Source organism: Paraeggerthella hongkongensis, from assembly GCF_003726035.1.
GTDB classification, from domain to species: domain Bacteria; phylum Actinomycetota; class Coriobacteriia; order Coriobacteriales; family Eggerthellaceae; genus Paraeggerthella; species Paraeggerthella hongkongensis.
In genome coordinates, this window is sequence record NZ_QICD01000008.1 from 1 (window position 1) to 57,671 (window position 57,671).

Annotated in this window: 48 protein-coding genes and 1 pseudogene; 20 read left to right on the forward strand and 29 right to left on the reverse strand. The window is 58.9% G+C overall.

Annotated elements, in window-relative coordinates; all coding sequences use genetic code 11:
* Positions 1–295: 295 nt before the first annotated feature.
* The 11 genes and pseudogenes from tnpA to DMP08_RS05580 all read right to left on the reverse strand — a co-directional run.
* Positions 296–745 (reverse strand): annotated as a pseudogene (gene tnpA, locus DMP08_RS05530) (IS200/IS605 family transposase); the annotation flags it as partial.
* A gap of 217 nt (positions 746–962) precedes the next feature.
* On the reverse strand, positions 963–1,253 hold the full coding sequence (locus DMP08_RS05535) for a hypothetical protein (protein ID WP_123191965.1): 291 nt from the start codon (positions 1,251–1,253) through the stop codon (positions 963–965).
* Positions 1,234–3,222, reverse strand: a complete 1,989-nt coding sequence (locus DMP08_RS05540; protein WP_148042330.1) for a hypothetical protein — start codon at positions 3,220–3,222, stop codon at positions 1,234–1,236. Before DMP08_RS05540 ends, DMP08_RS05535 begins: the two co-directional genes overlap by 20 nt.
* A gap of 17 nt (positions 3,223–3,239) precedes the next feature.
* Positions 3,240–4,292: a 5-methylcytosine restriction system specificity protein McrC gene (locus DMP08_RS05545; protein ID WP_123191967.1), complete on the reverse strand. Its 1,053-nt coding sequence runs from the start codon at positions 4,290–4,292 to the stop codon at positions 3,240–3,242.
* Complete coding sequence (locus DMP08_RS05550) at positions 4,292–6,649, reverse strand: AAA family ATPase (protein WP_123191968.1); 2,358 nt, start codon at positions 6,647–6,649, stop codon at positions 4,292–4,294. Before DMP08_RS05550 ends, DMP08_RS05545 begins: the two co-directional genes overlap by 1 nt.
* A gap of 15 nt (positions 6,650–6,664) precedes the next feature.
* Positions 6,665–9,727 carry a type I restriction endonuclease subunit R gene (locus DMP08_RS05555; protein ID WP_123191969.1) on the reverse strand — a complete coding sequence of 1,021 codons (3,063 nt, stop codon included), beginning with the start codon at positions 9,725–9,727 and terminating at the stop codon, positions 6,665–6,667.
* A gap of 3 nt (positions 9,728–9,730) precedes the next feature.
* Positions 9,731–10,999 carry a restriction endonuclease subunit S gene (locus DMP08_RS05560; protein WP_148042331.1) on the reverse strand — a complete coding sequence of 423 codons (1,269 nt, stop codon included), beginning with the start codon at positions 10,997–10,999 and terminating at the stop codon, positions 9,731–9,733.
* On the reverse strand, positions 11,000–12,772 hold the full coding sequence (locus DMP08_RS05565) for a type I restriction-modification system subunit M (protein WP_123191971.1): 1,773 nt from the start codon (positions 12,770–12,772) through the stop codon (positions 11,000–11,002). It abuts the gene before it with no gap.
* A gap of 1 nt (position 12,773) precedes the next feature.
* Positions 12,774–12,983 (reverse strand): DUF6290 family protein, encoded by a 210-nt coding sequence (locus tag DMP08_RS05570; RefSeq protein ID WP_123191972.1) that lies wholly within the window; start codon positions 12,981–12,983, stop codon positions 12,774–12,776.
* A gap of 94 nt (positions 12,984–13,077) precedes the next feature.
* On the reverse strand, positions 13,078–13,617 hold the full coding sequence (locus DMP08_RS05575) for a hypothetical protein (protein WP_123191973.1): 540 nt from the start codon (positions 13,615–13,617) through the stop codon (positions 13,078–13,080).
* 10 nt (positions 13,618–13,627) lie between these two features.
* Complete coding sequence (locus tag DMP08_RS05580; protein WP_123191974.1) at positions 13,628–15,376, reverse strand: N-6 DNA methylase; 1,749 nt, start codon at positions 15,374–15,376, stop codon at positions 13,628–13,630.
* Positions 15,377–16,614: 1,238 nt separating this feature from the next.
* Here DMP08_RS05580 and DMP08_RS05590 point away from each other — a divergent pair.
* The 7 genes from DMP08_RS05590 to DMP08_RS05610 all read left to right on the forward strand — a co-directional run bounded on the left by DMP08_RS05590 (position 16,615) and on the right by DMP08_RS05610 (position 22,178).
* Entirely contained in the window at positions 16,615–18,141 is a 1,527-nt protein-coding gene (locus DMP08_RS05590; protein ID WP_123191976.1) for an amidase family protein, read from the forward strand.
* A gap of 440 nt (positions 18,142–18,581) precedes the next feature.
* Positions 18,582–20,081 (forward strand): SulP family inorganic anion transporter, encoded by a 1,500-nt coding sequence (locus tag DMP08_RS05595; RefSeq protein ID WP_244596828.1) that lies wholly within the window; start codon positions 18,582–18,584, stop codon positions 20,079–20,081.
* A complete protein-coding gene (locus DMP08_RS12630; protein WP_244596829.1) occupies positions 20,023–20,274 on the forward strand; it encodes an STAS domain-containing protein in 252 nt (83 codons plus the stop codon). The genes DMP08_RS05595 and DMP08_RS12630 overlap by 59 nt, the downstream gene beginning before the upstream one ends.
* 195 nt (positions 20,275–20,469) lie before the next feature.
* Positions 20,470–20,916: a zinc ribbon domain-containing protein gene (locus DMP08_RS05600; protein ID WP_123191977.1), complete on the forward strand. Its 447-nt coding sequence runs from the start codon at positions 20,470–20,472 to the stop codon at positions 20,914–20,916.
* A 165-nt stretch (positions 20,917–21,081) separates the two neighbouring features.
* Positions 21,082–21,501: a peptide deformylase gene (locus tag DMP08_RS05605; protein ID WP_123192028.1), complete on the forward strand. Its 420-nt coding sequence runs from the start codon at positions 21,082–21,084 to the stop codon at positions 21,499–21,501.
* Between the two features lie 30 nt (positions 21,502–21,531).
* Positions 21,532–21,705, forward strand: a complete 174-nt coding sequence (locus tag DMP08_RS12495; RefSeq protein WP_170158408.1) for a hypothetical protein — start codon at positions 21,532–21,534, stop codon at positions 21,703–21,705.
* A 62-nt stretch (positions 21,706–21,767) separates the two neighbouring features.
* Positions 21,768–22,178: a peptide deformylase gene (locus DMP08_RS05610; RefSeq protein ID WP_123191978.1), complete on the forward strand. Its 411-nt coding sequence runs from the start codon at positions 21,768–21,770 to the stop codon at positions 22,176–22,178.
* 73 nt (positions 22,179–22,251) lie between these two features.
* On the opposite strand, the gene DMP08_RS05615 is transcribed toward DMP08_RS05610, so the two are convergent.
* Positions 22,252–23,253, reverse strand: coding sequence for an asparaginase (locus DMP08_RS05615; protein ID WP_123192029.1), 1,002 nt, complete (start codon positions 23,251–23,253; stop codon positions 22,252–22,254).
* A 315-nt stretch (positions 23,254–23,568) separates the two neighbouring features.
* Here DMP08_RS05615 and DMP08_RS05620 point away from each other — a divergent pair, with 315 nt between their 5' ends.
* From DMP08_RS05620 to DMP08_RS05630, 3 genes are all read left to right on the forward strand, one after another.
* Positions 23,569–24,990 (forward strand): amidophosphoribosyltransferase, encoded by a 1,422-nt coding sequence (locus tag DMP08_RS05620; RefSeq protein ID WP_123192030.1) that lies wholly within the window; start codon positions 23,569–23,571, stop codon positions 24,988–24,990.
* A gap of 161 nt (positions 24,991–25,151) precedes the next feature.
* The gene (locus DMP08_RS05625) at positions 25,152–25,514 is read left to right on the forward strand and encodes a hypothetical protein (protein WP_123191979.1); all 363 of its coding nucleotides are present in this window, start codon (positions 25,152–25,154) and stop codon (positions 25,512–25,514) included.
* Positions 25,515–25,529: 15 nt separating this feature from the next.
* Positions 25,530–26,108 (forward strand): hypothetical protein, encoded by a 579-nt coding sequence (locus DMP08_RS05630; protein WP_211328395.1) that lies wholly within the window; start codon positions 25,530–25,532, stop codon positions 26,106–26,108.
* Here DMP08_RS05630 and DMP08_RS05635 read toward each other — a convergent pair.
* From DMP08_RS05635 to DMP08_RS05655, 5 genes are all read right to left on the reverse strand, one after another.
* A complete protein-coding gene (locus DMP08_RS05635) occupies positions 26,075–27,058 on the reverse strand; it encodes a helix-turn-helix transcriptional regulator (RefSeq protein WP_123191980.1) in 984 nt (327 codons plus the stop codon). The genes DMP08_RS05630 and DMP08_RS05635 overlap by 34 nt on opposite strands.
* 125 nt (positions 27,059–27,183) lie before the next feature.
* Complete coding sequence (locus DMP08_RS05640) at positions 27,184–28,173, reverse strand: diaminopimelate dehydrogenase (RefSeq protein WP_123191981.1); 990 nt, start codon at positions 28,171–28,173, stop codon at positions 27,184–27,186.
* Positions 28,174–28,390: 217 nt separating this feature from the next.
* Positions 28,391–31,102 carry a formate dehydrogenase subunit alpha gene (gene fdhF / locus DMP08_RS05645; protein WP_123191982.1) on the reverse strand — a complete coding sequence of 904 codons (2,712 nt, stop codon included), beginning with the start codon at positions 31,100–31,102 and terminating at the stop codon, positions 28,391–28,393.
* Positions 31,095–32,972, reverse strand: coding sequence for an NAD(P)-binding protein (locus tag DMP08_RS05650; RefSeq protein WP_280176548.1), 1,878 nt, complete (start codon positions 32,970–32,972; stop codon positions 31,095–31,097). Before DMP08_RS05650 ends, fdhF begins: the two co-directional genes overlap by 8 nt.
* A 112-nt stretch (positions 32,973–33,084) precedes the next feature.
* Positions 33,085–34,050 carry a C-terminal binding protein gene (locus DMP08_RS05655; protein ID WP_123191984.1) on the reverse strand — a complete coding sequence of 322 codons (966 nt, stop codon included), beginning with the start codon at positions 34,048–34,050 and terminating at the stop codon, positions 33,085–33,087.
* 94 nt (positions 34,051–34,144) lie between these two features.
* On the opposite strand from DMP08_RS05655, the gene DMP08_RS05660 reads away from it, so the two are divergent.
* On the forward strand, positions 34,145–35,104 hold the full coding sequence (locus DMP08_RS05660; RefSeq protein WP_123191985.1) for an L-lactate dehydrogenase: 960 nt from the start codon (positions 34,145–34,147) through the stop codon (positions 35,102–35,104).
* 77 nt (positions 35,105–35,181) lie between these two features.
* On the opposite strand, the gene DMP08_RS05665 is transcribed toward DMP08_RS05660, so the two are convergent.
* The 6 genes from DMP08_RS05665 to DMP08_RS05690 all read right to left on the reverse strand — a co-directional run bounded on the left by DMP08_RS05665 (position 35,182) and on the right by DMP08_RS05690 (position 42,788).
* A complete protein-coding gene (locus DMP08_RS05665; RefSeq protein WP_170158409.1) occupies positions 35,182–35,901 on the reverse strand; it encodes a response regulator transcription factor in 720 nt (239 codons plus the stop codon).
* Positions 35,898–37,559 carry an ATP-binding protein gene (locus DMP08_RS05670; RefSeq protein ID WP_123191986.1) on the reverse strand — a complete coding sequence of 554 codons (1,662 nt, stop codon included), beginning with the start codon at positions 37,557–37,559 and terminating at the stop codon, positions 35,898–35,900. Before DMP08_RS05670 ends, DMP08_RS05665 begins: the two co-directional genes overlap by 4 nt.
* A 61-nt stretch (positions 37,560–37,620) precedes the next feature.
* Positions 37,621–38,301, reverse strand: coding sequence for a TorD/DmsD family molecular chaperone (locus DMP08_RS05675; RefSeq protein WP_123191987.1), 681 nt, complete (start codon positions 38,299–38,301; stop codon positions 37,621–37,623).
* Between the two features lie 66 nt (positions 38,302–38,367).
* The gene (locus DMP08_RS05680) at positions 38,368–38,946 is read right to left on the reverse strand and encodes a 4Fe-4S dicluster domain-containing protein (protein WP_123191988.1); all 579 of its coding nucleotides are present in this window, start codon (positions 38,944–38,946) and stop codon (positions 38,368–38,370) included.
* A 15-nt stretch (positions 38,947–38,961) separates the two neighbouring features.
* The gene (locus tag DMP08_RS05685) at positions 38,962–41,673 is read right to left on the reverse strand and encodes a molybdopterin-dependent oxidoreductase (protein ID WP_123191989.1); all 2,712 of its coding nucleotides are present in this window, start codon (positions 41,671–41,673) and stop codon (positions 38,962–38,964) included.
* Between the two features lie 278 nt (positions 41,674–41,951).
* Positions 41,952–42,788, reverse strand: a complete 837-nt coding sequence (locus tag DMP08_RS05690) for a TrmH family RNA methyltransferase (protein ID WP_123191990.1) — start codon at positions 42,786–42,788, stop codon at positions 41,952–41,954.
* Positions 42,789–42,940: 152 nt separating this feature from the next.
* On the opposite strand from DMP08_RS05690, the gene DMP08_RS05695 reads away from it, so the two are divergent.
* A complete protein-coding gene (locus tag DMP08_RS05695; RefSeq protein ID WP_123191991.1) occupies positions 42,941–43,519 on the forward strand; it encodes a hypothetical protein in 579 nt (192 codons plus the stop codon).
* Here the strand turns inward: DMP08_RS05695 and qatD are convergent.
* Positions 43,516–44,328, reverse strand: a complete 813-nt coding sequence (gene qatD / locus DMP08_RS05700) for a Qat anti-phage system TatD family nuclease QatD (RefSeq protein ID WP_123191992.1) — start codon at positions 44,326–44,328, stop codon at positions 43,516–43,518. The genes DMP08_RS05695 and qatD overlap by 4 nt on opposite strands.
* On the reverse strand, positions 44,325–45,059 hold the full coding sequence (locus DMP08_RS05705) for a tRNA threonylcarbamoyladenosine dehydratase (protein WP_123191993.1): 735 nt from the start codon (positions 45,057–45,059) through the stop codon (positions 44,325–44,327). The genes qatD and DMP08_RS05705 overlap by 4 nt, the downstream gene beginning before the upstream one ends.
* A 554-nt stretch (positions 45,060–45,613) precedes the next feature.
* On the opposite strand from DMP08_RS05705, the gene DMP08_RS05710 reads away from it, so the two are divergent.
* Positions 45,614–47,089, forward strand: coding sequence for an ATP-binding cassette domain-containing protein (locus tag DMP08_RS05710; protein WP_123191994.1), 1,476 nt, complete (start codon positions 45,614–45,616; stop codon positions 47,087–47,089).
* A 121-nt stretch (positions 47,090–47,210) separates the two neighbouring features.
* Positions 47,211–47,825 (forward strand): helix-turn-helix domain-containing protein, encoded by a 615-nt coding sequence (locus DMP08_RS05715; RefSeq protein WP_123191995.1) that lies wholly within the window; start codon positions 47,211–47,213, stop codon positions 47,823–47,825.
* Here DMP08_RS05715 and DMP08_RS05720 read toward each other — a convergent pair.
* Positions 47,809–48,873: a hypothetical protein gene (locus DMP08_RS05720; RefSeq protein ID WP_123191996.1), complete on the reverse strand. Its 1,065-nt coding sequence runs from the start codon at positions 48,871–48,873 to the stop codon at positions 47,809–47,811. The two genes, DMP08_RS05715 and DMP08_RS05720, sit on opposite strands and share 17 nt — an antisense overlap.
* A gap of 192 nt (positions 48,874–49,065) precedes the next feature.
* Here DMP08_RS05720 and DMP08_RS05725 point away from each other — a divergent pair, with 192 nt between their 5' ends.
* Positions 49,066–50,703: an FAD-binding protein gene (locus tag DMP08_RS05725; protein ID WP_123191997.1), complete on the forward strand. Its 1,638-nt coding sequence runs from the start codon at positions 49,066–49,068 to the stop codon at positions 50,701–50,703.
* Between the two features lie 6 nt (positions 50,704–50,709).
* Here DMP08_RS05725 and DMP08_RS05730 read toward each other — a convergent pair whose 3' ends face one another.
* Entirely contained in the window at positions 50,710–51,132 is a 423-nt protein-coding gene (locus tag DMP08_RS05730; protein WP_123191998.1) for an RrF2 family transcriptional regulator, read from the reverse strand.
* A 235-nt stretch (positions 51,133–51,367) separates the two neighbouring features.
* Between DMP08_RS05730 and sufC the strand changes: the two genes are divergently transcribed.
* The 5 genes from sufC to sufU are packed head-to-tail and all read left to right on the forward strand — an operon-like array spanning position 51,368 to position 56,521.
* Positions 51,368–52,195, forward strand: coding sequence for a Fe-S cluster assembly ATPase SufC (sufC, locus tag DMP08_RS05735; RefSeq protein ID WP_123191999.1), 828 nt, complete (start codon positions 51,368–51,370; stop codon positions 52,193–52,195).
* Between the two features lie 10 nt (positions 52,196–52,205).
* On the forward strand, positions 52,206–53,618 hold the full coding sequence (gene sufB, locus DMP08_RS05740; protein ID WP_123192000.1) for a Fe-S cluster assembly protein SufB: 1,413 nt from the start codon (positions 52,206–52,208) through the stop codon (positions 53,616–53,618).
* Positions 53,618–54,874 carry a SufB/SufD family protein gene (locus tag DMP08_RS05745; RefSeq protein WP_123192001.1) on the forward strand — a complete coding sequence of 419 codons (1,257 nt, stop codon included), beginning with the start codon at positions 53,618–53,620 and terminating at the stop codon, positions 54,872–54,874. Before sufB ends, DMP08_RS05745 begins: the two co-directional genes overlap by 1 nt.
* A complete protein-coding gene (locus DMP08_RS05750) occupies positions 54,871–56,097 on the forward strand; it encodes an aminotransferase class V-fold PLP-dependent enzyme (protein WP_123192002.1) in 1,227 nt (408 codons plus the stop codon). Before DMP08_RS05745 ends, DMP08_RS05750 begins: the two co-directional genes overlap by 4 nt.
* Positions 56,090–56,521, forward strand: coding sequence for a Fe-S cluster assembly sulfur transfer protein SufU (gene sufU / locus DMP08_RS05755; protein ID WP_123192003.1), 432 nt, complete (start codon positions 56,090–56,092; stop codon positions 56,519–56,521). Before DMP08_RS05750 ends, sufU begins: the two co-directional genes overlap by 8 nt.
* Here the strand turns inward: sufU and DMP08_RS05760 are convergent.
* Positions 56,511–56,873, reverse strand: a complete 363-nt coding sequence (locus DMP08_RS05760) for a helix-turn-helix transcriptional regulator (RefSeq protein ID WP_244596830.1) — start codon at positions 56,871–56,873, stop codon at positions 56,511–56,513. The genes sufU and DMP08_RS05760 overlap by 11 nt on opposite strands.
* A 331-nt stretch (positions 56,874–57,204) precedes the next feature.
* Complete coding sequence (locus tag DMP08_RS05765) at positions 57,205–57,579, reverse strand: VOC family protein (RefSeq protein ID WP_123192004.1); 375 nt, start codon at positions 57,577–57,579, stop codon at positions 57,205–57,207.
* Positions 57,580–57,671: the final 92 nt, after the last annotated feature.

Below are 57,671 nucleotides of genomic sequence, written 5' to 3' on the forward strand. Positions count from 1 at the left end.
GATTGCAGTCGGGCCCTTGAAATCAATATCTTGTGGGTGTGCACTGCTAGGCAGAATCACTGTGCCGATGCTGCGGAATGCCGTACCGATGGTCTGGAACGATGTACCGATACGGGCGTAATAACCACCAAGTACAAACCACCCTTCAAAAGGGTGGTTTGCTCAGGGCCTATAAGGCCAAGGCGCTGCCCTTCTCTTCGTTCAGGGCGCACCACCTTTGGCTCGTCGCAGCCGCTTGAAGCGGCGCTCGCATTGCCCGACTACCCCCGAAGGGGGTTCTCGAAGGCCGCCCCTTCTTGAAGGGATCCTCGCACTCCTTGACGCTGAGCTTGTCCAGCGCGATGTCGTGGGCTTCCTGCTCCCTGACGTGCTTGGCGATCGCGGCCTCGTTCAGCCCGACGGTCGTCGCGTAGTAGCCTTCGGAGCAGAAGTGGCGGTTTCCGAACCTGTACTTCAGGTTGGCGTGCAAGGCGCACATCATCAGCGCGCTCTTGCCCTTGAGGTACCCCATGAAGCTCGACACGCTCAGCTTGGGCGGTATGCTGACCAGTATATGGACGTGATCCGGCATCAGATGCCCTTCGATTATCTCAACTCCCTTGTACTTGCAGAGTTGCTGGAATATCTCGCCCAACGAATCCCTGTATTGGTTGTAGATGATTTTGCGCCTATACTTCGGTGTGAACACGATGTGGTACTTGCACATCCACTTCGTGTGCGACAGGCTGTTAGCCTGATTTGCCATGGTGGCCGCCTTTCTAAGGCCGATGCGTCCTGAACAAATGCATCATAACCCTAGCTGGCGGCCGCCGCCCCGTAAGGGCGAAGCCTTCGACGCGCACCCGCATAGCGGGTGGTTTTCTTCCCGCCGCGCTGCGCGCGCCGGGTGGGGTCACGACCCCTGAATTATACTGCCTTTGCCAAGCAAAGGGCAGGGTAGTGCAGTATCCGCAAACCCTCTCCTACTGCTCGAGGTATTTTCTTTCCGCTTCTGCGAATTTCAAATCGATCTCGCTGAGAATAGATTCCCTACTTTCTGACAATTCTTTAAATGCCATATTCAGTTGTTCGAACATGATTTTCTCTGCTGGATTGGCAATCTGCGAGGAATCTTCCATACGGGAAAAGCCTGATTTTAAAACTTCGCCGACAGCCTCATCGAGCTCCTCTGGTGTCAAATCAGTGATAACTTTTTTCTCTTTGTCCGGCAACTGGAAGTAACCGGTTTTTTCGCTAATGAAAATCAACGCCATAATATGGCCGCCTTTCTACATATGCTTCTTGTCCTGCCTCCATTAGGTCCAGAAGCGTGCCGGCCCTATCGATGGTTTCTCCTGTGGCTGAGGTTAGTTTCACGGCACCGGCGTCGCCCGAATACATATCGTGGTTCCCATCTTTCGAGACGGTGGCGAGGATTACGCGATCTGGTTTTACCGAAACACCGAGGACATTGTTGTGGGTGGACAAAAACACGGTGGTGTCATTGGATATTCGCTTTACGTGGCTCCTGATTTCCTCGAACAAGAACGGGTTGTCGAACGAAGATTCCGGTTCGTCGATGAGAACCATGTCGAAGGTCTGTGCATCTTCGATTTTCCGCAAGAACAGATATTCAGCCTTTTGACCGCCTGACACAGAATCGCCGACTTCGTTTAGCAAGGAAACCTCTATATCGAAAAACGCATTAGCAAGCTTACCAGGGGCGGCATTTGCGATAACCCTTTCAACGAACTCAGCGGGTTCCTTCGCCAGCAAGCCGGCAAGACTTTCCTGAGAGCCTATCGCATGCCTTAGCTTGGTTGCATCTTTGTGGTTGACGCGCTTTGTGACTCTCTTGAATCTTCCGATTTGCGTTTCTGAAACGAGTTGGGGAAGAGTCATATTCTGCCTGAAAGCAGATAATCTGCTAACCACTTCGCTTCTCAAGCATGTTTCCGCGAAGGGGCTAACCGGGCATTGCGGCCTAGATGATTTTGTTGCCAAAGCTGATTTGATTTTTGTGATTATCTCGTTCGTTTTGGCTCTCCGGACTTTCAAGAGCTCGGCGCTCTTGAAAGTGCTAATAGCTAGATCCAGCAGAGTTCTCAGCCGTTCATGCCCAATAAGTCTTTCAATCTGTTCGGACAGCACGTTTTTGTCCATCAGCGTAATGACGGACCTTACTAGTATTTCCTCATCGGCCGATGAAACGACGGCGAGCTTCGAAGCGCTGTACATGGCGCATCTCGAGAAGGTGTCTTCGCGAGAGACGGTTTCCGCATACTCCTTAAGCTTCTTCAGGTAGTCCTTCGTTGACTTCAGAGTGCATTCGCGAGAAGGAAGCGTTTCGACGAATTGACATAGCTCAACGAGCTCTCTGCGATAAGCGCTTTCGAATCTAGATGCTTCATCTTTCAGCAGTTGAGAAAACTCGGTCTCCTCCGCATCCTTCACGATTTCGAATTGCTTGATATACAGTACGTCATCCGGCGCCTGCGAATGATATATCTGGTTAAGCAGATAGGTTTTTCCTGAAGAACGCGCCCCCAGCACGACGTTCAATTTTGACGACGCGCAAAGGTTTGGAGCGATCTCAAGCAAGCCGTCCTGCCCAGATAGCTGAAACTTCGCCTTATCCAGAAAGGCAAGCTTCAATGCATCGAAGCCGCAATCCTCAATGGAGGTGCATGTGTATTTTCCGATGATGCTTTCGGAAGCCTCGGATGCTCGGTAGTCGCTAAATATGACTACGGGCCTCCCCTGCGACTCGAAAGCTCTTTGCCATTTTTTCTGACTCGTAACTTCAAGGGCCGAAACCACATTGCCAAGCTTCCGAAGCGTCTCTTCAGGAATATACGGCTTCTTCTTATAGTGGGGAATCACGAGGAATGTTCCGTCGCAGAATAGCTCAACAAACTGTTCAAGCCCGATTCCTTCGTCTCCCTGGCTAATGCTGGAAAGCTGTTCGCACTTTTCGTTTAGTGCCTCAACGTGTTCCGGGCTTCCGATTACCAATGCGTGGAATTTTTCGACGCTTACTTCAACACCAGGAAGAACTATGGTTCCTGAAAGGCCTTCGCAGATTTCCCCATAATTTGCTTTGTCAAAAATATTGTGATTGGTAATGGCAATTGCATCAAGGCTGTTTGCGGATACATGCCCAGCTAATGCTTCAATCGAGAAGTCGAAAGCTTCCTCGATTTCGGTAGATATCGTATGGATATGCAAGTCGATTCTTTTCAAATGCATTAGTCCTTCTGTTAGTTATTGGCAACCAAAAGAGCAATGTCGTCTAGCTGCTGTGCGATTTCCCTGAAATCAACTCCAAGATCAAGGGTGAAGCAATGAAAACCGTGGCCGGTTTCGTTCCAACTCTCGTGTACGGCAGCCTCACTCTCAGTCAGGGCGTACAAGAGCATGCCCTCGACCTCCTTTTCTGGGAAGTCGTATGCCTCATGCATGACGTAGCCATAGATCTGGTTGCGATGCGCCGGGGATAGGATCTCGTGACCCATATTGCTTTGCATAATTTGCCCGTAGCATTTGCAGTCAATGATGAGCGTTTTGCTTTCGTACTCAAGGGTAACATCTGTGTAGAGAGCCGGAAGGAAAGACGGCGCATCTTCGCTGCCGCTAGAGACCCGCTTTGAGCTGACGGCCAGCCGTGGATGTTCCGCTTTGAAGTATGCAAGTACGAAGTTCTCGTATAAGGCATGCAGCTTCTGACCGTCCACATAGCGCGCAAGCTTCGTGTCGCCTTCTTTGTCGCTAAGCAGCCAACCTTCCACAACCATATGGCAGACGTTCATCAGGAGCTGATAGCTGCGATTGTTTCGATGGAATCTCAGCCGAGACCACTGAATCTGCTGTGGCTCGAGTGGCGAAATGTCAGAAAGATAATGCAAGCAACGCTTGAGGTCGGCTTTTCCAGATGGGTCTACCGTCGAAGAACCCAAGAGAAGCGAGGCGCAACACTTCAGGATGCGATTCATGTAAGTATCTTCGGAATACTCGTCGTACACGCACTTGATTTCGCGATGTTGCGCAATCCTGTTCTTGGCAGTTCCTGAAATATCGATATGCCCGCGAACACCAAGCAGGTCTTCTTCGACTTCAAGATAGCCGCGGTCGAACCCCCTCTTTCTTTGGATGCCGATGCCGAGCGCAAGAATGGCTGCCAAGAGATCTTCAAGACGACCGAAGCCCTCCTTGGCTAGTTCGGCATACTCTTGCAAACTGAGCGCCTTAAAGGCATATGCCATCATGTAGTAGATGTTCCTGATGACTACGTTGTCTTCGGCCGTTACAGCCATTACTGCAGACTCCTCAACCTTGCAATCTCGGTGTCGGCCGTCTTGCGGTCATCGAACCAGTACTCCCTAATCAAAGGGACAAGCTCGTATTTAACAATGGAATCCACGCAGCCGGGCTCGACCTCCTTCTTCTTGCAGAAATAACTGTGCCCGATGCGGAAGCCATCGCCCAAAGCTGGGTCATCTGCAATCTTCTTATTGAGTTTACGAACTGCATCGATAAGCGCAAGCATACGCTGGTCCTCGCACCCTTCAACGCGTTTCATGAATGCTTGGTTGTTGAGTGCAGGCTGCATCTCGAAGAAAGCGAATCGCCTTCGAAGTGCATAGTCAATCAGCGCCAGGCCGCGGTCGGCGGTGTTCATCATGCCGATAATGGTCACGTTTTCGGGAACGCAGAAGCGTCTTCCGTCGATGCCGAGCTTTAATGGTTCTCCGCGATGGCTGTCCTCTAGGAGCATAAGCAGTTCGCCGAACACCTTGGAAACATTGGCACGGTTGATCTCGTCAATAATGAAGAAGTACTCGACCCTATCTTTGTCGGCAGCGGCCTTGTTGCAAAACTTCACGAAAGGGCCCTCTTCGATGAAGAATCCTCCCTCCGCGTTGGGCTTGAATCCTATGACGAACTCATCATAAGAAGTACTCTGATGGAATTGGATTTTTTCAATGCGGGATTTGTCTTTGCATCCCATAATTGCCCAGGCAAGGCGTTCTGCGGCGAAAGTCTTGCCGGTTCCGGGGGCGCCTTGGAGAATCACATTCTTCTTCTGTGTTACGAGCCCCTTGAGGTCTTCGTAATCAGATTTTTCCATGTACACGTCAGCCAAGAAGTCCTCGTCGGAATACGACTCGATTGCAGCTGTTGTCGGAGCGTCCTCCTCATCCTCGTATGCAAGTTCGAGAATAGCTGCGACCTCGGCTTCGCTTAGCCTGAAGAAGCTGCCGTTAGGGTTCTTTAGGAACTCCATGTTCGTGAGCTCAGCGCAATTCTTGATTGTTTCGAAGGGAATTGGGGTAGTGAGATCTCGGACCTTCTTGAAGTACATACGCTCGCTATCGTGCTCTTGAGATATCTCGCAGATGGAAACGACAGCCTTCACTGGGGTCGCTTCGTAGCCAATGACGAGGTCTCCCGGTTTGGCCCCGATAAAGTTCTTGTGGATACGGCGAGGATTGCCTTTTTCGTTGTAGAGGGTGTAGCTTTGCTCTTCCCCAATGGCGATGTCCGCGAAGCTCCAAATCTTCGGGCTGGCGGTGAGCCACCATCCATTAGAGACCGAAGGTAGCTCGCCAGGCTCGGACTGTCGAGCTGATGCATTGTCTGAGCTGGGCAACAGACGGGTGTTGCCCTCAAGCGCCAGCTTGAGCTCCGGACGAATCTTCCATATGAAGGTACCTGCTTGATCTTTGTCAGCTGCTTTTCCGAGAAACGGGATGCTCCAATACTGGTTGTCGCCCCACTGGTTAATGCGAGGCTCGATGTCGAGTTTAAGCGCAATTCTTTCACCGAGGGAAGAGCCGACAGCGTTGTAGTGGTTAGGCGTATCGCCGAAGGCTTCAGACAGCTCCTTGCATGTAGAGCTGCCTCCCAACTCAAGCATCTTCGAAAGCATATCCATTGAAACCGGCGTGAAGATATCATCGTCTTCAACCAGCTCAAACCAGAGGGCCTGATCGATACCGGGATCGAAAACACCCGGGAGTGGACCCCATCCATCGTAATCGTAAGCTGCTGTGGAAATCGCTTCGAAAGAAAGGTCGGTTTTATCGCGAACTTCTTTGAGGATTCCCAGGTATTCAGATCCTTTACTATTTTTGTCGACCTTAACGAAGTAGGCATCAGCGAGATATCTTGCTGTGTTTGAATCGAGCGGGAGAAAGCTTTCCGGGAAACACCAGAATAGCGCCATTGTCAATTTGGCGAGGCCGATATTCTTTTGACCGAGGACGATGTCGAAGAGCCGCGCGAACTCTGGTTCGCTTTCTCCTCCAATAGCAAAACGGCATGCGCACTCAAAGAAGTCCCACTTCTCGTCGATATGAGAGTCCTGACCGTCCATGAAGCGCCACTGCTGATTGTTGACCACAGGGATACCGCAATAGTCTCGGGGGCGCTGTTCTTTTAAACCGAACTCTGACAGAACATCGGCGATGATGGAACTCCTAGTCTCATCTTTTTGATGGCGGTTGAAAAGGGCCATGAAGGTCAACGGATCCATCCTGCTAACGCCTTGCATGTTTGCATGGCGATTGCAGATATTAAGCAGGTACCCTTCCTGGTTTCGTTTTTCTGAAAGCTTTGAGGCAATTGCCTTGTAACTTGGAATCCATGAGTACTGTGTCATCTCGGTCATGCCTGTTTCCAACTCCTACTTTTCATCCGTATTAGCCCTGTGGTAGACGTAGGGCAACAGACTCTCGTTCAGGAAGCCCATATAGGCTCCCTCGTTCTTGCTGAATGCTTCGGCCATCTCGTTGCTCTCGGCTAGGATAGCGCCCAACGCCCCCATCATCGCCTGGCCGAACACGGCGGCGACATCGCTCATTGGATTGCTTCGGCATTGGGCGACGAACTTGCCATCCTCAAGTATCTTGTCGGTGCAAGCTTTGAAAATCTTGTCGGCCTCTTCCCAGTCGGTACCGAACAGCTCGTTCATGCGACGCACGAGTTCGGAGAGCAGATCTTTCTCCTCGTCACGCTTCACCCCGGCGTTTGCTGCGCCGTTGTGGAGCTTTTCGCTCTCGAGGCTGATGGACCGTGTACCCTTGTCTTCGATGCGCAGGTACTCCAGCTCCACTTTTCCGTGAAGGTCCTCGATTGGGTCCTTGTCGCTGAAGAGCTTCTTGATGAGCAGGCCGGCATAGCAGAAGAAACGATGTAAATCTTCGTCGCCCAGCTGGACCATTTGGCCTATGAAACTGTAATTACGCAGGAACTTGCGAAGCAGGCTCTTGAACAGCTTCCTGGGACCGTCCTCGAGGTCCTTCCACTTGTCGACGGCGGGAGCAAGCTTGCCCTCGATCTTGCGAAGCGTGGCATCCGGGTCACCCGTGGCGTACCACTCGTCACTCACGGCCTCGACCTCCGCCTCATCGTAGATGCGGAAGCCGTCGAGCCTCGCCTTGATGTCGTAGACGACATTGGGGTCGGTCACGGCATCGAGTTCGGTCACCTCGTAGTAAGCGGCAAAGCTAGCACGGATGGTCTCCCAGTCGTTCACGAAGTCCACCACGCGAGTGAACTTGCCCGGATAACACCTGTTCAGGCGAGAAAGCGCCTGTACGGCGGCAACGCCAGTGAGCATCTTGTCCACGTACATAGCGCAAAGTTTCGGTTGGTCGAAGCCGGTCTGGAACTTGTTCGCGCACACGATGATTCGTCGCTCGTCGCGCTCGAACTCGGACGCAGTCTGCGTCTCGGGAACGCCGTTGAGGCTCGATTCGGTAAGCTCATTGCCGTCCACCTCCAGCTTGCCGCTGAATGCGATCATCGGCTTGAGATCGTAGCCGTGGGACTCGGAGTATTCCTTGATCGCAGCGTAGAGACGGTAGGCTGCCGGCCTGGAATAGGTCACGACCATCGCCTTTGCGATACCGTCGAGGCCGGCGGCGACATCGTGCGCGAAGTGCTCGACGATGATGCCAGCCTTCGTTGCCACGGTCTTCGGGTCGTTCTGGGCTATGGAAAGCATGGCGGGATTGGCCTTGGAGCCCTTGTAGCGTGGGTCGTTCTCAATGACCTTGGCGAGCTTGTAGTATTGCTGGTAGCAGGTGTAGCTGTCCAGCACATCGAGAATAAAGCCCTCCTGGATTGCCTGCTTCATGGAGTACAGGTGGAACGCTCTGGGTACGAGCCTCCCGTCTTTGTCCGTCTCGCACGCCTCGTCGCGAGTGCCGAAGACTTCAAGGGTCGCCTGCTTGGGCGTGGCGGTAAACGCAAAGAAGCTCACGTTCTCCAAACGCCCTTGAGCTTGCAGCTCCTCGGCCAACCTGTCGCGATCGGCCTCATCTTGCTCCTGGTCGAGGTCGAGTTCGGCTAGCGCCATCTTCATCTTGGCATGGCTCTTGCCGGTCTGGGAGGAGTGCGCCTCGTCGATGATGACGGCGTATTTTCGGCCCGTGGATTTAACCTCGGCGCAGATGTACGGGAACTTTTGGATGGTGGAGGTTACGATCTTCGCTCCTGAGTTGAGCGCATCACGCAGACCGGCGGAACCGTCCTCCTCGCGAATGCGAACCACGACGCCGCGCTTGTGGTCCACGGCCTCAATATTGTCTGAGAGCTGGGTGTCCAAATTCCTTCTGTCGGTGAGAATAACCACCGTGTCGAATACGGCATCTCCGTTGTCGTTGTGCAAGGTGGAGAGCCTGTGGGCAAGCCATGAGATGGTGTTGGATTTGCCAGATCCGGCAGAATGCTGTACCAAGTAATTTTTTCCTGCACCATTTGCACGCACATCCGCAACAAGCGTGCGTACGGCATCCATCTGGTGGTAGCGTGGAAAAATGACCTTCTTCATGGCTTTGGAGTCCGCATCGTACTCCACGCGCACGTAGCGGCGAATGATGTCCATGAGGCTGGAGGGAGCCAGCACCTCACGATAGAGGTATTCGGTACGACAGCCGTTCGGATTGGCGGGGTTTCCCGCACCAGCCTTACCGTTACCTTTGTCAAAGGGCAGGAACTGGGTCTTGCCATTCTTGAGCCAGGTGGTCATCTGCACGGTCTCGGAGTCCAGCGCGAAGTGAACGATCGAACGTCGGTTGGGCTTGAAAAGGAGCTCTTTGCTAGAACGATCTTTCTTGTACTGCGTCACCGCGTGTTCGGTGTTCTGACCTGTAAGGTTGTTCTTGAGCTCCATGGTGACTACAGGGATGCCGTTCAGGAACAGCGCCACGTCTACCGAGTCGTTCTCATTGGTTCCGGGCGTGGTGCCGTAGCGGAGCTGGCGGACGACCTCGAATCGGTTTGCTCTCCATTTTTTTGCAAGCTCGGGATTCTTGTCAGTCGCTGGCTCGAAGTAGCACAGCTGGAAAGATGCGTTGGGAATCATTTTGAAACCGTTGCGCAGCGCGTTTACCAGGCCGTCGCGATTCTCGTGAGGCTCCATAGCATCGCAGGCGCGTTTTAAAAACTCTCGTTCCGTATTCGATCCATACAAGTTTTCAATCTTGGCCCACTCTTTAGGTTGGGTCTCCTTTACGAAACCAATTAAAGATTCTGCCTTAAGCGCAATTTTTCTATCGTAATCAGCCTGGGCCGCAGCAAAAGATGCTCCCAACACACGTTCCTTGCGCCAAGTACGCCAACCAATCTTTTCGAGAAACTGTTCAACGTCGCTTTCAAAGTCTTTTTCCTGGGTTGCAGGGATGGAGGCAACTTCGTATGAGGGGTTACTTGGATTCGTGATAGTTTCGGTTTTAATGTCCATGGGCTATCTCAATTCATCAAGGGAATTTTTGCACGAAACGACTTCCGTAATAAGGGCTTGACGCGCCTCCAAGAGCGACTTGATAGAGGCCGCCCTTTTTTCAATGAGAGCATCAACCTTGCCAACGATGCGATCAAGCTCTTCGGCAATGGCTTCTTGTTCGGAAAGTGGCGGTAAATATATCGGGCCCTTTTCGAGTAGCTCAATGTTCAGTCCCTGGTAAACACTTCCAGCAAGGTGGGCGTTTAGGTACGACCAGAATGCATTGCTTGACAAGTAATACATGAGGAATCGAGCTGAGATGGATTCTTTAACATCGATCATCGCAACTTCTCGCGCAATGTTCCATCCAGCGCATTCTTGGGGAACAATTGCGCAGCCACCCAAGGTTCCACGTACATTAATTAGTACTTCGCCGCCCTTGAGAATGGTTCGTGAAAACTCATTACTGAGTCCTGGGGTTACTGTTTTCAACCCAGAGACATCAACGTAGCCCTCGTGTACGTCACTGCATCTGAACACCGGAACTCCGCCGGTTTCCGGCGAATCGCCAAGCTTGATGATTCCGTATGTGATGTCCCGATCATGAACTTCGGAGATTCTACTCTTCGACCAACCAACTGGTACTTGCTCAAGCCACTCGGAATTCGTCTCTTTCATTTGGACTGCAGGATTCAAACCTTTAAGGGCAAGTTCGCTAATAATAGCTTTTCTATAAGCGCGAAGAAGCTTGCACGATTCGATTTCGCGATCAATCGTTTTGTCAATAAGAGAGACCTTTTCATCAAGCAAGGAAGCTGCAGCGATTTGATAGTCGGGTTCGGGAACGGGAACCGTGATTTGCCCAAGTTCAGAGACGCTAACACCTCCGATTAATCCCGTCATGCGAGACAGGAAGTCTTGTTGAAAATAAGATCCTTGGACAACGTAATACAAAAAACGGGGATTTATGCCTGTAGGATGAATGCAGCAGAGCTTGTTTACATATGCAACAGTTTTATCAATCTGCGCGACTTTTCTTCCGGCGTTTCCTCCTTCTAGGCACAGCAAGACATCTCCGGCCTCTGCACGGCGAAACGCTTTATCGGAGTCTTTAATGTATATTCCATTGTTGTATTCGACTCGATGCGTCTCTCGGTCGATGTTCTTCGTAGCAATATACGGAACCGCACTATCTGGGTCCATATACAGCGGCTTGTCTTCGTCTTTTATACTGTTTCCGCTGCAAAGAAGGCAGACTCTCTTCAGTGGAATAGTCTTTGGAGAGTTCAATTACTTACCTCCAATCTCATCGAAAAGCGACGAGATTTCAAGCTCAATTTTATGTAGGTCAGCCAAGATTTCGGAACTTGGGCGTATTTCCTCAAACTTGAAGAAATACCTACTAAATTGAATTTCATAACCAATCGTGCCCAAAACCATTTGCTTCGTGGCTTTGTCTTTTCGGGCTTCAATCCAGGCGCCAGGTGCAAAGGGTCTAACTTCGCGATTGAGATAGTCTTCAGGGCTTTCACGTAGAGGAATACACTCTGTGTCTTTGAGAGACTTGTCGGCTTTTGGCCTTCCCTTTTTGTCAACGACAATTCTTCCAGTGAAGGGATCTACAAGCGGACGCATGACGTCGACTTGAATGTAGCCAAAATCTTCGTTTGCGAAAACTTTAGATACAGATTCATCGGCAGAATCGAATTGGGTGTACAAATTCATGATGTCCTGGATTTGCGAGTCGCTAAGTTTCACTCGCTTTGATCCAAGACTACGAGGCATTTTCATGTAGATGCCGTTTGCATTTATAAGCTGAACTTTTCCCTGGCGTTGAGGGACTTTATTGTTGCTCAGCACCCAAATGTAGGTCGAGATGCCGGTATTGAAGAAGAAATCGTTGGGCATCGCAATAATGGCCTCAACAAGATCGCTCTCAAGAAGATACTTTCTAATTTCGCTTTCTCCTGAACCCGCGGCCCCAGTAAACATTGGACTTCCGTTCATGAAAACAGCTATACGACCGCCGCCTTCAGATCTTGGTCTCATCTTTGCGACCATATGTTGAACGAAGAGCAGCTGGCCGTCGTTAATTCGGGGAAGGCCAGCTCCGAAGCGACCAGCGAATCCCTTCTCCTCATGCTCTTTCATGACGGCTTTCTTGGACTTTTCCCACTTGACGCCGTAGGGAGGGTTCGAGATCTGGTAGCCGAAAGTCTCACCGGCCATGAGGTCATCGGCAAGCGTGTCGCCCTTGTGGACGTTCGCCGCATTGCCTCCCTTGAGCACGGTGTCAGACTTGCAGATAGCGTATGACTCGTCGTTAATCTCCTGAGCATATGTGACTACGGTGACATCTTGGCCGAGCTCGTCGTTGAGACCGCGGACTTTCTCTTTGAAAACGCTGAGAGCACCGCCGGTGCCCGCACATGGATCGCAGACCTTAACAATGCCATTTGGCTTGGTGAGGTCTTCCTTTGCGCCGGCAATGAGCAGTTCGGCAGCCAGAGCGAGTCCGTCGCGCGGGCTGAAGTGTTCTCCGGCGGTCTCGTTGGAGACTTCGGAGAACTTGCGGATAAGTTCCTCGTAAATGTCGCCCATGACGGCATTGTCTACAGATTCGGGGCTTAAATCGACTTCGGGTTTGCAGAATCGCTCCACGATCAAATAGAGCAAGTCGTTGTCTGCCAAGGTCTTGATGACATCAAAGATCTTGAATTTCTCAAATACGTCGGCCATGTCAGCGGAGAAAGATGTTACGTAGGAGATGAGGTTGTCTTTGATGTCATCAGCCTCGTCAAGAAGCGACTCCATGGTGTAATGGGAAGTATTGTAGAAGCCCACGCTGCCAGCGGCCTTCATGAGCTGCGTCTTCTTGATGGCCGCAGGAAGGGTACTCTCGTTTGCCTTGAGGACTGCCTGCTTGGTTGGCTTAAGGACGACATCCAAACGACGCATGACGGTAAAGGGGAGAATGATTCCGCCATACTCATGCTGCTTATACGTGTTGCGAAGCAGGTCCGCAGTACCCCAGATGAAGCGGGAGATCTCATTGTAATTCAATTTAGCCTCTTTCTACGTTCGACAGTTCGTCGATAATGCACTTGCGCACGAGCGTGCTAAAGCTCATCCCTTTGAGCTCAGCAGCTTCCTTTGCGCTATCTCGGAGGTTCTTGGGCAGCCGTATCGTGATGGCGGTCATCTCACCACCAACAAGGTACTGCTGGATATCAGTGGTATCGGCGCCAGACTTAATCAGTTGCTTGTAGCTCATCGCATGGTTCCTTCCGTGTGTATGCGAAGTGCAATACAAACGAATTATATCATTTCCCAAAAACGTTCATTAGCTGTCAGCTAGGCGTGGACTGTTAGGCGGCGAGAAACCCTGCACTGATGAGTGATTCGAGATTTTCCCTGAAATTGGTCTTGGTCACCTTGAGGCCGCCGTTTGCGGTGAGTCTGATTACCCTGGGGAAGACATCTCTCATTCGTTCCATGCGCGCAATGACGCTACCGTCAGAGCCCTTTCCGCTTGTGCTGTGAGGGACGGCGCCGAACATAACCGCAACAATATTGTGGTTGTACTCGAGTTTCCGGAAGTCGTAACGCACGCTTTCGTCGTGATCAACAAAGACGATACGGTCGCGGGAAATGCCCAATTCCTTAGCCACGCCGCATAGGTCCTTGGGGCGCGCCCGCGCATCGCCGAACACCACAACCTTGCCTTCGGGCCACGTCTCGAGGGGCACATCGCCCTCAGCGAGGTCTCCCATTCCAATCAGATACAGGAACTCTTCAAGTCTACCGTTGGTGTTAAGCCTGATGAGGACCGTGGTGATTTCCTCAGGCAGGCGCGCAAGGATCTCTTCCTGAAGTTCTAGAAGCGCCTCTGCTCCGAGCTTATCCAAGACATACCCCCTATCCCTCGTCCAGGAGGCTTGCCATCTTTTGGCGTGCCTTCTCGATTGCCATCTTGTGAATGGTAATCTCCTGGCGGAGGGCCTCGTAGCGATCAATAATTTTTGCCTGTTCATCAATGCTCGCTATCGGGACCAAAATGTCGTCGAAAGCCTTAGCAGGAATGCTTGGCATGGTAGTGCCCACGCATGCCCTTCGGAGTTGAGCAACACCCTGATCGGTGCAAAGATAGAGTTTCACGTATCGAGGGTCGACCTTTGCACGGTCGAGGCTGATGATGTAGAGGTTTCCCGTTGCGAGGATCTTCTCGCCCTCAGGTACATCAGCCACTGCAATCTTGAAATTGGGGCCGATTTTGGAGAGCAGTAGATCGCCGTCTTTTACGCAGTACTTATCCTGACTCGGCTCGATCTCCGTGAGGTAGGGCAGGTCGTCTTCGATTTCGCCATCGATGATGTTTTGAAGCATCAAGTACCTAAACTTGGTGGAAGTGTTGGAATTGAACTCCTCGAGCTGCCTCTTGGCCCAACCGGATCCTCGGGTGATCTTGAGCGAGAGGTTCTCAACCGAGATGCCGTCTTTCACTTCGATGGCCTCTCCAAGGTGCCGCTCTGGGTTAAGGATGAAGCCGTCGGCTGCGAGATCGTCATAGGTCATACGTCTACTGAGACCTTCGTCGTCCTTGTTAAGAAGCTCCAAGATCCTTGCGATGTCACCGTCTGAGAAGGTCGTTTCCCTACGCCCTTTCTGACATAGCTCAGACGCGTCGATAAGCCTAACTGCGTCATTGCCCTTCGAAAGTATGACCATGGTTGTCGGGATTCCCGTGCAAGGGCTGAACATGCCTGCAGGCAGTGCGATTACAGCCTCGATCCAGCCATTGGCGATGAAGTGACGGCGAATCCTCTCGTCTGCGCCGTTGTAGGAGCTTCCGCGCGTCATGACCCCAACCGCTTTTCCGCCTTCCTTCAGCCTTGCGATGAGCTGAAGGTTGAAGAGCCAGTCGCTAGACTGGAAATGCGGGATGCCCTCGTAGCCCTGCAACTCGATGGCCTCGAGCACCTCCTTCTTAAGGGAGCCCATCTTCATTGCGAAGGGATAGTTGGAGAAGCATTTGTCGAAGGTTCCGTCAATGCGAAACATGTCAGCTTGCTCAACAGTAGCGTTTGGGCCTATAGCTTCTGTGCGCATTTTCGCAATCGCCACGGAAGTCAGGTTGATGTCGCATCCGTAGACAAGCTCGCAGTCGGCTTCCTTGGATGCTCTGACGAGAAAAGATCCAGTTCCTGTTCCGAAATCGGCCACACGGTTTCCCTTGACGATATCCAGGGCCTTGACTGCGAGTTCGGTAACGCCGCGCGGGGTGATTCCCTCGAATCCCATGAATTGGGAAGCAAGGCCTTCCTCCAGTTCGATGTCGAGAATGATTTTCGCAAGTTCCTCGGGATCGTCAGGGAGGATTCCGTAGACCTTCCTCACGGCATCCGCGGAATTCGAAAGGTAGCGTCCGGACGCGAAGACGTCCTCGACAAGATGGGAGATATGGCCGTCCTCGTCGTTTTCGTGAACTACCTCAATGAGGTCACTAACAATATCATCGCTAGTTGCGATGCCTGCGTTGAACTGGGTAAGAGCCGCCCTCTTGGCGTGACAGATCGCCATGACGGCAATAAAGCTGTAACCACGGTCAATCACTGATCCGCGAAGAGCGTTGGCGACTTCCCATGCAATGTTGCTCGTCTTTTCCAATGTTGCCTCCTTGGTTTACGACTACCAAATTCTTGTTTAAGGACACTATATCATCTCTTTGGTAATCGTAAACCAGAAATTCTTGGTAATGAAGAACCATGTTCGTATTGAGGGTTCACACCCGCCTCCCGCGTCGGATTAGCGATCGGCGAGCTTGAGAGCGAATCATGAGGAACAGTCGGTTGCACTAAGGAGCCACAGGCAAGTCATGGCTCTCAGCCCTTGCAGGCCCGATCTTGTTGATATCACCCCTGAAGTAAAGGCGGGTGACACCAAACGCCCCTAGCGCTCACGTGCAAGCCGATGAAGAAGCGGGGGTGTCTCTGGCTGTATCGCCGAGCCGGCATGCTGCTGCAAGCTCTTCGCGCAACCTTGCCAACCCTCGAATCGACGCCACCTATGGCAATGGTCGATGAAGCCAAACCTTCGTCATGCAGGCAATCATTCTGGTTGCCTCGTTCGGTCCAACCATCTTCGGCTCGAATTCACACTCGTAGCAGGTAGGCTATCCAGCCATCCTGAATCCATTGCACAGAACCCCCTATGCCGGGACGTCCTCCTTCGCCTTCCTTGGCTCCGCCAAACTCGCTCAGAACCAGGCTCTTCAGCCAAGGCGCGAAAAACTTTTGCTGCGCAAAACTCGGGCCCTACCGGGTTTTCGCTTGATTCCTTGCCCTCGGCCAGAACCTGCGCGGCTTTTGGATCACGAGGCAGGCCCAGAACTCGAATGCTGCGTCAAAAGTTTGAAGAAGGACGAGCTGCAGAAGCAGCTCTACAACGCGCTCATTGAGCTTGAGGAGAGAACCGGTACTGGTAGCTTCGCTTAGGCGATAGCAAGCCTCTGAAAGCGAGCTCAAGACCTAGGCTTTCTCGGCCAGATAGGTCATCACCTTTATGAAGATGACTACAGGAGCAAAAAGCAGCGCAAGAAGAGCGTCGAAACATCCCGGCCTCCTCACGCCATCCCCTTTCGACAAATCACTCCCTGCAGAACCCAGAATATCGCAATCGATGCGTCCACCATGCGCCAAGCATCGGACAACAAGCTCTCCCGCCCCTCCCGCCTCTCCGCCCCAACCTTAAAAAGACCTGAAATCCCATTTGCCGTGGTATAAAGACCCCAAGCAACGAAAGACCCCCTTGAGGAATCGGCCTTCCGGACGGAGCACCATCGCCCATGGAGCAACCGGAAACGCAAGAACTGCGCCGCATTCCCCAAACGAAGCGAAGAGGCATCGATGAAAACAACCGTGAAGATCGCATTGATCGTGATACTTGCCCTAGCCGGCATCTCCCTAGCTACGTTCATGCTCCTGAAATCGCTCACCCCCAATCAGGAAGAGCGCATAGCCTACGACAAGGACAAGCAGGTCGCGCTCATCGACTCGCAGCTTGCCGGGATGGACCTCGAAAAGATCCGCGCGAAAAAAGACCTGATCATGGAGAAGTCCATCGAAGACCTGCATGCGGCAATCTCGAAGGGCGAACTAACCTACGAAGAGCTGACGGCGTTTTACCTGGACCGCATCAAAACGTACGATGCCGGCAAAAAGGGGCTCAACGCAGTGGCGGCAATCAACCCGAAAGCGATAGAGGAAGCCCGCGCCCTCGACGCGAGCCCCGCAACCCCGACGGGCATGAGGGGAATCCCCGTCCTCCTCAAAGACAACATCAACACGAACACCATGCCGACCAGCGGCGGCACCTACGCGCTCAAGGACTTCACGCCAAGCGACAACGCCGAAATGGTAACCGCCCTCATCAATAGCGGCGCCATCATTTTGGGCAAGTCGAACCTGTCGGAGCTTGCGAACTTCATGGACACGAGGATGCCAAGCGGCTACAGCTCCAAGGCCGGCCAAACCCACAACCCCTTCAATCCCCTCGAGCTCTCGCCGGAAGGCTCCAGTTCCGGAAGCGGCGCAGCCGTTGCCGCGAACCTCTCCGCAGTGGCGATCGGAACGGAAACCACAGGCTCGATCATCGCCCCGTCGGCGATCCATTCGATCGTCGGGTTCAAGCCCACGAAAGACGCCATCTCCGCCGCGGGCGTGATTCCGCTGTCATCCACTATGGACACCGTAGGGCCCATGACGAAAAACGTGAAGGACGCAGCCGCTCTCTACAACGCATCCATATCGGATACGTCGAAGGCCGTCAACGAAAACCTCGACGCCGACTTTCTTAAAGGAAAGAGAATCGGCATTGTCGGCAAAGATCCCGATCAGGCCCTTGCCAACAAGATAAAGGCCTGCGGCGCCGAAGCGGTAGCGGTCGAGCTTCCGGAAGAAGGAATCGACAACGAGCACATCATCAACCAGGACTTCAAAAACGACCTCAATCGGTATCTGCAAACCTACAATGCGCCGGTAAAAAGCCTCGCGGAGCTGATCGCCTTCAACAAAGAAGACGCGAGCAGACGAGCAAAATACGGCCAGGACCTCCTTGAAGAGGCAAACGAGGTGAACGAATTCGACAAAGCGAAGGTCGAAGCGATGGTTAAAAAGGCACAGAGCCGAATCGACGACCTGCTTCGCGACAACAAGCTCGACGCACTTGTCTTCTACGACAACGAAGGCGTCCTTCTGCCCGCCACGGCAGGATGCCCCGAACTGACGGTGCCGGCTGGCGTTTCGGACGAGGGAGCGCCAAAGGGAGCTACATTCATCGCAAGGCAGAACGAGGACGAGAAGCTGCTCAACATCGCCTACAGCTTCGAGCAGAAAACCGCCGGGCGCGCGATCCCCCAGAACTACCTGAAGTAGGATCGCCCGCCGTCAATGAGCGGCGGGCTACGTCGTTGATGGGCTCCCTCGAACAATCGAGCAGCCCCTTCGAATACGCTCAAGCCAAATCAAACGCAAGTGGCTATCGTGCCAGCAAAACGCCTAGAAAACTAAACTTCCCGACGATTTCGCAACGGGCAGTCGCTTCAATTCCTATGGGTTTCCAGGCAACAAATCGCGCACCCGCCAGCATCACTGCAACAAACGCAAGCTACCCGCAAAGCTTCGAAACGGTCGCGCGCCCCAGCCCTCTCTTGGTTGCCATATCGTCATTTGCGCGATAGAATGCACATTCTCGTCGCAAACACCAACTGCAAAATAGAAACACTCGCGTTCCGTCCAGCGCTACGCTTGGGCGGAACGTCGCGTTTGCGCGGGCAGAACACCATGAAAGCCGACACGACCCAGAAGAATCGACTATGCAACGCGACAAAATCAAACCTATCCTGTTCAGCATCATCAAGCATTCCAGCAAAGAAGAGCTCAAGAAGCAGCTGCCCAAAGACATCGTTTCGGGCATCATGGTGGCAGTAGTGGCCCTGCCCCTCTCCATCGCCCTCGCCATTGCCTCCGGCGTCAGCCCCGAAAAGGGGCTCTATACGGCCATCGTCGCCGGGTTCCTTATCGCTTTCTTAGGCGGAAGCCGCGTGCAGATCTCCGGTCCCACCGCGGCGTTCGCCACCATCGTAGCCGGCATCGTGGCTGCAGACGGCATAGACGGCCTGATCGCCGCCACCATCATCGCTGGCGTCCTGCTTATGCTCATGGGATTTTTCAAGCTCGGCGCCATCATCCGCTTCGTGCCCTACACCATCACCACGGGCTTCACCGCGGGCATCGCGGCAACGCTCGTCATCGGACAGGCGAAGGATTTTCTGGGACTCACTTTCCCCGCGGGCGCGCCCACGGTTGAGACCATGGACAAGCTGCAGGCCGTAACCCAAAGCATCGCCACGGTCAACTGGCAGGCGTTCGCAGTGGGCGTCGTGTGCCTTGCAATCCTTTTCGCCTGGCCCAAGGTAAGCGAAAGGATCCCCGGCTCCCTGGTGGCGCTGATCGCCGGAGTGGCCATGGTGAACGGCTTCGGAATGAACGTGAACACCATCGGGGACCTCTACACCATCAACAGCGGACTGCCCGCCTTCCACGTTCCGCAACTCAACCTGGACATATTCCGCGAGCAGATGATGAACGGCGTCACCATCGCCATTTTGGCCGCCATAGAATCATTGCTGTCCTGCGTGGTCGCCGACAGCATGATCAGCTCCCACCATCGCAGCAACATGGAGCTCGTAGCCCAGGGCGCGGGCAACGTCGCATCGGTGCTGTTCGGCGGCATCCCCGCAACGGGAGCCATCGCCCGCACGGCCGCGAACGTCAAAAACGGCGGGCGCACCCCCGTCGCCGGCATGACCCATGCGCTGGTGCTGCTCATCGTCCTGGCGTTCTTCATGCCCTACGCCGCCTTCATCCCCATGCCCACCATCGCGGCCATCCTGCTGCACGTCGCGTACAACATGTCCGGCTGGCGCAACTTCGCGCATCTGTGCAAAACCACGTCGAAGGGCGCCGTCGCCACGCTGCTTCTAACCTTCACGCTGACCATCGTGTTCGACCTGGTGGTAGCCATCGGCGTGGGCATGCTGATCACCGTGGTCCTGTTCATGAAGATGGTCAGCAAGGAAACCGAGGTCCGCGGCTGGAAGTACTACTGCGACGAGGACTCCGAGGTCACCCACCTTCGCGAACTGCCCAAAAGCGTGCGCGTGTACGAGATCAACGGCCCCCATGTTCTTCGGCATGACCGACCGCATCACGGACATTTCGGTAAAATCGTTCACGAAGTACCTGATCATCCGCATGCGTGGCGTTCCCTCGCTCGACTCCACGGGCATGAACGCACTGGAGAACCTGTATGACTACTGCCGCGAAAACGGCGTGAGCCTCATCTTCTCGCATGCCAACGAGCAGCCCATGAAGACCATGCGGCGCGCAGGCTTCGTGGATTTGATCGGCGAAGATCATTTCCGCGGCAACATCGACGACGCCATAGCCTACGCGCACCAGCTGCTCGATGAGGAGAATCGTGCCGCTCACAAGCACGCACGGTAGCGCAAGCGCACCGCCAAGCCAAGCCTCAACGTTGCCCGAGCGCCACGCGCGCAAGCTCCAACATGCGCGTGGCCCAAAAACCTAGCCGCCGCTGCCACCGCGCGCAACAACTCGTTGCTTTACGCCTTCGCACCTCGCATGGTTCAATGTCCTTGCGGCGCATCGCCGCTCCCGGCTCGCCTGAAAGGACGCCCCATGACCATCGCAGACATCCTCGTTGCCATGCGCAAAGAGCGCAACCTCACGCAGCAAGACGTCGCCCGCAAGCTTTTCGTAACGCGCCAAGCGGTATCTCGCTGGGAAAACGGCGAAACCACGCCCGGCATCGACATGTGCAAGCTGATCTCGGCCACCTTCGACCTCCCCGTCACCCACTTGCTCGAGATGCCGGACGGAGACTACTGCCAGAGTTGCGGCATGCCTTTCTACCAGCCGAAAGACCACGGCAGCGAAGCCGACGGGGCTCTTTCCGCCGACTACTGCTCATGGTGCTATCGCGACGGCGCATTCGTCGAAGACGAGTCGCTTGAGGAGCTTATCGAGCGTTGCGCCCCGTACATGGCCGAATCCTGCCACGTTTCACGCGACGAGGCCGTCTCGTTCATGGGCGCGCTGCTCCCCCACCTCAAGCGCTGGAAATAGCAACCGGAAACACCCGAACCACATGCAAGGAGAATGCACCGAACTCGCCTTGCATGCTCCCACGCCCCCTCAGGCTTCCTCGTGATAGAATTCGTCGAGGAAAATCAACCCCGCAGCGCGCACGCAGCGCCGCGGGCGTTTCAAACCCACGAAGACGGGAGCATCATGATCAAGGAACTGGTAAAGGACGAGGCCATCCTCTCGCAACCCTGCGCTGCAGCCACCGCCGAAGACGCGTCGGTTGCGCAGGATCTGATCGACACGCTGACCTCGCTCGAAGGCGCCGCATGCTTGGCGGCCAATCAAATTGGAGCCACCACCTGCGTCGTCGCCTATCTTGACGACAACGACCAGCCGCACGTCATGTACAACCCCAAGCTGCTGCAGGCGCTCGGCGCGTTCAAGACCGTCGAAGGCTGCCTTTCTCTGGAAGCCGATTCCAAGGTAACGCGCTACGACCGCGTCAAAATCGCCTACGAAGAGCTGGTCGAGGGCGCGCTCGTTCCTCGCAAGAAGGACTTCAATGGTTGGACGGCCCAGATCATCCAGCACACGATCGACCACTGCAAGGGCAAGCTGGTCTAGTTCGCACAGTCAGAGCAGCAAGGACGCATCATGGCAAAACCATCCAGCAACCCCGACCGGGACCGTTGGATCCGCGCGCTCGCCTCAAAAGGCGGGCGCGCCGCTTCGGCTCCGCTCAACCGCAACCCGCGCGCCGGCATCGGCCCGAACAAGGCCTCGGGCCACAAGGGCGGCATCAGCCGCCAAGGCTCCAAACGCGGTTGACGCATCAACGACGGCCTCCGCACCGCACCGCCCCCGCAGCCATCCCCTCGAAAGGCCCTCCCGTGATCAAGCCCATCATGAGAAACCAAACGTTTCTTGCACAGCCCTGCGCGCCGGCGACAGCCGCCGATGCCCAAACGGCGCAGGACCTGCTCGACACGCTGGCCGCCCACTCGCACGAATGCGTCGGAATGGCCGCCAACATGATCGGCGTGCCGAAGCGCATCATCGTATTCGACGACGAGGGCACGTCGCGCATCATGTTCAATCCGGAAGTCATCAGCTGCGCAGGCCCCTTCGAAACGGAAGAAGGCTGTCTCTCGCTCCTTGGCAGGCGCACCGCCACACGCTACCGAACCATCAAGGTTCGCTACGAAGACGAGGCGTTTCGCTCCAAGACGAAGTCGTTCGCCGGGTGGACCGCGCAGATCATCCAGCACGAGATCGACCACTGCAACGGCATCGTGATCTAGGCCGGCGGGCAGCTGCGCGATCCCGCAACCGCTCGCGCAGCGAAGCCCCGCGCGAGCAACCCGCGCGAAAGCTTTAGCCCTCTACCGTCCGATCGTGATTCACCACCCGATAGAACAACGATCGAATCTCGTCCGCATCGGTCGTTTGCCCAAGGGCCCACATGGTCTTCGCCATCAAAGCCTCGGTGGTCATATCGCCGCCCTTGAGAATGCCGGGATGGTCGGCAAAGGCTCGTCCCACTTCGTACACGCCCAAATCGCACCCCTCTTCGGGCACCTGCGTGGTCATCACCAGGGTTTTCCCGGCATCGACCCAGTCGAAAAGCGCCTGATGGAAGTCGTGGTACGCAGGAATTCCCCCAATACCGAACGTCTCCACGATCACCGCATCGTAGTCGCGCTCCAAAAGTTCGAACACGCTTGGGCTCATTCCCGGCGTCAATTTGAGAACGAACACGCGCTCGTTCAGGCGATCGAACAGACGAAGCGACCCCTCGTCCGCGCATCGAACGGGCGAGGCCGCCCGGATCACACGATCGTTCCTGATGAGGGCTATCTCGGGAAAATTAACGCTCGTAAACGCGTTGAAGCTCATGGTGCGCTGCTTGCGCGCGCGAGTACCCGCGATCACCGAGCCGCCGAACGCAACGGACACGTCGCATGATCGATCGTCAAGCGCGTACAGCAAGCTTTGGTACACGTTGAGTTTCGCGTCGGTGAACGGACTGCCCATGGGCTGTTGCGAACCGGTCAGCACAATGGGCTTTCCGCTCCCCTGGATCAGGTACGAAAGCGCCGCTGCCGTATACGCCATGGTGTCGGTGCCGTGCAGCACCACGAACCCGTCGTACGCATCGTAGGCACGCGCGATTTCGTCGCGAACGAGCATCCAATCAGCAGGTCGCATGTTCGTGCTGTCGATGTTCATAGGCTGCACCACGTCCAACGCGCACAAGCCCTCCACCTGCGGCACGAACCGAGCAAGCTCCTCGCCGGTCAGCGACGGGGCAAGTCCGCAGCCATCCTCGGCTGAAGCGATGGTGCCCCCGGTTGCAATCATCAAAATCTTCTTCATGCGCACGCTTTCCCTCGAATCCTTTGAACGAAACAACAGTACCTGCCTCCACGCAAGCGCGAACGCTCCGCTCGAAAATTCCATCAAGCCCCCAGCTGCACCCAAAGCCGTCAGCTCGAAAGAGCGCACCGCACGCCCCTTCGGCCCTGCGCGCGGCCTTAGATGCGACTTCATAAAGTCGACGGCGCCGCCGCTGCCCGCGCTTCTCATGCAGAAACCGCGAATCGTCCCACGACCTCGACCTTGCAAGGCTTCAGGAGCTTTATACTGATGCTTTTGCAGGACGAGGCGGCAGGGCAAGACGAAAGGTACATAATGGGCGGATTCTTCGGGGCTGCATCACATCATGATGTGGTGCTGGACGTGTTTTTTGGCGTGGACTACCACTCTCACTTGGGGACGCGGCGCGCAGGCATGATCTTCCACGACGACGAGGGCTTCCAGCGCGAAATCCACTCGATCGAGAACACGCCGTTTCGCACGCGCTTCGAAGACGATCTTCCTGGCTTCCACGGATGCAGCGGCATCGGCTGCATCAGCGACACCGACCCGCAGCCGCTTCTGGTGCGGTCGCATCTGGGCACCTTCGGCATCACCACCGTAGGCGCCATCAACAATGCCGAACAGCTGGTGGAATCCTACTTCACCGACGGCAACCGCCAGTTCATGGCCATGAGCTCCGGCGCCGTCAACACCACCGAGCTGGTGGCTGCGCTCATCAACCAGAAAGACGACTTCGTCTCGGGCATCAAGCATGCGCAAGATGCGATCGAGGGATCGCTCACCTTGCTGATCATGACCGAGGACGGCCGCATCATCGCAGCGCGCGACAAGGTGGGACGCCTCCCCGTGCTCATCGGCAAGAACGACGACGGGTTCTGCATCTCGTTCGAGTCGTTCGCGTACCACAAGCTGGGCTACGACGACGAATACGAGCTGGGCCCCGGCGAAATCGTGCGCATCGACGCCGACGGATACCAGACCATCGCCCCCGCAGGCGACAAGATGAAGATCTGCGCGTTTCTGTGGGTGTACTACGGCTACCCCAACTCGAATTACGAAGGCGTGAACGTCGAGGTCATGCGCTACCGCAACGGTGCCGTCATGGCGCGCAACGAAGCCGCCGCCGGCACCCTGCCCGACCTGGACTACGTGGCGGGCGTGCCCGATTCCGGCGTACCGCATGCCATCGGATACGCAACGGAGTGCAAGACGCCGTTCGCCCGCCCGTTCATCAAGTACACGCCCACGTGGGCGCGTTCGTTCATGCCCAGCAACCAAGAGGTTCGCAACCGCGTGGCCAAAATGAAGCAGATCCATATCCCCGAGCTTATCCGCGACAAGAAGCTGCTGTTCGTGGACGATTCCATCGTACGCGGCACCCAGCTGCACGAAACGGTGGACTTCCTGTACGAATGCGGCGCGTCCGAGGTGCACATGCGCTCGGCTTGTCCGCCCATCATGTTCAGCTGCAAGTATCTGAGCTTCTCAAGCAGCAAGTCCGAGATGGACCTGATCGCGCGCCGCGTAGTGCAGCAGCTCGAAGGCGACGAAGGCCAGGAACACCTGGAGGAATACGCCGACAGCTCCACCGAGCGCGGCCAGTGCATGCTGCACGCAATCTGCGAGCAGATGGGCTTCGATTCGCTGGGTTACCAGTCGCTTGACGGTATGCTGGAAGCCATCGGCATCGATCGCGACCAGGTATGCACCTACTGCTGGAACGGCAAGGAATAGCCTTTTTCGACAACGCTTGCTCGACGAAAAGAACCGCTTCGGCGGTTCTTTTTTCATTCTCCCATTTTATTCAACAATTGTACCAATAGTGGTACTCATAACTCACCCCTTCTCCGGTACACTGCGCAGCATACTCGCCAGATCCAAAGCAAGGAGGCCCCATGAGCACCGCAGCCATCGCAGCCCGGCATATCGATACCGACCGTTCCTCCCGCACAACCGCGCGCGCCTCGCATGCGCAGACCTCAGCAGCGAACCCGGAAATCCGCGCGATAGCCGGCGGCCTCTACCCTGGCCGCAAGCAAGCGCTTCACGCGCGAAACCAGCACGGCATTGCGAAGCATGAGCCCTCGAGCGAGCGTATCGACCGACGCAGCACCGCCCGAAATGACACCGCAGCGAAGCCGCGTCTCCTTCAGGGAATGCAAGGCGTCGGCTACAACCTGTCATCAGGCGAGCGCACTATGGCGGCAGGCGCGGGAATCCTGTTCTCCCTGGCGGCAATCGCAGCCATGATGCCCTAAAGGAAGGAGGATACCGTGAAGGACACTTTGGCACCGTTGCAATCGCAGTCTCGACCATCGCTTCGCCCGGCCTCCGCAGATGCGGCGGCCGTCTTCGCAAGCCTGTACCGACGCTGGAGCGGCGATGCTCGTCGCCTCTCGCGCGAAAGCATGCAGGCTGTCCGCAGCGCAACGGGATCGCGCATCGTCGACGTGCTTTCCATATGGGACGAACAGGAAGCATGCTGGCTGGCCGACGCACCCACCATGATCAGGCTCGACACTTGCGACATCACCGCATTTGCCATGCATAGCCCGCTCATAGCCATCCACCGCGGCCGTGTCGAGACCGACTCGCCCATTGCAACCTTCGGGTCACACAGCCGCTTGGAAAACGGTTCGCGCGCATCGCAGCCCTTCTTCTGGAGAAGCGTCCGGCCCTGCTCCTACGCATTAGGGCGCACGGTGGAGCGATTCGCGTTCGAAACCGATGGAAGAAAACGCCTCCTGGCCCTTGAGGCCCATCTGGACGATGGAGGATGGCTGCGCATGAGCAGCTTCGGCATCGACTCCGAGCGATCCTATTCGTATGCGTCGAGGATGTTCTTCAAGTAATCGCGATACGCATTCGCAAGCGCCGCGGGCTTTTCGATGCGCACCCGACTGCCGAACTGGGCTACCCAACCGAAAAACGCCGGACTCTCGACAACGGCCACGTGCACGCGCGCATGATCCTCCCCCGCCGATGTGACGGGAACGTCTTCGCCGAATCGGTCGATCACGCCGCCCATGGCTTCGCCGGATACCAAAAGCGTTGCGGAAACCGGCTCGCCTCCGTACATGCCGAACGCCCGCTGCTCCAGCTTCCCCGCATCGAACGTGGCAATGCGGTCGTTGCGCGAAGCAGGCTCGTCAAGCAGAGCGATATGCTCCATACGGTCCACTCGGTAATGAGGAAACCCGTCGTGCTTCTCGTTGTATGCCACCAGGTAGTAATAGCCGTCTGCGTACACCAGCTGCACGGGAGTCTCCTCGTAGCGCCGACCGTTGCGCTGCCGAACCCGGCGCTTTTGCGCATCGTACTTGAAGTAGAGAAACGACACTTTGCAACGCTGCGCCATAGCGCGCTGAAGCTGATCCACGTTGGCCAGCACCGACTCGTTCTGCATCTTGATGCGACCCTCAACATGCAAGCGCCTGGTCAGAAGCGCCCGCTGGCGTTCGGGAGCCAACCGCTTCACGCTGCGAACCAGCTTGTCGCTCATGCGCTGCGTCAGGAAGCGCGAGCTTTGCACTGCGTCCACCAACAAGGCAAGTTCCGAAAGCGTGAAATCTCGCGAAGCCAACGCGTACTCGACCGGGGCGCAACGCCGCGTGCGTATGTCCATGCCGAAAGCACGCAACGCCTCGATGTCGCGGTACACCGACTTGCGCTCGGCCGAAATACCGAGCGCCCCTAGCCGCTCGAGGATCTCGGCCATAGTAAGGCCGCGCTCGTCATCGGTTTCATCTTGAAGCATCTTCATGAGATACAGCAGCTTCAGCTTCTGGCGGTTGACGGCCATGCACGCTCCTTTTTCAGCCATGTCTTCAAACCCCAGTATACAAGCGCGCCCCAAAACTATCGCAAAAAAAAGGCCCTGCCGCTTTGAATAAACGGCAGGGCCTTTCCATGCATAACGTTTAACGGCTACAGCATTTCAGCGCGCAGTTCCTCGCCGCTTTTGGAGGACAGGTACGCCGGGGCAATGTCGAACATCGTCTTGCAGCCCGTCTGGCCTTCGCGGCTCAGGCGATGCGCCGCACGGGCGCAGGCCGTGAGCACGCTGCCCGTGAACTCGGGGTTGGAATCCAGCTTCAGCGAGAACTCGACCACATGGCGATGCTCGCCGTTTTCGCCGGTCAAGCCCGAACGGATCACCGAACCGCCGTGGGGAATGCCCGCATGGTCACGATCAAGCTCTTCCTGCGAGATAAACATGACCGTGGTGTCGTAGTCGGCAAAGTAGTTCGGCATTTCGACGATGGCCTTTTCGATGGCTGCCAGATCGGCGCCTTCCTCGGCCACCACGAAGCACTCGCGCGTATGCTTCTCGCGCGTGGTCAACTGAGGATTCCGACCGGCGCGAACGGAATCGAGCGCCGCAGGAACGGGAACCGTGTACTGACGAGCGTCGGCCACGCCCTCGATGCGACGAATCGCATCGCTATGACCCTGGGAAACGCCGCGGCCCCAGAACGTGTAGTCGGCGCCTTCGGGCAGAATGCAGTTCGCGTACAGACGCGCAAGCGAGAACATGCCCGGATCCCAACCGGCGGAAATGACGGCGACCTTGCCGCCTTCCTTTGCCGCCGCATCCACGTTCGCAAAATGCGCGGGGATGTTCGCGTGCGTGTCAAAGGAGTCCACCACGTTGAACAACCCGGCGTACGCCGGCGTCTGCTCGGGCAGGTCGCGCGCGCTGCCGCCGCACAGGATAAGGACGTCTACATCGTTTACGTGCGCTGCCAGGTCATCAGCGGAGTACACCGCAACACCCTCGGTCAAAGGCTTCACGGAAGCAGGGTTGCGTCGAGTGAATAGAGCGACCAGCTCAAGATCGTCGTTTTGCCGACAGGAAAGCTCCACGCCCCTGCCCAGATTGCCGTACCCCAAAATGCCGATGCGCGTTTTCGTCATATGTCGCTCCTTGCACTCGTTTGTACCCATGCATTGAATGTATGAGCCCATGATGGACGACCGCAACCAACGTCGTCAACGAACGCAATGCGACTCCAAGAAAGCCCCATCGTGCTGAAACGAATTGGAAACGTTGTCGGGAATACCCTCCGAAAGCGCGCTTTCGGAGGGTATTCCCGACGCATTGCCATAGGTGTCGATTCGCGCCCGTCCGCTCCTACGCCTTCTCCACCCGAATGGCGCACACCTTGTACTCGGGCGCCTTCGACACGCGGTCGAGCGCGGCGATGGTCAGCCAGTTGCTGTTGCCGTCCTGGAAATGGAACGGCATCCACGTTTCACCCGGGTTGGTCTTGCCCGATACGCGCGCCGTCGTCTCGATCTGGCCACGACGCGACGACACGCACACGCGGTCCCCGTCGGACACGCCCAAAGCCTCCGCATCGCATTCGTGCAGCTCGATGAACGAACGATCCGCAACCTCGTTCACGCCCTGCGCGCGAGCAGTCATCGCGCAGGCGTTGTACTGGTACAGAATGCGCCCGGTAGTAAGCATGAGCGGATACTCCGCATCGGGCAGCTCCACCGAAGGCTGGTAGCTTGGCGTGGAGAACGACCCCACGCCCTGCGAAAACTCGCTCACATGCAGAATGGGCGTACCCGGGTGATCTTCGTTCGGGCACGGCCATTGCAAACCGCGCCCGGCAACGCCCTCGCCGTCAAGGCGCTCGTGGCTCATGCCGCCGTACGTGGGCGTGACGGACGCCACCTCGTCCATGATCTCAGCCGGCGTCAGGCAAGGCTGAACATACCCCATCCGGTTCATGACCTCGGTGAATATCTCGGTATCCGGACGCGCGCCCGCCAAAACGTCCACCGCCTTGCGCACGCGCTGCACGCGACGCTCGGTGTTCGTGAACGTGCCTTCCTTCTCAGCGTAGCTGCAACCGGGCAGAATCACGTCGGCGTACTTCGCCGTCTCGGTCATGAACAGGTCGTCCACCACGAAGAAGTCCAGCGACTCCAGCGCGCGAATCACGTGCCCCGTGTCGGGATCGGTGCGCACAGGATCCTCGCCGAACAAAAACAGCCCCTTGATGCCGCCCTCGATCATGGACGGGAAGCACTCGGTTGCCTTCACGCCGCGCTCGCGCGGCAAGCTGGTGCCCCACGCGCGTTCGAAGCGACGCACCACCTCGGGATCGGCCACCTTCTGATACCCCGGCAGATCGTCGGGTCCGGCGCCCATGTCGCACGCGCCCTGCACGTTGTTCTGACCGCGCAACGGATTCACGCCGCCGCCGCGCTTGCCCAAGTTTCCCGTGATCATGGCGATGTTTGACAGCGCCATCACGCCGTCGGTGCCGGTGGAGTGCTCCGTCACGCCCAAGCAGTACACGATGGCGGCCACGCGGGCCTTGCCGTACATCTTGGCCGCAGCCACCAGATCGCGTTGGTCGACGCCGCAGATGTCCTCCACGCGCTCCGGCACGTAATCGCGCACCGTTGCGGACATGATCTCCACGCCTTCCGTGCGCTCCTCCACGAAATCCGCATCGTAGAGGCCTTCGCGCAGGATCACGTTCACCATGCAGTTGGCGAAAGCCACGTTGGTACCCGGGCGCAGCTTCAAGTGAATGTCCGCCTGCGCGGCCAGCCCGATGTCGCGCGGATCCACCACGATCAAGCGGCACCCGCGCTCCACCGCGGCGCGTATCTGCATGCCGATGACCGGATGAGCCTCTTCGGGGTTCGACCCCACCAGCATGATCACGTCGGCTTCGTTCACCACGTCTTCAATTGAGTTCGTCATCGCTCCCGAACCAAGCATGGTTGCCAGACCGGCAACCGTGGGAGCGTGTCAAACACGCGCGCAGCAGTCGACGTTGTTCGTCTGCAGCGCCGTTCGAGCCATCTTCTGGAACAGGTAGATGTCCTCGTTCGTGGAACGCGAACAGGCGAACGCCGCAAGGGAGGCTCCCCCGTGCTCGTCGCGCAGCTCCGTGAAGCGACGAGCCACCAGATCAAGCGCGTCATCCCAGGTAGCAGGTTCGAATTCGCCTGTTTCGCGATTCTTGACAAGCGGCGTGCGCAAGCGATCGGGCGCATCGACGAAGTCGAAGCTGGCCGAGCGCCCCTTCACGCACAGAAGGCCGTTGTTCGAGGGACCGGGCGCTCCCTCCGCATCCACGATGCGCCCGTCTTTCACCACCAAGTCGAGCTGGCATCCCACGCCGCAATGCGGGCACGTGGTGCGCACGCGATTCGTCTCCCATGAGCGGTACGTCGCGCGGCGCTTCTCCGTGAGGGCCCCGGTCGGGCAAGCCTGCGCGCACGTGCCGCACGACTCGCAATCGGTCATGCGCCAATCGGCTCCGAAAGGCGCCTCGATAACCGTGCGGACCCCGCGCTTCCCCGCTTGCAACGTATGATTGCGCGCAGCGCTGTTGCACGCGCCCACGCAACGCTGGCAACGAATGCACAGGTTGGGATCGTGCGAAAGAAACGGATTGGCATCCAGCACGGGCTCGCGCTTCTGCGCAACCTCGAAGGAAGACTCCAGCACGCCGTACTCGCGGCAAAGCGCCTGCAGCTCGCACGCGCCGTTCTTGTCGCACGAGAAGCAGTAGTGCGTCGAATCAAGCCCATGATCGGCGATGATGAGATCGAGCGCGACGCGACGGTACGCCTCCACGCGCGGCGAATCCGTGGTCACGACCATGCCGTCTTGCACGGGCGTCGAGCATGCGGGAACCGGATGGTCCAAGCCCTCCACGTCCACCACGCACACGCGGCACGACGAAACGGCTCCCGACCTCTTCAAATAGCACAGTGTGGGAACGCGCACGCCCGCCTCGCGCGCAGCGTCCAAAACGGTCGCCCCCTCGCGCACCTGCACAGCGCTCCCATTGATCGTGATGCTAGGCATACTGAACCCGGCCCCCTTCCAACGTTCCCGGTCCGAAGCAGTCGCAGCGCAGGCAGCGCCCGCACTCCTGCACGGCTTCTTCGCGGCTCATCTCAATCTCGACTCCTTGGAAATCGCGTTTGCGTTCGCGAGCCGGACGTTCGGTTATCTCCACGCGCCCCTTGGGCGTACGGTCGTTCGGACGCGCAACGGGAACCTCCACGTCGCAGCGCAGCTTATGGCTGTAGCCCAAGAACTCGTCGATGTTGCGCGCGGCGACCTTGCCCGCTCCGATGGCGCGAATGGCCGTCGCGGGTCCCGTCTGGCAATCGCCGCCCACGAACACGTTGTCGAAGCCCTCGGCGCGCAAGCGCTCATCGGCGTTGAAGCAACCCCAGGTGGTCGCCATGCCGAACTCCTCGAACGGCGCCGACACCACGTTCTGCCCCACCGCGATCAGCACGATATCGGCCTCGATGCGGCGCTCGGGCTTGTTCGCGGCCACGGGCGCGGGTCGACCGCCGCGCACCGCGCCGATCATCTGCGGTTGGGTGACAAGCGCCGCGCATCGCCCTTCCGCGTCCTTCTCGACGGCCACGGGCGCCTCCAGGACGATCATCTCGACGCCCTCGGCGATAGCGCTCTCAACTTCGATGGGCAAAGCGGTCATGTCTTCCTTGCGACGGCGGTACACCACCGACACGTCGTCGGCGCCTGCGCGAACCGCCGTGCGCGCGCAGTCCATGGCCACGTTGCCGCCGCCCACCACGACCACGCTCTTGCCCGAGAAATCAGGATAGTCGCCGTCGCCGATGCGGCCCAGCATATCGACGGCCGACATCACGCCTTCGGCATCCGCGCCCTCGATGCGCAGGCTCTTGCCCGTTTGGGCGCCGATGGCCACGTACACGGCATGGTAGGTGTCCGCGATCTCGCGCATCTCGGTCAAGCCGATGGACTCGCCGCAGCGCGCGGTGATGGTGCCGGCGTTCATGATGCCGCGGATGTCCTCGTCCAGCCGCTCGCGCGGGAAGCGATACGCGGGGATCCCGTAGCGCAACATGCCCCCCAGCTGCTCGCGCTCTTCGAACACCGTCACGCGATGCCCCATGAGCGCGCAGAAGTACGCGCAGGTCAAGCCACTCGGCCCGCCGCCGATGACGGCAACGGTACGCGCCGTGTCAACGCTGCGCGGCGGCACGGCAACGGTATCGGCGGGAGCCTGATCAACGGCGAACTTCTTGATGCCGCGAATGTTGAGGGGCGCGTCGATGAGCGTGCGGCGACAGCGCTCCTCGCACGGATGCTCGCACACGAGCGCGCACGCCGTGGGGAACGGATTGTCCTTGCGAACCATCTGCACGGCACCGGCGTAGTCGCCTTCGGCCACCAGCGCAATGTAGGCGGGAACGTTCACGTGCGCGGGGCAGAGCGTTTCGCAGGGAACCGACTGGCCCACGCCCGCTTGGCAGCACCCCCGCTCCACATGGCTTTCGTATTCCGCAGCGAACGCGTCCATGCCCTCGAGCAGCGCATTGGCGGCTTCATAGCCGATGGCGCAGTCTGCCGTATCGCGCACCATACAGGCCAACGCGCGCAGTCGTTCCAACGTCCCGGCGTCGGCGTCGCACGCCACCACGCGCTCGAGCAACGCGGCAAGCTGCGGCAAGCCGTCGCGGCACGGAACGCACTTGCCGCACGTTTGCAGAGCGCCGTCGCGCAGAAGCGACAATTGGGCGGCAAGCGGGCACATCCCCGGCGGAGACGCCTCCACCCGTCGTTCGTGCCTGTTCAGCTGTTGGGCGATACGCGCGTCGTCTTTCGACTTCGGCGCAATCGATAATGCGGTCACGTCCATCCCCCACATTCGATGCAATGATTCGCTCGACATGTCATTTCGGTAATGCTTAAAAGTACTCGAACAAGCAGAATACCAGAGGACGAATCTGCGCAGAGACATGAAATCGCCGGAAAACGGCGCCGATCCGCCCGCCCGAGCCGCCTTAGTCGAACACGGAGAAATTCAAGCAGTCGACCGGACGCCGACCCAGCACCACGTCGATCGCGCTGCGCATGGTGCGCGTACGCAGCTCTAGCCCGGATTCCTCGGACCAGTACGCCGCATGCGACGTGAGCACGGTATGGGGAGCGCGCAACAACGGATGGTCGAAATCGACCGGCTCCCCTTCGTACACGTCGATGCCGGCGCCCCACAGCTTCCCCGCCTCAAGCGCCGACGCCAAGGCCAAAGTATCCACCACCGCGCCGCGCGCCGTGTTCACCACTACGGCGTCGTCCTTCATGCGGGCCAAACGATCGCCGTTCACAAGATGATGGGTCTCGGGCGTAAGGGCAACATGAAGGCTGACCACATCCGAGGACTCCAGCAATTCATCGAGCGGCACGATATCGTAACCCTCCGGCGTACGCCGACCCGGCACCAGCGAACGCGACCAGCACGCCACGTGAAAACCCAGCCCGGCAGCCTTGCGCGCGGTGGCACGACCTATATCGCCCATGCCCACCACGCCGAACACCCGGCCGCGCACCTGGCCTAAAGGACGGCGCCGCGCATAGTCCCATACGCCCGCACGCATGTCCGCATCGATTTCGTTCAGTCGACGAAGGACGCATAAGGCCAGGGATATCGCATGATCGGACACCACCTCGGTGCCGTATCCGGGAGCAGTGCATACCGCAACGCCACGCTCCGTCGCCGCCTCCACATCGATGGCGTCGTAGCCCACGCCCGTGCGGCTGACCACGCGCAGCCGAGGAAGCTTCTCGAACGTCGCGCGCGTCAACGTGCTGTACGAAGTGACTATCCCGTCCGCGTCGGCCGCAAGGCGAGCGACGTCCTCGGGCCCGCGCGAATCAAAGCACGCGAAGTCCACGCCCGCATCGCGCGCCATGCGCTCCTCGAAGTCCATGTTCTCGAAATCGCTGTCGATCATAACGATCTTGGGCATACTTCGTCCTTCCTCGATGCGCGGTCTTGACGAACGCTAGGGGTTCCAGTAGGGTCGCGTAAACCATAGAATCGCGCTTGGGAAAGGTCGCAGTATGAAAAAATCGGTCGACGGCCGCAAGGTCGCCATCATAGGATGCGGGTTCGTGGGGTCGGCCACGGCCTTCACGCTGATGCAAAGCGGTTTGTTCTCGGAAATGGTGCTGGTCGACGTCGACCGCAATCGGGCCGAAGGCGAAGCGCTCGACATCAGCCACGGCATGCCCTTCGCCAGCCCCATGAACATCTACGCCGGCGACTACGACGACCTTGCCGACGCGGCCATCGTCGTGGTTACGGCCGGAGCCAACCAACAACCTGGCGAAACGCGACTTGACCTGGTACACAAGAACGTGGGGATCTTCAAGTCCATTATTCCCGAAATAGCGAAGCGAGGCTTCGGCGGCATCCTTTTGGTGGTGTCGAACCCGGTGGACATCCTCACCTACGTGGCCTTGAAGCTCTCCGGCCTTCCCGAGGATCGCGTGATAGGATCCGGCACGGTGCTCGATACCGCGCGCTTCAAGAACATCCTGGGCGAGCACTTGGGCGTGGACCCGCGCAACGTGCACGCCCGCATCATCGGCGAGCACGGCGACAGCGAGATCGCCGTCTGGAGCCTGGCGAACGTCTCGGGCATTCCCGTGAACGACTTCTGCGAGATGCGCGGCCATTTCGAGCATGAGGAGTCCATGCAGCGCATCGCAGAGGACGTGAAGAACAGCGCCTACGAGATCATCGCGAAGAAAAAGGCCACGTATTACGGCATCGCCATGGCGGTCAAGCGCATCTGCGAGGCCATCGTGCGCGACGAGAAGCCTATCCTTCCCGTATCGAACTACCAAAACGGCGGAGAATACGGCTTGGACGACGTGGTTCTGAGCCTGCCCGCCGTCGTAGGCAAAGACGGCATCGAGTATCGCGTGCCCGCACCCATCAACGAGGAGGAGCTCGCCGCCCTGCAAGCATCCGCCGCCAAGCTGAAGGACGTCATCGCAGAGCTGGATCTGGACTGAATCCGGGGCAGGGAGCAAGGCAGATACCGGGGGGTGCTCCGCCCCCGGTCTCACCCACCCCGCAGCCGTACCCTTGCCTACACCCGTTCGGCAAATTTATAGCCAACGCGCCAAACCGTAAGGAGGTACTTTGGCTGAGATGGGTTGTCCTCGATCTTTTCGCGAATCTTGCGCATGAACACGGTGATGCTGCTCTCATCCACCTCGCTATCCGCGCCCCAAATATGTTCGTAGATCTGGCCTCGCGTAAAAACCTGCCCTGGACTGGCGGCCAGCAAAGCCAGTATCTCGAATTCCTTTGCGGTCAATTCGACCCGCCGTCCTCGCAAGCGCACCTCGTATTGGTTGAACAGGATCTCCAGGTCCCCCGTGCAATTGCTCCCCTCGCGACTGACGGCTTTCGCAAACGACAGATCGTCGCGATGCCGACGCAGGTGCGCCTCGATGCGCAGCAACAGCTCATCGGAACTGAACGGCTTCACCACGTAATCATCGCCACCCGCCTTGAAGCCAATGCTCTTATCGACGATATCGCCTTTTGCCGATAGGAAAACAATGGGGATGCGTCGCCCTGCCTCGCGCATGCGCAAGCACACGTCGAAACCGTTCATTCCCGGCATCATCACATCGAGCAACAGCAGATCAGGCTTCTCCGTAGCAAGCATGGCCAAGCCGCTCTCCCCGTCAAACGCAGCGCAAAAAGCATAGCCCGCCTCTTCGACGACGCGCCTCATGAGGACATGCAAGCCTTCGTCATCATCAATGAGCATGATTTTCGAATTGGCAACCACGTTCATTCCCCTGTTCCCCCTACCGGTATACGCACGACGAACACGCTCCCTTCGCCCAGTGCGCTCTCGACCGATATAGTCCCCTCGTGCATCTCAACATATTCCTTCGCAAGGGCCAGCCCCAGGCCCGTTCCGTTATAGCGTCGCGAAGCCGATGAATCCGCCTGCACGAATCTCTCGAAAATACGCTCCTGGTCTTTCTCCGCGATACCGATTCCCGTGTCGGCAACTTCGATCCACACCTGATCGCACTCTGGATGGTGGCCGATATGCAGATCCACAGAGCCTTCCTCGTGCGTGAACTTCACAGCGTTTCCGCACAGATTTTCAAGGACATGGCGCATTTTATCAAAATCAGCCCGAACCAAAGGAACGTCCGGATCAATTTGGCACGCAAAACGAATGGCTTTGTGGTTCGCCAACGGTTGAACGACGGCTTGAACCATGCCAACGACATCCCCAAGATCCACCATCTCCGTACTCATCAGGATTCTTCCAGCGTCAAGTCTGCTCATTTCCAAAATGTCGTTAATCATAAGAAGCAGCGCCCGACTGTTCGCTTCTATTTCACGCCGCGTTTCGGCCTCCCTTTCATCCAAAGGATCACGTTCTTTGTTCAAAAGTTCGGTGAAGGCGATGATGGACGTGAGCGGCGTTCGAAGCTCATGGCTCATCATGGCAAGAAACTCCGACTTGTAGCGGTTGTCGTCTCGCAATCGATCGTTAGCCCGCTCAAGCTGCACGCGATGATCCTTCAACACTTCGTTAGCCCGAGCCAACTGCGCCGTACGCTCGCTTACCTGCGACTCTAATCCTTCATAGAGATCGGAAAGCTCATGAGCCATTGTGTTAAATTCCCCGACAAGCGTATTCAATTCCAAGGAAGATTCCGCGTCGGTAAGCTGCACATCAAGATCGCCTTCCTGAATGCGGGCCACTCCACCGCGAAAGCGCTGCAATGGGCGTATGACCAAATGGGAAAGCGCCACGTACACAATAGCCAAACATGCTATTAAAAGGCCGACGAAGAAGAGCACATCCTGCACGATGTTTTCACGCGAAGCGGCGGCGTACATATCCATAGGTATGACAATGCTGATAGCACCGCCGATATCATCGATTTCCCATCCTTCTTTAGGATAGCCAGTCACATCGATCTCACCCTTAGGACCGCCATGGCACTCAAGACAGCTGCGCTCTATCTTCATGGGGGCAAGGTAGCGAAACACTTCACGACCTTTATATTCGGTAACCGCGTAATACTCCTTGGTATCTGGCTTCTCATTGAAGGCCGTCAGAGCCTTTTGCTCAAATGCATCGGGCTGATCCTCTTGATTGCGAGGATTGAAATTAACGAATCGAGTCTCGTATCCCGATTCTATCGTGAATAGTTTTCCAATGCTTCTTCCCGCAATAGCGCAATGAAGCCCCTGGTATACACCGTTTTTCGAATAAGCCGTGGACTCGAATTTGTCCTGGTTGGAAGACATGAAGTCCCACACTGCCGACATCTGCTGCGAGAGAACCTGCCCTTTCTCTCGCAGTTCCGTTTCCGTTTGCACGCGCTGAGCATGTGATGTCCAAACTAGATTAACGCCTAGAAAAAGCGCAAACAGCACCACCATAAGCACTGAGAATTTTGTCTTCAGTTTGATGTTTCTCACTCCAGCCCCTCCCCCTTTGAGCGGCCTTCATTATAGGATGAAACAACCACGCCCCGGTGGACTATGCGTCAATCACGGCAATGAGCTCTTTCAGGATATCGCCATCGCTGAAGCAGACTTCGCGAGTCAGAGCCGCAGCACTTGGGTAAAACCGGCTTACGCCATGAGGTGCGCGGCTATTCAATCGATCGACGAATGCAGGCAGCCATGCATGCAGGTGCTCCTCAAGGAAGCGATCCTGGGTCAAGAGCATATCGGCCATTTCGTCTCGATTGCCCGCATTCCACGCCTCAAGCGTTTTTTCGGCAAGCGTTGCCATAAAATCCAACTCGATTCCCACATGGTCATCCGCTTCATGGGGATACCCCGCGGCCTGAAAACCAGCAGCACGATACGCTTCTCGGACATCAAGCGTGCTTTGCTGGAACAGCAAATCCTCTCCGACAACATACACCGACTCCCAAAGCGGTGCAGGAATCTCGCCCGGCCCGATGAACAACTTCACGTATTCGCTCTTCAATGCATCCACATCTTGATCTTCGAGAAGCTCCAGCAAGAGGCGATGTCCATCGACAAGACGCGAATCATCGGAATCAGCTAGATCGAGCGCTTCGCGCACCCGATCACTTTGCACCGTGGAAAGCAAACCTTCATCGGGTTCGAATGCAAATAAACGCCACAGATAGCGGTACAAAAAGCAGCGATTTGCAAGGACAACCGCTACAGCATCGTCGTTATTCATGATACCCCCTCAAGGGGCCGCGGTGCGAGGGAGGGTTTACACCGCGGCCCGTACATGGATGGCGCGCTACAGAGAAACAGGTCGATAATCCTGCTCCAAAGCGGCCGGCTTCGGATTGATCAAGGTGCAAGGGCTGGTTTCAGCCGAGTTCGGCAGAACGGCAACATCGCTCACGGCTTCCGGATGCGCAGCCAGAAGCTCATCATAAGAGCCAAATTCAATGGCGCGCATCGGACATGCGGCGACGCATGCCGGGACTTCGCCATTTTTGCGCAACTGAATGCAGCCGTCGCACTTGTGCGTGAGCTTGCTCTCCTCAATATATTGAGGCACGCCGTAGGGACACGCTTTAACGCAGTACTGGCACCCGATGCACTTGCTGTCGTCATGCTGGACGGTGCCATCTTCTTCATCAATGTACATGGCACTATTAGGACACGCCTCGACGCAGGCAGGATTCATGCAGTGGTTGCAGGTGGCAGCGAAGCTATATAGACGAGCCTCGGGATATGCTCCCGTTTCAAACGTATGAACATGCCTGAACAGCGTACCCACGCCAAGAGCATTTTTATCTTTGCATGCTACTTGGCACGTACGACAGCCCGAGCAGCTCGTGAGATCAAAATAGAATCCCTGTTTGGTCATTGCTATCTCCCTTCCTTAATCCAGCGCCGGCATGTTGCAGGGATCCGTCTCGCTGTCAGGCTTAAGCGCCTCTTCCGTCCATTTCTCATAGTTCACCAAAACGGTGTTGTACGAACCAAGCATAGGCTGAGGCGATTCCACACTGCCAGTCAGAACGTTCTCATTGCCGCCATGATCGATGCCCGTCTTCGGGTCGATCTTCGGCCATCCGCCGTGCGGAAGAGCGATGCAACCAGGCATAATCGACTCGAGCACGGTAGCATTGCGCAGTACTTTTCCGTACTGGTTGTACACGAGCACCGTATCGCCGTCCGAAATACCCTTTTCAGCAGCGTCAGAAGCATTGATAAACACCGGGTTAACAAATGCTTCACGCACCCAAGGTAGGTTCTCGAACACTGTATGAGCGCGACGCAGATAATGGGGGGTGAACATTTGGAACGGATACTCGCCCTTCGCCTTGCTTCCCCAATCAGAGAACGAAGCTTCGTAACCATCGACAGGCTTGTGATACGTTGGGTATGGTTTGTACTCTTCGTCCATATACCCAACCATGTTGTAGGAGTCAGCCTTCGCCTGGCAATAGATCTCGAGCTTACCGCTTGCCGATTCGCGTGGATTGTTTTCCGGATCGTTGCGGAAGGCTTCGTAGGCAATAAAGCCATAGTTGTCGCCCTGCTTGCGCTCAACCTGATAGCCTCCACGCTCGGCAAACTCCTTGATCGTAATGCGACCTTTCTGGTGCTCGCACGTAGCATCCCCGAAGCGCTCTTTGTAGTATGCAAGGCCCTCGTCGTCAATGGTTACGAGCGGTTCGGGCGTTACGCCATCTTCGCCCACAACCGTCGCACCCTTGATGGCCACTAGGAACATCTGAGCAGGGGTTCCTGCGAAGAGCTTTTCTTTAGGAAGACCGAGCTTTTCAGCAAGAAGCAAGCTTAACTCGTAATCAGTTTTCGCCTCAAACAAAGGCTCGCATACCTGATTGGGGAAGTAGAGCATTTCACGACCATGGCACATGCTCGCCGTAGCCATAACCGTGTCGACCAGCGAGCACTTCACCTCCCAAGCGGTCGTTGCGGGCAAAACGATATCGCTGTACTGCGCGGAAGGATTGAAATCATAGCTTGCCGTAATAACAGTTTCGACTTTGCGATACGCCTCAACCGCCTTGTTCACGTCAACGCGAGACTGGAAGAAGTTCGCACCATGGTTGACAATAAGCCGCACGTCGATCTCTCGCCACTCGCCCGGCTTCGTTGCCATCTTCGGGCCAACGATGTTTCCGCTATAGTAGTAACGACCTTCAACAATAGCCCGGTTGATTTGAGCGCTCGGCAACAGGTCGTCAATGGGATTCATCATGGAGTCCATGGCCTGCAAGCTTGTTGCACCCCACGACACAAGGTAAGAGCCGCTGTTGCCCGCCTCGTATTGATAGGCGGATCCGCATGCATGCCCAGATTTGCCCATATGACCGCCCATAGCGCCAACGGTCAAATACAGCTGAGGAAGATCCTCGGCGCCGTTGCAGCGCGCCGCAGCATAGCTGTGCAGAATCATAACCTTCTTTTGGCACGACATCTCACGCGCATACCACTGGATATCCTCCACCGGCGTGCCGCACATTTCATGCGCCCACTCAGGTGTCTTGGGAATTCCATCGTACTCGCCCAGAACATAGGAACGGAAGTTCTCATCCACTTTCGCATCTGCGGGCATGTGATCGGAATCGAAGCCAACTGTGCAGCGATTCAAGAAATCCCAGTCGATAAGAGGATTGGACTCGCTGTCTTCAGTGAGCATAGTGTAAGCGACCGCCAGCAAAAAGGCTGTATCGGTTCCCGGACGGACGCGAATCCAGCGAGCGTCGAGCAACTGCGCAGATACATTGTAGCTGGGACCCACATAGACGAACTGAGTGCCGCCCTTTTTCGCGTTCATGAATACGTACGAAGGGTTTCCAGGCGATGCCCATACCGGATTGCAGCCGTACAGGACAACAGTCTCCGCATTAAGCACGTCGAACCGGTCATTGGTGGAGCACAAGTCCGGCTCGTAGGTGTGGTACGTCGTACCCAACATGAGAGGACCGGCGTACCAAGATCCGAAGGAGTCGGTGGCCTGACTGCTGATATGGCCTCCCATAAGATTCAAAATGCCGCCAAGAGGACCCGTCCCATACGAGTTCATATACACCGAGCGCGGCCCGAAGTCCGCATACATGCGCTTTATTTCGCTTGCGACAAGATCCAGCGCTTCATCCCAGCTGATGCGCTCCCATTCGTCAACGCCGCGCAGCTCGCGCTTGCCACCCCCGTTCGGCTCCCAGTTTTTGCGCTTCATAGGATATTTGATGCGCTGAGCCGAAAACACCTGCTGCTGCTGAGAACGCCCCCGCAAACAACCGCGCTGCTGAAGATATTCCCACGTATCCTCATGCACGTCATCGGTTTTTTGACGTACGATAACGCCGTCTTTTACCAGAACTTTGTTAAAGCAACGGCCTCCGCAGTTATGCCAACATGGAGCAGACAACCATTCGCCTTCAACCAGATTGCGCTCGCTCGGCTGAGAAGCAGTCTCCTTTGCAGGCTCAACCTTGGGCGAGCAACCCGACAAAGCAGACGTTGCAGCCAAGGCGGCCGTGGCCGCCAAACTCCCCTGGACAAACTTCCTACGATCAATTTCGCAGGCGCTTCGAGCTTTTTCCAAATAACCCGTCATCGCTCCTCCTACACTCGTCTTCTCCCCCTGGAAACGCACTTCCAGCATACGACAAGTCTACGAAGCCGAAAGATTAATGGCTATGCAGGCACTCTTGAGTCTTTCTTACCAACTTATTTCCAAATCCTTAACGAACCCTCCGCAATCATGACGTCGCGCGACGGATTCCGGCCCCCTACCAACATTCGGCACATGACCGACCGAACGCGTCTGCAACGCTTTGTCAACCTGGATTACTCTGCTTACGGGGACGCAACTCCGTCAAAGCCGCTTCGTCTCTATCGCCACTTCGTGCGCAGCTCCCAAAAGGCAACGGCGCTGGCAGCGGCCACGTTCAGGGAATCCACGTCGTGGTCCATGGGGATCTTCACCGTGTAGTCGCACGCCGCCACGGTAGCCGGAGCAAGGCCGTCGCCTTCGGTGCCCAGCACGAGCGCCAGCTTCTCGCATGCGCGCAGGCGCGCGTCGTGCAGCGGGATCGAATCGTCGGAAAGCGCCAACGCTGCAGCCTTGAATCCCAGGTCGTGCAGCAAGGCAACGCCTTCGACGGCCCATTCGCGCACGCTGCCGATGCGCGTCCACGGCACCTGGAACACCGTCCCCATGGACACGCGCGCCGCACGACGGTACAGCGGATCATGGCACGAAGGCGTGACCAACACGGCATCGATGCCGAGCGCGGCGGCGGAGCGGAACACGGCGCCGATGTTCGTGTAGTTCGTGATGTCCTCCAGCACCGCAACGCGGCGCGCATCGGCCAGCAGATCTTCCACCGACGGAAGCGGCGGACGCTCGAACGCCGCCAACGCCCCGCGCGTCACCTGGTAGCCGGTCAGCGCGTGAAACCGCTCGCGCGTTGCCACGAACGCCGGAAGTTCGGGGTCGATCCGCAGCAGCCGATCGATCAGCGGCATCGTCTGGTCGAGCCAGCATTCTTCCACGAACAGCGAAACCGGGCGCGCGCCGGCGGCGAGCGCCCGTTCGATCACCTTGCGCGACTCCCCTATGAACAAGCCGCCCTCAAAGTCCGGGCAATCCCGCAGCTGCGCATCCGTCATGCCGGAGTACACCGCCAAGCGCGCGTCGTCCAAACCTTCCAAATGAATCAGCGGCATAGCTTCCCCTTTCAGTCGGCGAACATGGTACCACGCAAGCGGAAGCGTCGAGCGTATGACGAATCCGCCCCGTTGCAATCGCGCAGTCTCCCACCGCCCCGCGATGCCCTATACTTCTCGCATGTAACGGGCACGGATTCAAAGGGGGCCTTATGGCCGCAACCGTCAAAACGCTTTTGGAGCACCACGGCGAACTGTACTGGGGCACGCGCCAGGCAAATCCGGGATACCACTACGGGCTGTCGCTCGACATCGGAGAAAACGGCGTTGCCGCACGGGTGGTCTACGTGATGAGCGACCTCGACGAGAACGACGACCCCGTCGTCACGCCCGAGATGCTCATGTCGTGCTACACCGTGGATGACCTGGAAGCCAACGGCATCGTCCTGAGCGACCTCATGGACGAAGACGACGGCTCCGTCAAGGGCTGGTACTGCATCGAAGAGTCGCTCTTCCCCGAAAACCAGGTTGAAGCGCTGCAGGAGAGCAACGCTCAGCTCGACGGCTATCTGGACATCATGCTTGACATCATGCTCATTTCGCCCGAAGAGGTAGCGGCAGGCATGCCGTCGCTCGACGACATCTCGTTTTTCGACCTTCTGAGCGAGCTTGAGGGAATCGCGGAGCGCATCGATTCTGGCGCTCTGGCGAAACCGCTGCCGTTCAACTTCCGCCTTGTAGGCGATGCGCTGTTCGGCTGGGAATTCGCCGACGAAGAGGACTGGCGCTAACGCACAAGCAACGATGCGCTGGTAGCGGCAATCCGCATGCCCAGATCAGCAGCCGATTCGTCGCGCAAACCCGCAAGATCGGCCAACGTGCGCTCAAGAAGCCCTCTCCAGACACCGGCTTCAAGGGACGCGCCCGGCGAAGAAGGCTCGTCGGTCTCCAACAGCAAGCGCTCGCGGGGCAGGCCGCGCGCATAAGCGCGCCCGCGCTTCGTGGCCAGCATGCGCGGGCCTACCGAAAAGAAGCAGCCGAGCCGTATCGCGCGCTGCAGATCGCCGGACGAGCCCGAGAACCAATGGAACACGCATGCGTTGCCTTCTGTCGCGCGATGTCGTTCGAGCGCATCGAGGACCGCACCCGCCGCGCGTACGGCATGGAGCGTTAGCACTTTGTCCCCCCGCTTGACGCATGCAGAGACCACGCGATCGAACGCGCGCTCCTGCGCTTCACGCGACGCAACGTGCCTCGCACCGAAGTCCAGTCCGATCTCGCCGATAAACCGGGCCGATCCTACCAACCGTTCGAACGACTCCAACGCTTCGCCCCCGTCGCCCGTTTCGCTTCCGGCCACCCACCAGGGATGCAGGCCCAAGCCAACGCGCACGTTGCCGCACGCCGCCAATTCCTGCACGGCGCGCTCGTAGCCCTCGGGCGTCACCGTTGCCGACAGGGCGCTCACCCCAAGCTCGTCAAGACCGACCGCAAGCGAAGCCGCATTCGGCGCGAAGTCCACATGGCAGTGCAGGTCGAAAAGGCGCATCGACGAAACGTCGCCGTCGACCACCGAAGATGCCGTCCCCAAAATGGTCATCGACCGATTCCCGCCAGCTCGCGAAGCACCTCGCCCGCGATCATCTGCCCCATGATAGGCGGCACGTACGACGCCGTTCCCAGGTTCGACCGCTCGCGCCGCGCGGCGCCTTCGCGCACTGGCACTTCGACCGGCTGCTCGCATGAATACAGCACCCGCAGGCTGCGAATGCCGCGCTTGCGGCCTTCCTTGCGCATGATGCGGCACAGCGGGCAGTTCACCGTTTCGTACACGTCGGCTGCGCGAAAGCACTCGGGATGCAGCTTGTTCGCCGCCCCCATGCTGCTGATCAGGCGCACGCCCTCGCGATCCGCATATTCCGCGATCGCCAGCTTCGTGGAAATGGTGTCGATCGCGTCCACCACGTAGTCGGCGCGCACGCCGAACTCGCCCAAAAGAGCAGGGACGTTCTCGGCCAGCACGAACGTGTCCAGCGCCTCTACCTGGGCGTTCGGGTTGATGTCGGCCACCATGGCGCGCACCACCTCCGTCTTCTTGCGCCCGATGGTGCTATGAAACGCGATGGCCTGTCGATTGATGTTGCTCGCCTGCACCACATCGTGGTCCACCACGATCAAGCGCCCCACGCCGCCACGTGCGAGCGCTTCGACGCAGTTCGACCCCACGCCGCCCAAGCCCAGCACCATAACGGTGGAGGCGGCCAGGCGCTCAACGCCTTCGCGGCCCATGATCAACTCGAGTTTCGATACGGCATCGTCTGCAACGCTCATGGCAATCCTTTCTATCGGCGAACATGGTAGCATTGCGCCGCTCCGAAACGAAGCGGCGGACGGGAGCTGGGCGCAAATCGGCACCCGTGACAAAAAAATCGTGCGGCGAAAACGTCTTTGAGACGACTCGTCAGCAAAAGGCCTGGTCCCATTTTGATCTGCGGCCGGAGAACGGGCTCGTGCTCTCTGAGAATTGTCACAGGTCCCGATTCGCGCCCACATTTGGAATGGCGCGCATCCGCGCTTTATGGCCGACGACCCCGCCATGCCCCCGAAGCGCTTGCCCGCGCGCCCGGACGCGTGCTACACTCGCACGGCAACGTTTCGCGGACGCTCCCATGCCAAGCGCCCGCCACTCCAAGGAGAGCGATACATGAAGTTCTAGCGATGCCCCAACCCCGACGTATCCCGGCGCCCACACGGCGCTCGGCCCTGCGCGGACTCGCATCGCAGATCCATACGCTCGACCCAACGCCCACGCGCCGCTCAGCGCGTCAGCGAGCCCCCTATGCGAACATCCGCATGCAGGGCCTCCGAACTCACAGGAGGTCTTCATGGTTCTCACCTTACACGATATCGGCTACACCTACCCCGGGTCGCCCGCACCCGCCATCGAGCATGTCTCGGCTACGTTTGCCGAAGGCTGGTGCGGCGTCATCGGCGATAACGGCTGCGGGAAGAGCACGCTTGTGCGCATCGCATGCGGCCTGGCCCAACCCGACGTCGGCAGCATCTTTCCCCAGCGCACGGCAACGTACTGCCCTCAAGACGCCGTTACCTCGCCCGACTTGCTGTACGACTTCGCATGCGATTTCTCTCGCCGCGCAATCGCGCTGCGCGAGAATCTGGGCATTGGAGACGATATGCCCTGGCGGTTCGACGAACTCAGCTTTGGGGAACGCAAGAAGGTCCAGGTAGCCGTGGCGCTTTGGCAAAGCCCCGACATACTGGCGCTCGACGAGCCCACGAACCACGTGGACGCGCCCTGCCGCGCCGCCATTGCGCAGGCGCTCAAGGGCTATCGCGGCATCGGCATCCTCGTATCGCACGATCGCGATCTATTGAACGCCCTGGTCGAACGCTGCCTTATGTTCGAAGCCGGAACTTGGTCCATGCGCCCGGGAACCTACGACGAAGCGCGCATGCAACACGAGCGCGAACGAGCCGAAGCCCTGGCCAAACGAGCAACCGCCAAGCGAGAAGCCGAACGCCTGGCGGCCGAAGCGAACGAGCGGGCCCGACAAGCCGCGCGAACGGCAGCCCGGCTGAGCGCCCGGCACCTGGACAAGCACGATAGCGACGGCAGGGAAAAGCGTCGGCTTGCCGTGTACTCCGGGCAGGACGGCAAGACCGGCGCGCTCGCGTCGAACATGGACGCGCGCGCCGGACGAGCCCGACGGGAAGCGCAGGGCATCCGCACGGCGAAACGCTACAACGGGTCGCTCTGGCTGGAGTCGAAACCCCATCCGCGCGCAACGCTCCTGTTCATGGACGAGCACGTCATCCCCTGCGGACAGGGTCGGCTCACGCTTCCGAAACTCGTCCTCGGAAACACCGACCACATCGGCATCTCGGGACCGAACGGCGCGGGCAAATCGACGCTCGTGCGCCACCTGCTCCAACAGCTTCTCAACGATATCGCCGTCCTGACGATCCCGCAGGAAGTATCGCCCGCCGAAGCAAGGAGCATCGCGAACAGCCTGCTTTCAACCGACGAGGCCCGCATGGGACGCCTGCTTTCGATCGTCACCCAGCTCAACTCGAACGCGAAGCGCATCCTGGCCGGCAGCGATGTGAGCCCGGGCGAGCTGCGAAAATTGATGCTGGCCCAAGGCATGCTGGACGAGCCGGCGCTCATCGTGATGGACGAGCCCACCAACCACCTGGACCTGCATTCGGCAGAAGCGCTCGAACGCGCGCTTGCGGCCTACCCCGGCGCGCTCGTTGCCGTATCGCACGACCAAGCGTTCCTGACCGCTTGCACCAGCACGCGCTGGCACGTGGAAGAAGGGCGCGTGAGCGTGCAATGACCGACTTCATCCCCGGCACTCCACGAAGCGTAGGTTGCCCGCACGCGAAAGCAGCCCCATACTCGATGCAATCGAAACAGGGGCGTTGCAAACCGCCCACGACCACCGAACGGAGCACTCCATGTCCACCTACATTACCGGCGACACCATCCGCAAGCTGCGCGAACGAAAAGGCTGCACGCAACGCGAGCTTGCCAACCGCCTCGGCGTCACCGACAAAGCGGTTTCCAAATGGGAAACGGGAAAAGGACTTCCCGACATCACGCTGGTCGAGCCTTTGAGCGCGGCGCTCGACGTGTCGGTGGCCGAACTGCTTTCGGGAGAATGCGCCCACAACTCGAACCGCTGCGCCAACATGCTGCGCACACGCTTCTACGTCTGCCCCCTCTGCGGCAACGTCGTCCATGCAACCGGCGAGGGCGCGTTCAGCTGCTGCGGCATCCTGCTCCCCGCCCTCGATGCCGAAGAGGCGGACCCCGCCGACAGCGCGCATCACCTGGAAATCGACGTGGTGGAACACGACTTCTACGTAACGATGGGCCACCCCATGACAAAGCAGCACTTCGTGAGCTTCATCGCCTACGCCACAACGGACCGTCTGCACTTGCGAAAGCTGTACCCGGAACAGGCGGCCGAAGCACGGTTCCCCATCATGGGATCGGGAACCGTTTACGCTTTCTGCAACCAGCACGGCCTGTTCAAGGCGAAGGCCGCACGGCCTAAGCCGTCACGCTAGCCGAGCTGCCCGCCGGGCCCGCGGCGGCTTGAGCGCTCGCCGGAGCGGTCGAACCCGTGGAGGACCCGGAGCCCGAACCCGTCGCAGAACCCGAGCCGGACGAACCGGAACTGCCACCCGAAGTCGAACCCGATCCCGATCCGCTGCCGCCGTCAGCCGGCCCGCCAGCATCGGTGCCGCCAGCGCCCCCCGACCCGGTGCCGGCGCCAGAACCCGATCCGCCCGCCGCGCCCGAACCGGATCCGCCCGCTCCCGAAGAGCCAGAACCGTCGCCGGTGCCGGTGCCGGCGCTGCCGGAATTCGATCCGTCGGCGCCCGGCGAACCCTGCTGGCCGGCCGAAGATCCGGATCCCGCGGAAGAGCCCTCGCTTTTGCCGGGCTTCTGCGTGTCGGCGCTTGCGGCCGACCCCGACGAACCGGCTTGCCCCTGCCCGGTCGAAGCACCGCCCACGTCCTGCGGAGCCTCTTGCCTCTGCACCGAAACGAGCGGCTCCGGCCGCGCGCCGAAGCCCTCGCCCTGCGTGATCAGATTGACCGCAAAGGCCGAGATCAACACCGCCGCCACCGCCGACGCGGCAGATACCGCGACGATCTTGCGCTGCGTCCTGCGCTTGCGTTCGCGATTGTCGCGAACCCGCTGCGCCGTCACGTCGCCAAGAAGCGCGGCATCGCCGATCCGAGGCGTGAGCGACCGGCGCACGGTCACCGGTCGCAGAACCGCCGTTTCGCCGACGGGCGACAAGGCGACGGTCGACGCGGCGCGCGAATCGTCATCGGATCCATATCCAGGGTCGCCTGGCTTCAGCTCGCGCAGCTTTTCGGCTGAGGCGGTGAAGAACTTCTTGTACAGTTGCGACGCCACCGCCGAAACGATGGAGCCCACGCCCACGCCGATCACCGATCCGTAAATGCCTATTTGAGACGCCAGCAACATGGAGGTAACGGCTGCGAGCGCGCCGGCGACCACCTGCGGCAACGACAGGTCGTCGAACAGCGCGCGCAGCGAACCGCCCTTCCCGGGGTTGTCATCGCGTGCATTCCGTTCCATCGTGCGTCCTCCTTGCGAACCCCAACGTTCGCCCGTTCGTTTTCTCGTCTTCGAACATACCCCACCCATGTCGTATGCTTATGTGGTTCATCCAATCGTTATCAGCAAGCCACAGAACGTCCAATCCTCTACCGCGATGCAGTGCCGCGCGGAGCGCGGACGGTGGAACGCGAACATGGAAGGCGAGACTGTATGCACCTGAACCGACCGAAGCGCTTCGATGTCCTTGTGATAGGTTGCGGCATAGCCGGAACCATGGCGGCAATCTCGGCGGCACGCGCGGGAGCGCGCACGGCAATCGCCTGTCTGGGACCCCTGTTCTCGGGCTCGAGCTTCTACCCGGGCACCTGGGGCCTGGGGTTCATCGGTCCCGAATCGCCCTCCGACGAAGCCGACCTTGCAGACCGCATTCTCGACGTGGGCTGCGGCATGGCCGACCCCGCGTTGGTCGCGTCGTTCGTCGGCGGCATCTCCGATGGACTCGCGCAGCTGGAAGCGCTTGGCATGACGCTCAAGAAGCCCGCACGTGCACAGGAGCGCGAATTCATCCCCTGCTTCGACCGCAAGCACCGTCTATGGAGGGGCATCGAGCGCGGCCCGTTCGAGCACGCCATGGCCGCCGAGCTTGATCGCTTGAACGTAACCGTGCTCCCTCGCCAAGAATTGATCGACCTGGCCATGCAAGAAGGAACCGCCACGGGAGCCGTGCTGTTCGACCATGCGGCGCAGTCGTTCGAACTGGTCCCGGCCGGCGCCGTCGTGCTTGCCACGGGCGGCTACGGCGGACTGTTCGAGCGCCGGCTCACGGCGGACGACGTGCAGGGAACCGCCCAAGCCGTTGCGCTGCGCAGCGGCTGCACGCTCGTCAACCTGGAGTTCATGCAGATGATGCCGGGGCTTGTTCATCCAAAGAGCGGCATCGTGTTCAACGAAAAGACGTTTCGATTCGCCCAACTGTTCGACGCGGAGGGGCGCGACGCGCTGCGCGAGGTGCCGGACGCTCGCTTTGCGCTGGAAGCGCGATCGGGCCACGGACCCTTCACAGCCCGGCTCGCATCGCGCGATGTGGACCTTGCGCTGGCGAACGCAGGCTCGAACGGCCTGACCGTGCGCTACCGCTTCGACAGCTCCTGCCAACTACCCGAATTCGTGCGCACGTACTTCGACTGGCTGGAGAAAGACTGCGGCATCCGGATCGACGACGAGCTGGTCATCGCCCCCTACGCCCATGCGGCGAACGGCGGCGTCCTCATCGACGAGCATGCGGCAACCGGCGTCGACGGGCTTTACGCCTGCGGCGAGGCAACGGGCGGCATGCACGGCGCCGATCGCATCGGCGGCCTTTCAAGCGCGAACGGCATCGTGTTCGGTTTGCGAGCAGGAGTCTCGGCGGCAGCATGGGCCGGAAAAACAGGGGCGCAAAGCAGCCGTCAGCCTCACGTTCGCGCCGCATTCGAAGGAATCGGCATCGAAAACGGCGTCGACATCCGCAAGGCGCTGAGACGCATCATGACCGAGCACTGCATGATCGCACGAAGCGAGCATGGGCTGAATGCAGCGCAGAAAGCCTTGGAGGACTTGGCCGAGCAGGCCGAATCCGCAAAACGCCGAACCGAAGATCCTCGGCAAGCTGCGGAAACGGCGCGCACCCTAGCCCAACTGACCCTCGCAAGGTCTATCGTGAAAGCGGCACGAACGCGCACTGAAAGTCGCGGCGCCCATTACCGCCTCGACTTCCCCGCTTCGGACCCCCGCCAAGCTCGACCGCTTGCCATCGACCTTGGGAAAAACGGCGACCTTGTGGCGCGCCCGCTGGATCGGCGTCGCTGAACGACGTCACGAACGCACCGCCGGAACCATTGCCAGATCGGCCAAGGTCACGCCGTCGACATAGTCCTCTATCGTCTTGTCGAGACCAGCCCAGAAGCGAACGGTGGTGCACTCCGACAAACGCGGGCATCGCTCGTCGCCGTCAAGACCCATGCACGCCACCGGGGCCGTGCTGCCCTCAACCGCGCGCAGCACGTCTCCGGCCCTGATGGCAGCCGGGTCGTCCGCCAGTACATAACCGCCTCCTTTGCCGCGGACGCTACGAAGCAGTCCTGCCTGAACAAGCGGGCGGGCAAGCTGCTCAAGGTATTTGAACGAGATGTCCTCCCGTTCGGCAACCTCGCGCAACGCAACCTTCGCCCCGTCTCCCGCCTGGGCCACGCACACCATGAGCCGCAACGCATAACGGCCCTTCGTCGATACGAGCATCGAAACTCCTTCCCTCCACGCCGCACGAGCTCCGGCAAAATCGGCACGCCGGTCGCACCGGGCACCGAACGTTTTGCATAAATTCTATCAACTTTCTAGGATTAATGCTTGACTTTTCACGGTATCGGTTTATTTTAATCCTAGCAAAACTATATGATTAACTTACGACGAGAGATTTCGGGCGATGCGCCTCCCAAGGCGCGCCACCCGCCCCGAACACGAAAGGAACGTTCGCATGACCGGAAAAAGCCCGCTCCTGTCCGTACAGGGGCTTACCGTCTCAGCCAACGACAAAGCCATTCTCAACGACATACATCTGAACATCGGAGCCGGGGAAACCCATGTCATCATGGGGCCGAACGGCGCCGGCAAGTCAACGCTCGGGCACGTTGCCATGGGCAGTCCCGTTTACACCGTCGAAAGCGGCACGATACGGTTCGACGGTCGAGATATCACCGACCTCGCCCCGGACAAACGCTCGCATGCGGGGCTGTTCCTCAGCTTCCAGGCGCCGGTCGAGATACCAGGCGTCCCAGTTTCCAGCTTTCTGCGCGCCACCGCAGCAGGTCGCGAAGGATCCGCCATGAAGGGCAAGCTGTTCCGCAAGCACGTGCGCGACCTTGCGCAAGAGCTGGACATGGATCCCGCCTACCTCGACCGGGAGCTGGGCGTGGGCTTCTCCGGCGGTGAGAAGAAGAAGCTCGAGATGCTGCAGCTTTTGCTGCTGCGACCGAAGCTCGCCATCCTGGACGAAACGGACTCCGGCCTTGACGTGGACGCCCTGGGCGTAGTCTCGCGAGGCATCGATGCGTACCGCCGCTCGTGCGAAGGCACGCTGGTCATCATCACCCACAACACCCGCATCCTGGAGCGGTTGGACATCGACCGCGTCCACGTGCTGGTGCGCGGGCGCATCGTCGAAAGCGGCGATGCATCGCTCATCCGCGAGATAGACTCCCACGGCTTCGAGCGCTTCGAGCTCATGGACCAGGCAGACGCCGCGTGCGCCAATGCGGCGAGCACCGGTTGCGATGCGCAGCATGGCTGCACCACAACCGCGTAGGGAGGAAGCCATGACGAAGCAACGAACGCACGTCGACGACATCGATCGCAGCCTCTACGATTTCGCGAACGACGAAACCGGCATCGAGCGCCTTGACGCGGGCCTTACGCCGTCCATCGTGCGCGAGATCTCCGAACGCAAGAACGAGCCCGGCTGGATGCTGGACTTTCGCCTGCGATCCCTCGATACGTATCATCGTATGAAAAGCCCTGACTGGGGCCCCGGACTGGGCGGGCTCGACATGGACGACATCGCCACGTACGTAAAGCCCCGCACGGAAATGCAAAGCGACTGGGACAGCCTTCCCGACGACGTCAAAAACACGTTCGACCGACTGGGAATACCCGAAGCGGAGCGCGAGTACCTTGCCGGCGTGGGAGCGCAGTACGATTCCGAACTGGTCTACCACAACATGCAAGACACCGCGGCCGGTATGGGCATCGTCTACTCCGGCATCGAGGAAGCGCTGCTGGACCAGGATTGGGAGCCGCTCATCAAGGAAAGATTCATGACGCTCATCCCGCCTGCCGATCACAAGTTCGCCGCGCTGCATGGCGCAGTATGGAGCGGCGGCTCGTTCGTCTACGTTCCGAAGGGCGTGAAGCTCGACTTCCCCCTGCAAAGCTACTTCCGCCTGAACGCGAAGGGGGCCGGTCAGTTCGAGCACACGCTCATCATCGTGGAAGACGGAGCCGACCTGCATTTCATCGAGGGCTGTTCCGCGCCGAAATACAACGTGGCCAACCTGCACGCCGGCGCGGTGGAGCTGTTCGTCGGCAAGAACGCGCGCCTGCGCTACTCGACCATCGAGAACTGGTCGAAGAACATGTACAACCTCAACACCAAGCGCGCCCGCGTAGACGAAGGCGGGTCCGTGGAGTGGATCAGCGGCTCCTTCGGCAGCCATGTGGGCTACCTCTACCCCATGTCCATCCTTGCCGGACGGAAAAGCACCTGCACGTTCACCGGCATCACCTTCGCCGGAGCGGGGCAGAACCTCGACACGGGCTGCAAGGTGGTGCTTGCCGCGCCCGATGCGTCCGCGTCCATTGAAACGAAATCCATCTCGAAAGGCGGCGGCATCTCGACGTTCAGGTCGTCCATCGTAGCTACCAAAGCAGCGAAAGGATCCGCGGCCAGCGTATCGTGCCAGTCGCTCATGCTCGACGATCTCAGCCGCTCGGACACCATCCCGGCCATGGACATCCGCTGCAAGCACGTGGACATCGGCCACGAGGCCACCATCGGCCGCATCGGAGACGACAAGGTCTTCTACCTGATGAGCCGCGGCGTATCCGAGGAGGAGGCGCGCACGATGATCGTGAACGGCTTCGCCGACCCCGTGTCGAAGGAGCTGCCCCTTGAGTACGCCGTGGAAATGAACAACCTGATCAAGCTTGAAATGGAAGGGGCCATCGGATAATGGAAACCCTCACGATAGAACACGCGAACGCCATGCCCGCCCCCACGTGGCACAGGCTTCGCATGAACGATGTGACCATCGAGCTGCCCGCCGACTTGGAACATGCGCGTTGCGTGGAGACGGTTGCGCCGTCGTCGCTCGTCGGCAAGGCGAACGCGTTCGACCATGCGCTCGAACGCGCCCAGGCAGCGCTTGACGAAAGGACGCCCGCATCGGAAGCCGAGCCTCGGGCCATCGTCGCGGCAGCCTGCGGCACGACCGACCCCGCCGACCTGGACGTTCCCGCGCTTACCCCCTTTCAGCGGGCCGCCGCCGAAAGGGAGCTGGAAAACAGCATGGTGGAGGCGTTCGAAACGGGCATGGGCCATCAAGCGCGGGAATATCTTGAATTCGCAGCGGGAGAGCCCATCGTGCTGGCCACGAGCCCGGGAGAAACCGCGCACGCATCCATTCGCATCGAAGGCGTCGACGGCGCGGTCAACGCAGCCGCCATCGACCTGGTCGCAGCGCCGAACTCGTCGCTTGCGCTTACCGTCACGATGGACTCCCCCCGTGCCGGCGAAGGCGCGGTCGGGACGCGCATCCGCGCGTTCGCCGGCGAAAACGCGCACATCGACCTTGCCTGCACGCAGACGCTCGACGACTCCTGGACGGCGCTCGACGACACCGGCATCGTGCTCGACCGAAACGGCCGCATGACCGTGCGCCACGTCGTGCTGGGCGCGGGCCGCAGCTACACGGGCCTCGCAGCCGACCTGCGAGGAGACGACGCGCGCTTGGATGCGGACACGCGCTATCTAGGGCACGCCCAGGAGCAGCGGGATTTCAACTACGTAGCGCATCAGCGGGGACGCCGCACCACCTGTGCTTTCAACGCCAACGGCGTGCTGGCCGGAGCGTCCTCGAAAACGCTGCGCGGAACCATCGAGCTTGCGCACGGGTGCAAAGGATCCGAAGGGTCCGAGCAGGAAACCGTCCTTCTCGCCGATGAGCGCGTGGAAAATCGCACGGTGCCCGTGATCCTCTGCGACGAAGACGACGTGGCCGGAAACCACGGTGCCACGATCGGGCACGTGCGCCCGGAGCAGCTGTTCTACCTGGCCAGCCGAGGGGTATCCCCCGACGCAGCCGAGCGCCTGTTCGTCACCGCCAGCTTCGAGGAGGCGGCGTTCAGCGCCAAGGACGACCGAACGCGCGCCGCCGTAACCCGCCTAGCCGCTGCGCGCGGCATCGTTTTCGAGGAGGCAACCGCATGAGCGTCGACATCGCCGCCAATCCGTACCGCAAGGACTTTCCGCTGCTCGAGGCAAACCCGAGCATGGCCTTTCTGGACAGCGCCGCCACGGCGCAGCGGCCCGCTGCGGTTCTGGACGCCCAACGCGCATTCTACGAGACCATGAACGCAAACGCGCTGCGCGGCCTCTACCGGCTTTCAGTGGACGCCACCCAGGCCATCGACGAGGCTCGCGCGCGCATCGCCCGCTTCATCGGCTCTCACGACGCGCGCGAACTGGTATTTTGCCGCAACGCCAGCGAAGCGCTCAACCTGGTCGCGAAGGCTTTCGCGCCCACGGTGCTCGAACCGGGCGACGAAGTGTGCGTCACCATCATGGAGCACCATTCGAACCTCGTCCCCTGGCAACAAGCATGCCGCAACACAGGGGCCAGCCTCGTGTACCTGTATCCCGACGAAAACGGCGTGATCACCGACGAAGAACTGGATGCGAAGATCGGGCCGAAGACCAAGATCGTAGCCGCCGCGCACGTGTCGAACGTCCTTGGCATCGAGAACCCTCTGGCGGCCATGGCCGAGCGCGTTCATGCTCAGGGGGGCTACCTGGTGGTCGACGGCGCCCAGTCGGTGCCCCACATGCCCGTGGACGTGCACGCGATTGGCTGCGACTTCTTCGCGTTCTCGGCGCATAAAGCGTTCGGGCCCTTCGGCGTGGGCATGCTCTGGGGCAGCCTGGATCTGCTTGAAGAGATGCCCCCGTTTCTCACGGGCGGCGAGATGATCTCGTCGGTCACGCAGATCGACGCCGTCTGGGCTCCCGTGCCCGAAAAGTTCGAAGCGGGCACGCAGGACGCCGCGGGCATCGCCGCGTCCGCTGCAGGCATCGCGTATATCGAGAGCATCGGCTGGGATGCCGTGCAAGCACGCGAGCAGGCGCTCGTGCGCGCATGCATGGATCGTTTGGCAGAGCTTCCCTACGTCCGCGTTCTCGGTCATCCCGACCCGGCGCAGCACCACGGCGCTGTCAGCTTCAACGTAGACGGCATACACCCGCACGACGTGGCCAGCATCCTCGACGAGCACAACGTTGCGATTCGCGCCGGCCAGCACTGCGCGCAGCCGCTGCTGACATGGCTAGGGGAAGAGTCGTGCTGCCGAGCCTCGCTGGCGCTCTACAACGACGAAAGCGATATCGAGGCGCTGATCGTTGGGCTCGACACCGTTTGGAGGATCTTCAATGGCTAGCATCTACACCGCGGCGCTCATGGAGCACAACGCGCACCCCGACTACAAGTACCGGATGGACGAGCCCACGTGCACGCACGATGGCGTGAACCCCAGCTGCGGCGACGAGCTGACGCTGGCGCTGCGCCTGAGGGGCGACGTGATCGAGGAAGCCGCCTTCACCGGCCACGGCTGCGCCGTGAGCCAGGCGGCGGCCGACATGATGGCCGACCTGATCACCGGCGAAACCATCGCCGAAGCGCAGCGCCTTTCCAGCCTCTACCTGGACATGATCAAGGGTCGCCCGCTCACCGACGAAGAGCGCGCCGACCTCGACGAGGCAGCCGAGCTCGAGTCCATCGCCCGCATGCCCGCCCGCGTCAAGTGCGCCGAACTTGCCTGGCGCACCCTGGAGAAGCTGCTAGAGAAGGAACTCACAACTTAAAAACGCCCTGGAAGCGAGCGCCCAGCATCACGATCCGCCCCGTTGATCGGAGTCGGCTTGGCAATGTCCCGAGCTCTCGCATCAGTCGGTTGCATCGAACCACATTGGCGCCCTCGACGACAGACGACCCTGCGGAAGCCGCTTCGCGTCCGGCGAGGTCACCACGCACGAGGTCGTCGAGAGAGCAGCCGAACAGATCGCATATCTTGATAAGCTTGTCCATTTCGGGATAGCTCTTCTCGGCCTCCCATTTCGCCACTGACTGGCGACTCACGCCGATTTGCTGCGCCAAATCCGCCTGGCTCATATCCTGTAGGTCGCGCAGATGCTGAAGGTTGTCTCGGAAGCTCATGGGCGTCTCCTCACGCTCGCAAAACATCGTGCTCACGCCTTGCATCATGCACCGTGCGAAAGGGGCGCTGCAACCAACTTGCGGATGCTTTTTCGCGAACGGATGACAACCGACAGTTGTCTTTCCTGATCAACCCGCATCTTCACCTTCGCGAACCGAGATGAACGCCCTATGCGCAGCGATTAGCAACGCGCTCCCGCCGGGCAAAAGCTGCCGGAAACCCCAATCAAGGAGTCCTGCCGCATGTCGCTGCGCACGCTCGTAGGCCCGAACAGGAAAGGACGCCCCCGCCCCCCGTCTGATGCGAGGCGGAGGCGTCCTTTGCGTACCGCTACTCGGCGTAGTCGTGGATCACGGCTTCGATGTTGTTGCCCTCGGCATCGAGGACGAACGCCGCATAGTAGCCGGGATGATAGTCGCGGAGACCGGGCGCACCGTTATCGGTGCCGCCAGCGGCAAGCGCCGCCTCGTAGAAAGCCCTCACCTGGTCGGCGTTCTTCGCAAGAAGGGCAACGTGCGCGGGGACAGGCTCGGCGCCTTCGGACAGCGGAGCCACCCACACGTCGCCCGGCTCGCCCTCCACGTGCAGCTGCAGGCCGCCGGGATACTCGATGCCCCGCACGTAGCCGAGCGGCGCCAGCGCCGCCGTGTAGAACGCCTTGGCGCCTTCGACGTCCTTCACTTTCACGCTTGTGTGATCGATCATCGCGAACCTTTCTCTCAGGAATGCCGTCGCACGCAGTGTACCACGCGCGACGCGGCGACCGCGGGCAGCCCCGCGTGCGACGACTCGCGACG

Bases quoted from the DNA above. Each gene is read 5' to 3' on its own strand.
- DMP08_RS05535 (WP_123191965.1), bottom strand. From the start codon at position 1,253: ATGGCGTTGATTTTCATTAGCGAAAAAACCGGTTACTTCCAGTTGCCG.
- DMP08_RS05545 (WP_123191967.1), bottom strand. From the start codon at position 4,292: ATGGCTGTAACGGCCGAAGACAACGTAGTCATCAGGAACATCTACTAC.
- DMP08_RS05550 (WP_123191968.1), bottom strand. From the start codon at position 6,649: ATGACCGAGATGACACAGTACTCATGGATTCCAAGTTACAAGGCAATT.
- DMP08_RS05555 (WP_123191969.1), bottom strand. From the start codon at position 9,727: ATGGACATTAAAACCGAAACTATCACGAATCCAAGTAACCCCTCATAC.
- DMP08_RS05570 (WP_123191972.1), bottom strand. From the start codon at position 12,983: ATGAGCTACAAGCAACTGATTAAGTCTGGCGCCGATACCACTGATATC.
- DMP08_RS05590 (WP_123191976.1), top strand. From the start codon at position 16,615: ATGAAAACAACCGTGAAGATCGCATTGATCGTGATACTTGCCCTAGCC.
- DMP08_RS05595 (WP_244596828.1), top strand. From the start codon at position 18,582: ATGCAACGCGACAAAATCAAACCTATCCTGTTCAGCATCATCAAGCAT.
- DMP08_RS12630 (WP_244596829.1), top strand. From the start codon at position 20,023: ATGCGTGGCGTTCCCTCGCTCGACTCCACGGGCATGAACGCACTGGAG.
- DMP08_RS05600 (WP_123191977.1), top strand. From the start codon at position 20,470: ATGACCATCGCAGACATCCTCGTTGCCATGCGCAAAGAGCGCAACCTC.
- DMP08_RS05605 (WP_123192028.1), top strand. From the start codon at position 21,082: ATGATCAAGGAACTGGTAAAGGACGAGGCCATCCTCTCGCAACCCTGC.
- DMP08_RS12495 (WP_170158408.1), top strand. From the start codon at position 21,532: ATGGCAAAACCATCCAGCAACCCCGACCGGGACCGTTGGATCCGCGCG.
- DMP08_RS05615 (WP_123192029.1), bottom strand. From the start codon at position 23,253: ATGAAGAAGATTTTGATGATTGCAACCGGGGGCACCATCGCTTCAGCC.
- DMP08_RS05620 (WP_123192030.1), top strand. From the start codon at position 23,569: ATGGGCGGATTCTTCGGGGCTGCATCACATCATGATGTGGTGCTGGAC.
- DMP08_RS05625 (WP_123191979.1), top strand. From the start codon at position 25,152: ATGAGCACCGCAGCCATCGCAGCCCGGCATATCGATACCGACCGTTCC.
- DMP08_RS05635 (WP_123191980.1), bottom strand. From the start codon at position 27,058: ATGGCCGTCAACCGCCAGAAGCTGAAGCTGCTGTATCTCATGAAGATG.
- DMP08_RS05640 (WP_123191981.1), bottom strand. From the start codon at position 28,173: ATGACGAAAACGCGCATCGGCATTTTGGGGTACGGCAATCTGGGCAGG.
- DMP08_RS05650 (WP_280176548.1), bottom strand. From the start codon at position 32,972: ATGTCGAGCGAATCATTGCATCGAATGTGGGGGATGGACGTGACCGCA.
- DMP08_RS05655 (WP_123191984.1), bottom strand. From the start codon at position 34,050: ATGCCCAAGATCGTTATGATCGACAGCGATTTCGAGAACATGGACTTC.
- DMP08_RS05660 (WP_123191985.1), top strand. From the start codon at position 34,145: ATGAAAAAATCGGTCGACGGCCGCAAGGTCGCCATCATAGGATGCGGG.
- DMP08_RS05665 (WP_170158409.1), bottom strand. From the start codon at position 35,901: ATGAACGTGGTTGCCAATTCGAAAATCATGCTCATTGATGATGACGAA.
- DMP08_RS05675 (WP_123191987.1), bottom strand. From the start codon at position 38,301: ATGAATAACGACGATGCTGTAGCGGTTGTCCTTGCAAATCGCTGCTTT.
- DMP08_RS05680 (WP_123191988.1), bottom strand. From the start codon at position 38,946: ATGACCAAACAGGGATTCTATTTTGATCTCACGAGCTGCTCGGGCTGT.
- DMP08_RS05685 (WP_123191989.1), bottom strand. From the start codon at position 41,673: ATGACGGGTTATTTGGAAAAAGCTCGAAGCGCCTGCGAAATTGATCGT.
- DMP08_RS05690 (WP_123191990.1), bottom strand. From the start codon at position 42,788: ATGCCGCTGATTCATTTGGAAGGTTTGGACGACGCGCGCTTGGCGGTG.
- DMP08_RS05695 (WP_123191991.1), top strand. From the start codon at position 42,941: ATGGCCGCAACCGTCAAAACGCTTTTGGAGCACCACGGCGAACTGTAC.
- qatD (WP_123191992.1), bottom strand. From the start codon at position 44,328: ATGACCATTTTGGGGACGGCATCTTCGGTGGTCGACGGCGACGTTTCG.
- DMP08_RS05705 (WP_123191993.1), bottom strand. From the start codon at position 45,059: ATGAGCGTTGCAGACGATGCCGTATCGAAACTCGAGTTGATCATGGGC.
- DMP08_RS05710 (WP_123191994.1), top strand. From the start codon at position 45,614: ATGGTTCTCACCTTACACGATATCGGCTACACCTACCCCGGGTCGCCC.
- DMP08_RS05715 (WP_123191995.1), top strand. From the start codon at position 47,211: ATGTCCACCTACATTACCGGCGACACCATCCGCAAGCTGCGCGAACGA.
- DMP08_RS05720 (WP_123191996.1), bottom strand. From the start codon at position 48,873: ATGGAACGGAATGCACGCGATGACAACCCCGGGAAGGGCGGTTCGCTG.
- DMP08_RS05725 (WP_123191997.1), top strand. From the start codon at position 49,066: ATGCACCTGAACCGACCGAAGCGCTTCGATGTCCTTGTGATAGGTTGC.
- DMP08_RS05730 (WP_123191998.1), bottom strand. From the start codon at position 51,132: ATGCTCGTATCGACGAAGGGCCGTTATGCGTTGCGGCTCATGGTGTGC.
- sufC (WP_123191999.1), top strand. From the start codon at position 51,368: ATGACCGGAAAAAGCCCGCTCCTGTCCGTACAGGGGCTTACCGTCTCA.
- sufB (WP_123192000.1), top strand. From the start codon at position 52,206: ATGACGAAGCAACGAACGCACGTCGACGACATCGATCGCAGCCTCTAC.
- DMP08_RS05745 (WP_123192001.1), top strand. From the start codon at position 53,618: ATGGAAACCCTCACGATAGAACACGCGAACGCCATGCCCGCCCCCACG.
- DMP08_RS05750 (WP_123192002.1), top strand. From the start codon at position 54,871: ATGAGCGTCGACATCGCCGCCAATCCGTACCGCAAGGACTTTCCGCTG.
- sufU (WP_123192003.1), top strand. From the start codon at position 56,090: ATGGCTAGCATCTACACCGCGGCGCTCATGGAGCACAACGCGCACCCC.
- DMP08_RS05760 (WP_244596830.1), bottom strand. From the start codon at position 56,873: ATGAGCTTCCGAGACAACCTTCAGCATCTGCGCGACCTACAGGATATG.
- DMP08_RS05765 (WP_123192004.1), bottom strand. From the start codon at position 57,579: ATGATCGATCACACAAGCGTGAAAGTGAAGGACGTCGAAGGCGCCAAG.